Genomic DNA, 55123 nt, shown 5'->3' with positions numbered 1-55123 from the left:
CGTGGCGGCCATCAGGCTGGCGCCCGGACTGTTCGCGCTGATCATCTTCTCGACCTTCAACAACCTCATCGGCGGCGTCTACATGGCGCTGATGGACCCCTACGGTCTCACCCTCTTCGACGCGCAGACGTGGGGGTTCGCTCTCGCGTTCGCGTCGACCGGCTTCCTCATCGGCGGTGGGCTGGTGGCGAAGTTCGGCCTCGGCCCGAAGCCGATGCGCACGCTGCTGCTCGTCGTGATCGCGATGGGCATCCTCGGCTCGGTCTTCATGCTGCGCGAGTGGTGGCCGCTCTACGTGATCGGCATGTGGATCTACATGGCTCTCGTGCCTCCCGTCGAGGCGGCAGAGCAGACGATCATCCAGAAGGTGGTGCGCTACGACAGGCAGGGGCGGGTGTTCGGTGTCGCCGCCGCGATGGAAGCTGCCGCCGCTCCGATCACGGCATTCCTGATCGCGCCGATCGCGGAGTTCCTGATCATCCCCTACATGAAGACCGCCGAGGGGCAGCAGCAGTGGGACTGGCTGCTCGGCGAGGGCGAGGCTCGGGGCATCGCGCTGATCTGCCTGTTCGCGGGCATCATCATGGTGATCGCTGCGACCCTGGCGTTCTTCACGAAGTCGTATCGCAAGCTCACCGAGCTCTACGCCAACGCGCCGGAGCAGGATCCGAGCGCTGAGGAAGCGGTGGGCGGATCCGCGACAGATGCACCGGCGCCTGTGCGGGGCCTGCCCCCAGAGGTCCCGGAAGCGCGGCGCTGAATCGGCCGCAGCGGCCAGATCAGTCGAGCGTGATGATCTGGTCGTTGAGGTCTACGGCGTCGGCGTCCCACAGGGCGAGGACTCGCGCCACGAGGGATGCCGGATCGAGAGCCTTCGCACGGAAGACGACGGATGCCGCACGCAGCGGCACATCGGCATCCCGCGCGGCCTTCGCGAAGCCCTGCGCGACCGCGCGCGTCCACGCCTCGCTCGCCCCCTTCACCGCCGCATAGTTCGCCCCGCCCGCGAGAGGGCGACCGACCGCAGTCGACGAGACGATCGCGAATCGGCCGGCACTCGAGGCGCGCAGCGCGCTGTCGAACGCGCGGCTCGTCGCGCGCACCGCGTCGAGGGCGGGAAGCAGCGCGGCGAAGTCGGCATCCGATTGGCCTGCGAGTCCGCCGCCGCCGCGCCATCCGCCGACCAGCGGGATCACGGCGTCGACGGCGCCCAGCCGCGCGGCCAGATCCGTCATCGACTCGAGGGAGGTGGCATCCGCCACCTCGACCTCGGCGCCGAGTGCTCGCAGCGGTTCCAGGCGTTCGGCCGTGCGGCCCGTCGCGATGACCCGCGCACCCGCCTCGACGAGTGCGCGTGAGAGGGCGAGGCCCGAGCCACTGGTGGCTCCGGCGAGGACGATCGTTCGATCTGTGACGCTCATGTGCTCAACTCTCGTGAAGAAACAGTTCTGCGGCCACCCCGGGCAGGAATGGCCGCAGACGCTGCGTCCGGTCGCACCACACGACCGAACCCCAGAAATGCGCGATTCGAGTCAGTCGTCGGTGCCCCGAATGCCGACGGTCGACTCGATGACCGTCTTCATCTTCTTGTCGAGGGTCTCGAAGAACATCGACAGCGGGAACTCGTCGTCCATCACGGCATCCGTATACCCCTTCGGCGCCCCGGCGAGGATCTCGTCGGACAGACCGCGGGCCCACTGCGATGCCGGGTGCGGCGTGAGTGTTCCGCGCACGAGCTCATACGCGGCAAGCCAGTGAGCGACCTTGGGGCGGTCGATCGAGTGCCAGTACAGGTCGTCGATCGCATCGCCCAGAGCCACGACGGCATCCGGCACGTTGTCCCAGTCGAATGCGAGAGCGGTGTCTGTCCAGTGCAGGACCCCGCGCTGGTGCAGCCAGGCGAACAGCAGCTGTCCGCCGACGGCGTCGTAGTTGCGCGTGCGGGTGCCGGTGATCGAGAAGCGGAAGATCCGGTCGAAGATCACCGCGTACTGCACGAGGTGCGCGTAGTCGTGCATCTCCTGTTCGGTCTCGGTGAGCCGTTCACCCGCGGCGATGCGGGCCGCGAGCGCGCGCTCGATGGTCACCGACTCGCGGAACGCCGTCATGTCGCAGCGCATCTCCTCGAGCGAGTAGAGGAAGAACGGCATCCGCTGCTTGATCATGAACGGGTCGAAGGGCAGGTCGCCGCGCATGTGGGTGCGGTCGTGGATGATGTCCCACATGACGAAGGTCTTCTCCGCCATCTGCTGGTCGTCGAGCATCGCGCTCGCCCGCTCCGGCAGGTCGAGGTTGGTGATCGCGGCGGCGGCGCGGGTGACCCGGCGGTACCTGGCGGCCTCGCGATCCTGGAAGATCGCGCCCCACGTGAACGTCGGGATCTCGCGCATCGCGACCGTCTCGGGGAACAGCACGGCCGAGTTCGTGTCGTAGCCGGGCGTGAAGTCGACCAGACGCAGCGAGACGAACAGCTTGTTTCCGTAGTCGCCGGCCTCGAGGGCGGCGATGAACTCCGGCCAGATCGTCTCCACGATGAGCGCCTCCACGAGGCGGTCGCTCGACCCGTTCTGCGTGTACATCGGGAAGACGACGAGGTGGCGGATGCCGTCGATCCGGTGCTGCTGCGGCTGGAACGCCATCAGCGAATCGAGGAAGTCCGGCACGCCGAAGCCTTCGGCTACCCAGCGGTCGAAGTCGACGATCGACGCGGCGAGGTACTCGGCGTCGTGCGGGAAGGCGGGGGCGAGAGCGCGAATGCCGGCGGTGATCGCGGCGACGAGCTCACGAGCGGCGGCGTGGTGCGCGGCATCCGGGATCGATCCGTCCTTGATCTGCATCTCGCGGATCGCGATCGCGGCGTCCTTGAGCTGGGCCCACGCTGCGGAGGATTCGGCGGTCGCTGCGTCCTCGACGACCTCGGGTTCGCCGACGATGGCCTGTACAGCGGAGCTGTTGGCGGAAATGATGGACATCGGGACCTCCGATCGGAGAGTTTGACGGAAAGATTCCTGCATATACGGAATCCTGACGATAATCTTACATCCATGGATGATTCTGTCGACCGCGCGATCCTGGCTGCCATCTCTCGAGACGGACGGGCGACGCTGTCCCAGCTGTCGGATGCCGTGGGGCTGTCGGTGTCGGCCGTGCAGTCGCGACTGCGTCGCCTCGAGACGCGCGGGATCATCACCGGCTACCGCGCGATCCTCGACCCTGAACTCGTCGGCACGCCGCTCTCGGCGTTCATCGAGATCACCCCTCTCGATCCGGCCCAGCCCGATAACGCCCCCGAGCTGCTCGAGCACCTCGACGCGATCGAGGCGTGCCACTCGATCGCCGGTGACGCGAGCTACATGCTCTTCGTGCGGGTCGCCTCGCCCCGCGCTCTGGAAGAGCTCGTGCGTGACATCCGCCTGGCGGCGAACGTCAGCACCCGCACCACTGTCGTGCTGCAGACGTATTACGAGCACCGGCCGATCATCTCGGTCGCCCCCGAAGACGAATAGAGAGCGCCGCGGGGATCACAGCTCCGCGGGGATCACAGCGCCGCGCCGATCATCGCCTCGCCGAGGGGTGTGCGCAGGTGCAGCATCCTCGCGCCGTCGCGTTCGCTCGAGACCAGACCGGCGTCGCGCAGCACGGTGAGGTGATGGGATGCCGTCGACACGGCGATCCCCGCATCCTGAGCCACCTCGGAGGTCGTGCGAGCGATGCCCGCTTCGAGCAGGATCGTCGCGCGAGCCGGGCCGAGGAGCGCGCCGAGCGACGTCGCGATCTCGCTCGCGTCGCGGGACCAGCCGGCCGTCACGCCACGCGCGGGATAGAAGAGAGTCGGCTGAGCCGGTGGTTCGGTGAGCACCATGCATCCCCACGACGACATCACCGACGGCACGAGCACCAGTCCGCTGCCGTGGCAGTCGACGACCTCGCTGTGACGGCGCAGCGAGACGCGCACGGCCCCGTCGCCCCAGGTCACCTTCGGATGGAGACCCCCGGCCATCTCTCTGATCCCCGAGGTGGCGATCACCCGCGATCGGACCGCGACGTCTGATCGCAGCAGGCGTTCGAGCTGCGGCCAGACGGGAGTGAGTGCGGCATCCCATACGTCCGACCACGCGTCCGCGATCATCGCCCGCGCGCGCTCCGGATGCTGTCGCATCTCGTGCAGTGCTCGTCGGCGTGCCCCCGTCGAACGCAGCACCATCTTGCCGAAATCGACCCGCATCGGCTCCAGCGGTGTGATGCGCAGGGCCGCGAGCTCCGCCTCCGGCGTCATGTCCCACCCCGGCGCTGCCGTGAGGAAGTCGGGCATGTAGCCGTCGTCGCCGATCACCGCGGCGAGCAGGCGGAAGCTCTCGCGAGGCAGTCGATCGCGTACGGCGCGTAGCCATCCCCACTGCAGCGGATGCTGTGCGGGGCGCAACAGCACCCGCACGGCGTGGGCGAGCTCATGCCCGGGGGAGATGCCGAACCGCACCGCCTGGATGTCGCCGGGGCTCAGATGGAACTCCACGCGGTGGTCGGGATGCTCGACGCCCTCGCGTGGCGAGCCGGCACCTGCACCAACGGAGTTTCGATCCACATCGAAACTCTAGGACGCGGGTCCGGGCCTGTCGAGACTGGGCTCATGAACACCACGTCATCCGCTCTCGAAGCCGTCGCCGCCGCGGACATCCGCATCGGCACCGGGCGCAGTCGCAGGTTCGTCGGTGCAGATCACGGTGCGGGGATCTCGTACTTCTACGTCGAGAACCAGCCCGGCGACGGCCCAGGCCTGCACTGGCATCCCTACCCCGAGACCTGGGTGGTGCTCGAGGGCACGGCGCGGATCACGGTCGGCGATGCCACGATCGTCGCCTCGGCAGGCGACACCGCCACAGGCCCGGCCTTCGTGCCACACTGCTTCACGAACGTCGGCGAGGGGATGCTGCGCATCATCGGCATCCATGCGTCGGCGACGATCATCCAGACTTTCCTCTCCGACGACTGAACCACCACACACAGGAGCATCCATGTCCTTCCAGGCGTACCTCGACAAGGTCGAGACCCAGACAGGCCTCACCCCTCGCCAGTTCATCGAACTCGCCAAGGAGCAGGGGTTCGACGAGACGACCAAGTCGACGGTCGTGCTCAACTGGCTCAAGCAGGACTACAGCCTCGGGCACGGCCATGCCCAGGCGATGGTCCACGTGATCCTCAAAGGGCCGAAGATCAGCGACAAGCACGTCGGCAAGGGCGGCGCGCATGGCGATGCGTCCGACACGCTCTGGCTCGACGGCAAAGACAGCAACCCGAACGCCTGACCCGAACACCTGATCGCATCACCCGGCAGCTGTAGAAGAGAGAGCATCATGGCAGTCCGCGTCGATCTCAACGTCTCCCTCGACGGATTCGCGACCACCACCGATCAGACACCCGAGAAGCCGTTCGGTGACGACTGGCCGCGTCTGGTCGCGGCGTATGCGGCCACGCGCACATTCCGCACCCGCGTGCTGGGCGACGACTCCGGCGCGGGCACGACGGGCGTCGATGAGAAGTACGCCCACGCCTACTTCGAAGGCATCGGCGCCGAGATCATGGGGGCAGGCATGTTCGGTCTGCACCAGAATCCGGATGACCCGGAGTGGCGCGGATGGTGGGGCGACGAGCCCCCCTTCCATGTGCCGGTCTTCGTGCTCACGCACACCCGTCGCGACCCGATCGAGTTCGCGAACGGCACGGTCTTCCACTTCGTCGATGCGGCGCCGGAAGAGATCCTGCCGCGCGCGATCGACGCGGCCGGCAGCGACGACGTGCGCATCGGCGGCGGCATCGACGTCGTGAGGCAGTTCCTCCGCGCGGGGCTGGTCGACCGGGTGCACCTGGCCGTCGCTCCGCTCGTGCTGGGCAGCGGCGAGCGCATCTGGGACGGCCTTCGCGGCATCGAGAACGGCTACGACGTCGAGTCGGAGGTCGCCGAGTCGGGTGTCACGCACCTGACCTTCCGCCGCGACTGACGTCGCGCCCCGCAGGCGTCCATCGGCGCCCCCAGTAGGATTCCCTGCGTGGCAGCATCCTCGAAGCGCAAGAAGAATCAGACCCGTGTCAGCGGCAACCCCGCGAAGCGGGCGAGCGGCAATCCGGCCAGTCAGGCCGTCATCGACGCAGGCCCGGTGACGCTCGGCGACTGGATCGGCGCCGCTCGTCTGCGCACCCTCCCACTCGCCGTCGCCCCGGTCGTGATCGGCACCGGCGCCGCACGCAGCACCGGCCCGGAGTTCCACTGGGTGATCGCGCTGGCATGCCTCGCGGTCGCCGTGCTGCTGCAGATCGGCGTCAACTTCGCGAACGACTACAGCGACGGCATCCGCGGCACCGATGCCGTGCGAGTCGGACCGGCCCGCCTCACGGCATCCGGTCGTGTGAAGCCGCGCACCGTGCTCGTCGCCGCGCTGGTGTTCTTCGCGCTCGCAGCGGCGGTCGGGCTCGCGATCGTGATCCGCACCGAGCAGTGGTGGATGCTGGCGATCGGCGCGGCGTGCATCGTCGCCGCCTGGTTCTACACCGGCGGCAAGCGGCCCTATGGCTACAACGCTCTCGGCGAGGTCTTCGTCTTCATCTTCTTCGGACTCGTCGCGACGCTCGGCACCACGTGGGTGCAGGTCTTCGAGCTGCCGCAGCAGGCCTGGCTCGGTGCCATCGCCGCCGGCCTCTTCGCCTGTGCGGTGCTGCTCGCCAACAACCTGCGCGACATCGACCAGGATCGCCTGGTCGGCAAGCGCACCCTGACGGTGCTGATCGGCAAGCGCGCGACACAGGTGCTGTTCACCCTGTTCGTGATCGTGCCCTTCGGCATCCTCGCGTTCATCGCACTGCTGTACCCGATCGCGTGGATCGGACTGCTCGCGCTGCTCGCCGGGCTTCCGGCCATCCTGATCGTCTGGACCTACCGCCAGGCGAAGGAGCTGGTCACCGCTCTCGCTCTGACGTCGCTGACCGCGCTGCTCTACGCCGGTGCGTTCTTCTGGGCGCTCGCCGGCTGAACCGGCACCCGACCTGACAGCGGGGCCGGGATCCGGTCAGTCTCGCGGCGCCGGCTTCGGGGCGCCGGTCTCGCCGGCGATCGCCTCGTCCTCGGCATCCGCATCGGCCTGTTCGGCCGAGCTGCGACCCCCGCGACGCTCGACGATCCGCGCCGAAGCGTCGGTGAGAGGTCGGCGCAGGAACAGCATCGAGATGCTCATGCCGATGAGGGCGGCGAAGATCGCGGCGAGCCACCAGTACTCACGGAAGATCGGGAAGAAGAACCACATGATCGCGAGCGGCACGAGGAAAGCCAGCAGGCGCAGCACGGTGTAGACGAGGAAAGGTGCACGGTTCTTCACCCGGACAGTCTACGTTCGCGAGCTGAGGCGTCTGCTGTCAGTCGTCGAGGCCGAGCACCTGGAACGGGATGCCGCGCACGACGCGCTTCCAGGGGTGCTCGCCGAGCGACCACAGCAGCTTCGCGTCCAGGTCGAGGGCGAGATCCTCGCAGCCGACGGGAAGCGGCACCCGATCGCGCACCAGGGCATCGCGGCCGCCGGTCCACAGGGCGCCGGGGCGCATCCCGTCGGACTGCGAGACGAAGTGCCGGTCGCCCCACCGCGCCGCCCCCTGCATCTGCGTGATGCCGGGGGTGAAGCGGCTCTCTTCGCGGAATCCGTCGTCCTCGGAGTCGGGCACCGTGAACTCCGCGATCCGCCCCTTGTCGTCCTTCGTGTACTCGCCGATCAGCACTCGACGCAGGGGCGCGCCGTCGTCATCGAACACGCGGCCGAGATACGAGCAGCGCAGCTCGATCGGATGCACGCGGGTGCGCACCGCGACGAGAGCGGTGGCGCGCAGTCCCCGCCCGCGTGCACCGGCGACGCGTCGCGCCTCGGCGCCCCGCACGCGGCGGATGTCGGCGAGGTCGAACTCCCAGATGCCTCGACCCGTCGCCGCGACGAACAGCCGATCGTCGAACCACGCGAGGCCGCCGGCGTGGATGGGGGCGGGCTGCAGCTCGCCGTGCTCTTCGAACGCGAGCAGCACGTCGAGATGGCGAGAGCGTTCGAGGTCGACGAACGCGACCCGAGACGCCAGGTGATGACCGTCGAGCTGTTGACGGAACCAGCTCACGGCGAGTGTCCGGCGACCGTGCCACAGACCGAGGTCGATGCCCTGCGGATACCAGCGGCGGGTCCAGGTGCGGGCGCTCAGCCACCGCAGGTCGACCGTGGTGCGGCGCTTCTGGCGCACCGGGCGCCAGGTGGTTCCGAACGGCCAGAGCATGCACCCATCGTCGCCGATCGCAGGGCGAGGTGCGAATCGGCCACGGGCGCCGGTGCGGCGGCGGATATCGCGTCACCCCGTGTTCACCCGCTGGCCCCCGATCGGCAACGAGCGCCTGAGAGCATTCCGAGACCGTCGACCCGGGGGAGTTCTGTGCGCACACCGCTCGTCACCGTCATCCTGCCCGCCAAGGACGCAGGCGCCTACATCGGCACGACGCTCGAGACGCTGACACGGCAGTTCGACGACCCCGCCTCGCTCAAGCTCGTGGCGATCGACGACGGGTCGCGCGACGACACCGGCACGCTGATGCGGCGATACGCCGAGCGGTTCCCGCACGCCGAGGTCATCGTCAACCCGCGGCCGAAAGGGCTCGCGAGTGCCCGCAACCAGGGGCTCGAGCATGTCGAGGGCGACGCGTTCTGCTTCCTCGACGGAGACGACTGGATGCAGCCGCAACGGCTCTCGGTGCTGGCCCGGCGGCTGAGCGAGCTCCGCTGCGATCTCCTGCGCACCGACCACGTCACCGTGAAGGCAGGCGTGCGCACCCTCGTGCCTGCGCCGTACCCCTGGCGTGAAGCGGTCGGCTCACCCCGGGACGCGATCCTGCCCGACAACGAGCCCACCATGGTCGACTACCCGTTCGCGTGGGCCGGGATCCTGCACCGCCGCCTGATCGACGACGGCCTCGCGCAGTTCACACCCGGCCTCTTCACCGCCGAGGATCGTCCGTGGATCTGGCGCCTGCACCTGCAGGCCCGATCGTTCGCGGTGGTCGACGCCCCTGCGCTGCTCTACCGCCGGGGGGTGTCGACATCGCTCACGCAGGTGCGCGACCGGCGACAGCTCGATTTCGTGCGTGCGATGGACGAGGTCCTCGACATCGTGGGCGCGGATGCCGAGTCCGACAGGTTCCTGCCGAAGGCGGTGTGGAGTGTGATGGCGCTCACCTCCCGGCATCTCGTGCGGTCGAGGAGGATGACCCCGTCGCTGCGCAGGGAGATGCGCACAGGCCTGCGCGGATTGCTCGCCCGTCTGCCGGAGGGGGAGGCATCGGCCGTGCTGTCGCGTCTCGACGGACCCCGCCGCCGCGTGCTCGCTCCCCTGCTGCGCACTGTCGGGGTTGTGGCATGACGCAGCTCTTCGCGGTGCACAGCGCCTACGGGCTGGCCACCGCGGCCGGTGCGCTCGACGGCGGGCTGCTCGGCGATCACGGCGAGCGCATCCTCGTCCCGTTCGTGTCATCGCGAGTGCCCGAGACATCGGTGAGCATCGCCGCAGACCCCGCGCTGGTGAGCCTCCGCGACAGGTTCGACCGCATCGAAGATCTCGACGCGCTGCTCGGCCCCCTGCATCCGAGCTCGTGGAAACCCCAGGCCGCCGATCTGCCGCTGCTGCGCCGGCTGCTGATCCGAGCGTGGGGGATCGATCCGGGCGACCTCGAACTGCTCGTGCAGAGCCCTCAGGTCGCCCCGGCGCGCACCCTGATGCAGCTCTTCCCTCACGCGCGGCTCACGATCATCGGCGACGGGCTGATGACGTATTCGCCGATGCGGGTGCGGATGCCGCACACGGTGACCGCTCGGATCGGCCGCGTCGTGCACGCCGACGTGGTGCCGGGACTGACGCCGTTGGTGGGTTCGCCCACCGCGACGCCCGTGCCGGTCTCACCCGACCTGTTCCACGCCGTGCTCGCCGAGACCGCGGCTGCGGTGGATGACACCGCAGACCTCGAGAGCGCTCTCGACGGCGAGTCGACGGTGCTCGTGCTCGGGCAGTACCTGTCGGCGCTCGGACTGGTCAGCGAGGGCGAGGAGATCGCCCTGCAGAAGGAGATGATCGACCGCGCGGCGACCCGGCGACCGCAGCACATCGTCTTCAAGCCGCACCCCGCCGCACCGCCTCGGCTGAGCGACGCGCTGCGCGACAGGGCACAGATGCACGGCATCGACTTCCGCGAGTACCGCGGCGCGCTCGCCGCGGAGGTGCTCGCCGAACGACTCGATGCGACAGCCGTCATCGCGGGGTTCTCCACCGCCCTGCCGACCGTGCAGGCGCTCTACGGTCGTGAGATCGATGCGGTCGGGGCCGACACCGTGCTCGCGCGGCTGACTCCGTATGAGAACAGCAATCGAGTGCCGGCGACGATCGTCGATGCGCTCACGCGCGCAGACTCCCCGTATCGCGATCCCGAGCGCCTGCAGCTGCTGATCGACGCGGTCGGGTATGCCATGCAGCCCGTGGTCGCCGGGCACCTGCGCGGTCGAGCCGAGCAGCTGCTGACCGGCATCCGTCCCGCTGATCGAGACCGGTACTTCGCACCCGAGAGGCTGGCGGAGCTGCGGCTGCCAGGGGCGCCGCGCGAGACGGTCGTGCGACGTGCGCTGCGCCCGGTGGGCGGGATCGGCCGGGTGGAGCAGGCCAGGCTCACGGTGCTCGCGGCGCGACGCAGACTCGCACGCGCGTGGCGCGTGCTCAGGGGACGATGACGACGATGACGACGATGACGGGCGATGACGGCGACGACGGCGATGGGACGAGAGACATGACCGCAGAACAGCACTCGACGGATGTCGGCAGGGTCGTCGCGATCATCCCGGCACGGGGTGGATCGAAGGGCGTGCCGCGCAAGAACCTGCGCCGTGTCGGCGGTGTGCCTCTCGTCGAACGCGCGGTGCGCACCGCGCGCGAGACCGATGGCATCGACCTCGTGGTCGTCTCGACCGATGACGACGAGATCGCTGCGGTGAGCGAGGCGGCCGGTGCGAGAGTCGTGCGGCGACCGGCAGAGATCTCCGGCGACACGGCCTCGTCGGAGTCTGCGATCCTGCACGCGTTGGACGTGCTCGATGCCGAAGGAGAGCCCGCCGACGTGGTGGCGTTCCTGCAGGCGACATCGCCGTTCATCCCGCGGGGCGCCCTGTCCGGTGCTGTCCGCGAGGTGCGCGAGGGAACCGCTGACAGCATGTTCGCCGCCCACGAGACCTACGGATTCCTGTGGTCGCACGGCGGCGCAGCACGGCTTGGCCGAGCAGGACAGACGGATGCCGGCGCGGCCGTCGCACTCAACCACGATGCCGCGCATCGCCCCCGGCGTCAGGACCGCGAGCCGCACTTCCTCGAGACGGGCGCGTTCTACGTGTTCCGAGCAGACGGCTTCCGCGAGGCGGAGCACCGCTTCTTCGGTCGCATCCGCATCGCCGAAGTGCCGGAATGGACCGCGATCGAGATCGACGACGAGCAGCAGCTCCGCATCGCCCGCGCGCTCGCAGCCCTTCATGAGAGCCCGGAGCGGGTGCCGGTGCGAGCGATCGTCACCGACTTCGACGGCGTGCACACCGACGACACCGCGACGGTCGACGCCGACGGCATAGAACGGGTGCGGGTGAGCCGCGAGGACGGCATGGGGGTGTCGCTGCTGCGGCGTGCCGGGATCCCGATGCTCATCCTCTCGACCGAGGTCAACGCCGTCGTGCGGGCTCGGGCCGACAAGCTCCGCGTGCCCGTTCTGCACGGCATCGAAGACAAGGAGTCGGCTCTGCGCGGCTGGGCGGAGGAGGTCGGCATCCCGCTCGCCGACATCGCCTACCTGGGCAACGACGTCAACGATCTGCCTGCCCTGCGAATCGTCGGCTGGCCCGTCGCGGTGGCCGATGCGCATCCGCTCGTGCTCGAAGCGGCCCGCGTCGTGCTCAGCCGCAGCGGCGGTCACGGTGCCGTCCGAGAGCTGATCGAACGAGTGTTGCCCGCCTGACCGGTGCCGGTAACCCTCCTGACGTGTGGCGTTCACCATCGGCGCGTACTCAGGAGAGAAGGCCATTTCGACGACCGGAGGAACCATGACTGTCAGCATCGGCTCACGCGTGATCGGCGGCGGCCACCCCGCCTATGTCATCGCGGAGATCGGCCTAAACCACAACGGCGACGTCGACATCGCCAAGCGCCTGATCGACGTGGCGGCGAAGGCGGGGGCCGACGCCGTGAAGTTCCAGAAGCGCACCCCCGAGATCTCCACCCCCGAGCACATGCGTGATGTTCCGCGGGAGACGCCGTGGGGCACCATGAGCTACCTCGACTACCGCCGCCGTGTGGAATTCGGCCGCGACGAGTACATCGCCATCGGCGACCACGCCACGATGCTCGGACTCGACTGGTTCGCGTCGCCGTGGGACGTGCCCAGCGTCGGCTTCCTCGAAGACCTCAACGTCGTGGCGCACAAGGTCGCCTCGGCGAGCCTGACCGACACCGAGCTGCTCGTCGCCCTGCGCGAGACGGGCAAGCCGATCATCCTCTCGACGGGCATGTCGACGATCGAGCAGATCGACCGGGCCCTCGCCACACTCGGCACCGACCGCGTCGTGCTCATGCACGCCACGTCGACCTACCCGCTCGAGCCCGAAGAGGCCAACCTCCGGGCGATCGCCACGCTCCGCGACCGTTACCCCGGCATCCCCGTCGGCTACTCGGGTCACGAGCGCGGTCTGCAGATCTCTCTCGCCGCCGTCGCGATCGGCGCCGTCGCGGTCGAGCGCCACATCACGCTCGATCGCACGATGTGGGGCTCCGACCACGCGGCGTCCCTCGAGCCCACCGGCCTCGAGCACCTCGTGCGCGACATCCGGGTGATCGAGACGGCTCTGGGCGATGGCGTCAAGCGCGTCTTCGACAGCGAGCGTGCGCCCATGGCGAAGCTGCGTCGCGTCTCGGCATGACCGCATCGGGCGCACTGCGGGTCGTCGCGATCGCCGACGCGGACTCGTTCGTGAAATGGTCGGCATCGCTGCTCGGCAGTGTGCCCGGCATCCGTTCGCATCTGCTGCTGGTGCAGACGCCGCTGACCGCGAGCGTCGATCAGCAGCGCACGGCGCTGGCGGGCACCGGGATGCTGGCCGACGACGTCACCCGCATCGGGTTCGGGCAGGCCGCCGCGTGGCTCGAGGGGCAGCGACCCGATGTGGTCCTGCTCGCCGGACGCGGGCCGTTCGTGCGACTGATGGGGCGACTGATCGACGCGCTCTCGCACCGCCCGGTTGTCGTCGCCGGCCTGCCGGGGATGGCGATCCCTGCGCAGCGCGGCGCCCTGGACTACCGCCGTCACGCCGACCTGCTCGTCGTGCACTCGCATCGTGAGGAACGTGCGTTCGCCGAGCTGGGCCGGCGGATCGGCGTGCAGGTGCCGACGGCGCTGGCCACGCTGCCGTTCGCCCGCTCTCGATCGCGGATGCTCGCCGCCGACCGTGCCCGCGTGCTCGCCGCCGACGCGGGGCACCCTGCAGGCACCCTCATCGCTGACCGACCGCCGGCTCCGAGCGCCGTGCGGATGCCGGCCACCGACGTCGTGTTCGCTGCGCAGGCCCTGGTACCGGTCGGCCGGGAAGAACGGGCGGAGATCGCTGCGACCCTCGTGCGCGCCGCGGAGGCCGACCCGAGCCGCCGAGTCGTCATCAAGCTGCGTTCGCGTCCGGGGGAGTCCGAGACCCACCTCGAGCGCGACCCCTATCTCGAGCTGCTGCCGACCCGGAGACCGGACAACCTCGTCGTGTCGTACTCTTCGATGGCTGCCGCGCTGTCGACGGCCGCGGGGCTCGTCACCGTCAGCTCGACCGCGGCCGTGGAAGCAGTCGCGCTCGGTGTGCCCGTCATCGCGCTCGATTCGTTCGGAGTCAGCAAGAGCCTGCTCAACACCGTCTTCGTCGGCAGCGGCCTTCTCGGCGGGCGCAACGAGGTCGTGGCCGGTCGATTCCGGCATCCGCACCCTGCCTGGCTGCGCGACAACTACTTCCACCCGGCGGCCGAGTCGACCTGGTGGAACCACGTCGAGCAGCTCGTCGCTCTGCGCCGGGCCGGTGCTCTGCCGGCGAAGCTCGTCCCCGCCGCCCGTGGAGGGAAGCTGCACGAGGCATGGCACCGCGCGAGTGTGCTCGGCTCGAAGGACCGCACGCTCGGCGGCACCGCTGCGCTCGCCCTCGGAGTGCCCGCGACGACCCTGCTCGCTGCGGTGCGCCGCGGACGCTCATCCGGCGACGGAGCGACCTGGGCCGACGCGAGCACCGACTTCACGCTGGAGCCGAACCCGTTCCACGACTCGATCCGGCGCTGATCACGCCGGATCGAGTCGCTGCCGCATCAGCTGCTGCGACGGATCGCCCGCACTCCCACCACGAGTCCGACGGCGGCGACGGCGAGAGCCGAGACCCAGCCCCAGAGCACTGTCGGGTCGCCGAGGTCGCCGCCGAACAGCGCCCGTTCGGCCTGCACCACCCAGTTGACCGGGTTGACCGATGCGACCGCCCGCATCCAGGCGGGGCCGTCGTCGAGCGGCAGCAGCATGCCCGAGAGGATCAGCAGCGGGAAGATCAGCGACTGCTGGACTCCCCAGAACAGCCACTCGCGGTCCTTCGTGGCCAACGCCAGCGAGTAAGACAGCGATCCGAGTCCGACGCCGAAGACCGCCAGAAGCGCGAGCCCGATGAGCAGGCCAGGCACGTTGATCGCGAATCCGAACGGCCACGCGATCAGCACGATGATCAGTGCCTGCACCACGATGGGCGCGATCTCCTTGAGTGCGCGACCCACGAGCAGCGATGATCGGGCGAGCGGAGCGACCAGAGTGCGCTCGTGCGAGCCGGTCATCATCTCGTATTGCAGGTTCGAACCCGTCGCCCCGGTGCCGAACAGCACGATCATCACGAGCACGCCGGGCACGAACCAGGCGAGGGTCTCTCCGGCCGGTCGACCGGAACCGCCTATCAGGAGCGGCGCGAACAGGCCGAGGAACACGAGCGGCTGCAGCAGGCTGAAGATCAGAGTGAACGGGTCGCGCAGCACCGGCTTGAGCTCGCGGGTCAGCACGTTCCTGGTGTCGCGCACGAGGTTCGCGCGCACGAGGGTGTCGGTCGTGGTGGTCATGAGAGGACTCCTGTCTTGTCGTTCTCGGCCCCTGTCGCGGCGTCGGATTCGGATGCATCGGCGCTGCCTTCGCCTGCTTCGCGCAGCGTGCGCCCGGTCAGGGCGAGGAAGACGTCGTCGAGGGTGGGCGGGACGCCGGTCGCTCGACGCACGAGGATGCCGGCGGCATCCAGTTCGCGAACGATCACCGGCAGCAGCCGGTCGCCGTCCGGCACGGCCAGCGACAGCGAGTCGCCGTCGAGCGACACCGCCGCTGCGCTGAGACGAGCGACGACGGCGCGGGCATCAGCGGCATCGGCGTCGTTCGCGAACCCGAAGGTGAGCACGTCTCCGGCAAGCGTCGCCTTGAGCGCTGTCGCGTCGTCGTCGGCGATGATGCGGCCCTTGTCCATGACCATCACCCGCTCGGCATACCGGTCGGCCTCTTCGAGATAGTGCGTGGTCAGGAAGACGGTCGTGCCGTGCTGGGTGCGCAGGTCGAGGATGTGCTCCCACAGGTTGGCTCTGCTCTGCGGGTCGAGGCCGGTCGACGGCTCGTCCAAGAAGATCAGCGGCGGCGCGTGCATGAGGCCGAGCGCGATGTCGAGCCGGCGCTTCTGCCCTCCGCTGAGCTGCTGAACCGTGCGGGTCGCGAAAGAGGAGAGATCGAGCGACTCGATCAGCTCATCGGCGCGACGGATGCTGTCGCGTCGGCTCATGCCGTAGAACGCGCCCTGGCTGAGCAGCTCATCGCGCACCCGCTGCGAGAAGCTGCCGCTTGTGAGCTGCCCGACGTAGCCGATGCGGGCGCGCACTCCTGCAGCATCCGTCCGGATGTCGTGGCCGACGACGCGGGCGGTCCCCGAGGTCGGCGGGATGAGCGTCGTCAGCATCCGCAGGCTCGTGGACTTGCCCGCGCCGTTCGGACCGAGGAACGCGACGAGCTCGCCGCGCACCGCAGTGAAGGAGAGGTCGGTGACCGCTTCGACCGACGTCTTCTTGACGGTGAAGACCTTGGTGAGGCCTTCGGTTTCGATGATGGATTCGTTCGACATGCTCAGAGAGTACGAACCAACCAGGACACATCCTGTCCGCAATCTCTGAGATTCTGGAGACATGTCCGACACCACCACCCGAGCCCTCTCTCTGCTCAACCTGCTGCAGACGCACCGGCACTGGCCCGGCACGGAACTCGCGAGCAGGCTCGGCGTCACCGAGCGCACGGTGCGCCGCGATGTCGATCGGCTGCGGGAGCTGGGGTACCGGGTGGAGTCGACGCCCGGCGCTGCGGGCGGATACCGTCTCGAGGCCGGAAGCGCCGTGCCCCCGCTGCTGCTCACGGATGACGAGGCGGTGACCATGGCGATCGGGCTTCGCGTCGCGGCGACGCAGCAGCTCGTCGGCGGAGCGGAGGTGACCCTGACGGCGCTCGCGAAGCTCGAGCAGGTGCTGCCGTCGGCGCTGCGTCAGCGGGTCAACGCGCTCGCCGCCGCCGTGCAGCCGCCGCGCATCGGTGATGCGCCGGTCGTCTCGCCTGTCGTGCTGGGGGAGATCGCTCTCGCGACCCGCGACCATGAACGTCTGCGGATGCGTTACGTAGACGGGGCCGGCGCCGAGAGCGTCCGTCGGGTCGAGCCGCACGCGCTCGCTCCCTCCGGCCGCAAGTGGTTCCTGCTGTGCTGGGACCTCGATCGTGATGACTGGCGCACGTTTCGCGTCGACCGGATCGTCTCGGTCGAGCACACCAGGGTGCTGTTCACCCGACGCGAGATCACCACTGAAGAGGTCGACGAGCGTGTGCTCATCGCCGCGTCGTGGTCGCCGCAGAAGATCGAGGCGGATGCCGTGATGCAGCTGCCGTTCCCCGAGATGCAGGACATGTTCGGACCGTGGTCGGAGGGGGCGACGCCCGAGGGCGACGACCGCACGCGTTGGCCGTTCGGCGGCTCGGACTGGCGTGAGGCGATGTACGCGCTTCTGTGGATCCCCGAGGGAGTCGACTACACGACGAGCTTCCCCGAGCCGCATCGGGCGGAACTCAGGGAGTCGGTGGAGCGGCTGCTGCGGGCCCTCGATGCGCCTGCGCCCGAGCCGAGCGCCTAGGAGCGGGGCGCGGCGATCGACGGCGGGTCCGGGTCGTTCCACCGCTGGAACGTCTGCACCCACCAGAACGCCGCGAACAGGACCAGGGCGACAGCCTCGCCGATGAGGACGACCGGTGTCTCGCCGAAGACCTGGCGGAAGACGACTGCGGCGACCAGCAGTACGAGGTCGGCGATCAGCAGCCCCGTGATCCATCGATAGATCGACCGCTGGCGAGGAGAGGGCGGGGTCTCTCCGGGGTCGAGCGGGCCGCGCGAATAGAGGATCGGAACTGCCGCGAACACACCGAAGAAGATCAGGGTGACGACGAAGTGGATGCTGTTCACGGGCCAGAAATTGAAGGGGAAGTGCTCGTTGAGCGCCGGCGCGAACGCGAGGGCCGTGACCACTGCGGCCGTGACGAGCGCGATCGCCGACACCAGCACGGCTGCCCGGTTGGGGGTGCGCGTGCGGCGGCGGATCACCGCCGTCGTGATCACCACGGCCACCACCACCACGGCGTAGACCGCGATCCCGGCCTTGGCGCTGCCGACGTATCCCGCAGGGATACAGTCCGTGGCGACCGGGCACGGAATGTGACCGACCGCACGAGTGTCGGCCAGCCCGGTCGGAACGATCGCGATGAGCGGCGCGAAGACGGCGCACACGTCGAGCAGAGTCGTCGCGCGACTGCGCCCGGAGAGAGCGAGCAGGACGACGGAGACCGCGAGCAGCGCGCCGACGAAGACGTCGCGGGCCGGAGTGTAGATCGCGTGGCTGATCGAGTGCAGCGGATTCCACCCGAACATCAGTGGCTCCCACATCACGACGACGCTCTGCAGTGCGACGCCGACGAGCAGCGCGAACACGATCAGCACCAGCGAGAGGCGGAGGTGGCGATGGGTCTTCTGCGGGGTCGTCGCGGGGCTGTCAACGGCTGCCATGTTCGCGACGCTACACCGCGCGTCGGACGCCGGCGTGTGACGCGGCGTGACGGTTCATGTCATGCGCGGACTCACTCTGTCAATCCCCGCAACGATCCTCGCCTTCCCGGTCACGGCCGGGTAGCGTCATTCCCATCGCGGCGATCCGGGCGGTCCCGGGCCTCAGTTCATACCTGAAGGCGTTGCGGGTTCGACTCCCGCCGTCGCGTCCACTTGCTGAACGAGGACGGTCACTCCAGTGCGTTGACTGCCGCGTCGATCCGGGAAGCCATCACTCGCACCGAGAGGGTGTCGGCGCCGCGCGCGGCTGCATACTGAGGCAGCTCCGCGAGAACCGGCTGCAGGCGCCCCAGGAACGCCCGCGCCGCTGGGCGCTTGACCTGGAACAGGCTGAGCGCATCCTTCGACGTGAACGAGTCGAGCCCGAGGTCACGGCTTCCCAGAAGCGCGAGCTGATGCTCGTCACCGTCGTCGAGCGGTTCGGGATTCACGTCGAATGCGGGAGCGAGCTTCCAGTCGGTGGCACGGCGGAGGAACCCGTGGTTTCGGAGATGATCATCGAGGTTGCCGATGAGTGCGCCGAATACCGCTCGCCGCCACAACTCGGTCGTGTCCGATCCGGAGAGTTGCGCGAAGTCGACGACGTCGACCCAGTCCCCTCTCTCGCCGTCTGCGGCTTCGAGGGCCGTCATCGCGGAGATGTAGGGAATACGGGTTCCGTCGTCCCGACGATCGAATCGCTGAAGGAACAGGACGGTGCGCTCAGCGCCGTCGACGACCACGCTCTTCGTCTTGTGGCGAGGAGTGTCGATGCCGACCTTGCTCATCGCGTCGAGCGTGGCGGCCTCCCACGCGATCACATTCCAGTCATCGCCGACGGGTTTGGGGAATTTCGCCATCCACAGGTCGGCTCCGATCCGCACATTCGCCTTCGGACGGGCACCGCCCAACGATCCGGTCGCTCGGAACAGGCGCCGCACTCCGACATCGTCGATGTCCGTCTCGCCGCGCTCGATCTGATCGGCGACGTGGATGATGTCAGACAGATCGGCATCGACCGGAACCCCATCGCCAGAGGTCACGGCGACGCCGTCTGCCCAGAAGCGCGTCGCGCCCTGACGGCCTTCATCGTTGACACCGAACATGAGGGTGAGCTCGTCGAGTCGACGGCCGGACGCCCGATTCTGGACCTTCCGCCCCCAGGTGTCCGGGGCGGAATCGCTGAACGGGTTGACCGGAAGCAGCGGTTGGGCACCGGGGAACAATCCCAATGCAGGGGACAGCGCGAAGGCTTCTCGCATTCGCAGGTAGGCGGAGTCGTACTCGAACGAGCCGGAAGATCGGGTGCGGTAGATCCTGCCCGCAAGCACTTCGGTGCGTCCGATGACCGTCGTCACCTCGTACTGATCAGTCATCGGTGCGCACGCGGACGCGTTCGGGGAGCTTCTCGTCGACAAGCAGTCGGCCGCGTTCAGTGGTGAACGGATCTGTCGCGCTCACGACAGCATCCATCAGCCCCAGAACCCGCATGACGCGGAGCATGATCTCCATAGTCGTGCCGTCGCCGTTCTCGAGCTTGCTGATCGTCGGCGGCGTGGTTCCGGCCCGCTCCGCCACCATCTTCGCAGTCAGCCCGAGGAGCTTTCGCTGATTCGCGAGATTCTCGCCGATCGCGCGCAGGGAGCGCTTCACGGGAATGGGTGTCGTCGACATGGGGCAAGTTTAGATGAAGCAAGCTTTATCTAAAAGTGCTTAAGATAAACCTAGATTGATGTTAAGTGTGCACCGACGACACGGTGCGAATCGGCGCTCGTTCCGCCTGCGCGAGCCAGAAGCTGCGATAGAGCCCCTCTGTCGCCAGCAGTTCGTCGTGCGTTCCACGCTGGATCGCGCGGCCGCCCTCGAAGACGACGATCTGCTCGGCGGTCGACACCGGTTCGAGCCGATGCGCGATCAGCACGGTGGTCCGATCCCGACGCAGCACGCGGATCGCCGCTTCGACCGCGCCGCGGTGATGCAGCCCGACATCCGCCGTCGCCTCGTCGAGGATCACCACAGCAGGGTCGGCGAGCAGCGCTCGAGCGATGGCCAGCTGCTGGATCCGGCCCTCGTCGAGACGGGCACCCGCATCGGCCGATGTCAGCGACGCCACCGCCCACTCCGCGTCGACCGCCTCCAGCACGGCCGCGATCTCCTCGTCGCTCGCATCGGGCGCGACGAGACGCAGGTTGTCGGCGATCGTGCCGCGGAACTGATGCAGCTCCTGCGACACGTAGTACGGGTCCGCCCCCTCCGGAGTGAGGCGCACGCGGCCGGACGTCGGCGCATGGTGACCGGCGATGACCCGGGCGAGCGTGCTCTTGCCCGAGCCCGATGAGCCGACCAGCGCGGCTGTCGTGCCGGGCTCGACCTGAAGAGTGACTCCGTCGACCCCACGACCCGTGGTCGGATATCGGTAGCCGACATCCTGCAGCCGGATCCCGACCGGAGCGGTGCGCGGTGCGACGGGCGCAGGCAACGGCGCGGCCTTCGTCGGAGCGAGGTCGATCACTCCCACGAGCCGCGCGAGTCCGATCGCCGCACGCTGGATGTCGTCGAGACCGAAGATCAGCTGGCCGACCGGATCGAACAGGCGGTGGAACACGAGCGCGGCCGTCGTCACCATCCCGACCGTGATCGCACCGTTCGCGTGCAGCAGGAACCCGGCAGCGAGGATCGCACCCAGTCCCACGAGCTCGCCCCCGTTGATCCAGCGGAAGAGTCTGTTGCGCACCCGGACGCCCTCGATCTGCATCCTGATCGAGTCCTCCGCCCGCGCCTCGACACGGGCGAGAGCATGAGGCTGTTCGTTGAGCGCGGTGAGCGTCTCGATGCCCTCGACGGCCTCGAGCACGGCCTGGCTTCGGGCGGCCTCACGCACTCGGACCTCGCGGAACACCACGCGCGAACGCCGCAGGAACGCGCGCGTGCCCAGCAGGTAGAACGGCACGCTCGCGACCCCTGCGAGTGCGAGCCAGGGGTCGAGCGCCGTCAGCGCCACCAGCGACACCCCGATCGCGAAGCCCGCCGAGAGCAGCATCGGCACGACGTCGCCCCCGGCCTCGGCCACCGCGTCGACGTCGCCGGTCACCCGGGAGAGCAGATCGGACGTCTCGCCGTCGTCGACCGTGCTCACGGGCAGGCGCATCGCCGAGGCGAACACGTCTTCGCGCAGCTCGGCCAGCATGTCCTGAACCAGCCCCGAGAGCACCCGTGCGGCCCACAGCATCACCAGCGCCGCACCGATGGCGCCGACGCCGGCGCCGCCGATCCAGCCTGCGATCACGGCGAGACCCGCATCGGTCGATACGGCGTCGACGATGCGACCGAGGCATGCGGGGAGTGCGATCCCCAGAGCGGATGCGATGAGGAACAGCGCAGCCGTGCCCACCGCCCGTCCGCGGTGGCGCCGCAGCAGCATCCCGATGACGATGCGCACGCGAGCGCCGGTCGCGATCGGCAGGAGGGGACTCGTGGTGTCAGTCATCGCGGGCATCCGATCTGTCGGCCGAGAGGTCCACGACCCGATCGCAGACCGAGAGCAGCGCAGGGGAGGTGCTGATCACGATCGTCGTGCGGTCGAGTCGGTGGAGAGCGTGGGCGATGTGCGCCTCGGTGATGGCGTCGACGGCCGAGGTGGGTTCGTCGAGCACGAGCACCTCGGCGTCGGTGTGCAGAGCGCGAGCGAGTCCGATGCGCTGCCGCTGGCCGCCCGAGAGGCGTCTGCCCGCTTCGCCGACCTGCGCATCCCATCCGCCGACCTCGGCGACCGTGTCGTGCAGAGCGGCGGCCGCGATCAGCTCTGCTCGCGGATCAGCCGCGGTGTCATGACCGCGCACGGCTTCGCGCATGGTGCCGCTCACGATCGTGTGGCGGTGGGGCAGGGCGACGACGCGTCGGCGGTAGTCAGCAGCATCCAGACCGCTCAGGTCCTGCAGGGAGCCGTCTGCCGCGATCGCGATCCGGCCACGACCGGGCGGCGTCCGCATGCCCAGGAGGCGGGAGAGAGCTCGGGCCTCTTCACTGTCGGACGGACGGATGCCGAGCAGGTCACCACGCCGCACCTCGATGTGGGCCGTGCCCTCGGGGCCCGGACGGAACGTGAGAACGACGCCCTCGGGAGCTCGGCGGGTGCGGTCGAGCGGCGCGGTCGCGGCGGGGGCGTCGAGCAGGTCGCCGGTGTCGATCATCTCCGCCAGTCGCTTGGCCGAGGCGAGCTTGTGGATCCAGTTCGAGGGGAACGACCCGGCGTATGCGAGGGAGCCGCTGAGGAACTGTGCGAGGCCGAGCACGGTCACGAGTTCGCCGATGCTGATCTGACCCTCGGCGGCGAACCACGCCGACAGGCCGGCGAGCACCGTCGTGGCGACCGCGGCGAGCACGGAGCTCACCGCCTCATACCCGGCGAGCGATCGCCCGGCGGTCGTCGCCGCGATGCGGCTGGCGTCGCTCGCCACGATGTAGCGCCGCACCGCCTCTTCGCGCGCGCCGATGCCGACGAGCACCCGGAATCCCGACATGAAATCGGCGGCGACGGCGCCTGCCTCCGTCGCGGCGTGCTGCTCCGCGGCGCCTCGGCGGTCGAGCGGTCGCGAGACGATCCGCATCGTGACCATCATGGCGACGGTCGAGGCGAAGACGACGAGCGTCGCGATCGGCGAGATCACGAGCATGGCGACCGCTGCACCCGCGATCGCCGCGATCGTGGCGCACTGCTGGGCGACCGACCATGCGACGCCCGCGACGCGATAGGTGTCGGAGGTCACGAAGGTCAGCGCTTCGCCGGGGGTCATCGCCCGACGAGAGAGGCGAGGGCGCAGCATCCGCGACAGGGCGAGGTGCCGCAGTGCCTGCTCGCCGTAGCCGTACACGCCGACCATCAGTCGGGAGGCGCCCTGGTAGCTCGCGCTCAGCACGAGGAAGATGCCGACGAGCACACCGAGCCACAACGCGAGTGCCGCCGGGTCCGACGGCAGCACCGCGCGGTCGATCGTGGCGCCGATGATCACCGGGATCGCCGCCTCGGTGAGCGAATGCACGATGAGCAGCGTCGTCGCCGCGGTCAGGGTGAACCCCCGACCCTGCGAGGCGAGCGCGATCGCGAAGAGCCGGCGGGGCGTGGTCGTCATCGCGTCCGCCTGCCGAGCGGCAGCACCAGCGGCGTTCCCGAGACCGGGTCGGTGATCACCCTGCAGGGCAGGTCGTACACGGCCTCGACGAGCTCGGCCGTGATGATCTCGCGCGGGTCGCCCTGCGCCACGATCTCCCCGTCTCGCATCGCCACGAGGTGGGTCGCGTAGCGCGCGGCATGGTTGAGGTCGTGCAGCACCGCGACCAGGGTCGTGCCGCTGCGGTGCAGGTCGGCGAAGAGCTCCATGAGGTCGATCTGGTGGGCGATGTCGAGGAACGTCGTCGGCTCGTCGAGCAGCAGGTGCTGGGTCTGCTGGGCGAGAGCCATCGCGACCCAGACCCGCTGGCACTGACCACCGGAGAGCTCGTCGACGAGGCGCCGAGACAGGTCGGTGACACCGGTGGCGGCCATCGCCTCGGACACTGCTCGCTCGTCGGCGCTGCTCCAGGTGCGCATCGCGCTCTGATGCGGAAAGCGGCCGCGGCCCACGAGGTCGGCGACCGTGATGCCGTCGGGTGCGATCGAGGACTGGGGCAGGAGACCCAGCTTCTTCGCGGCATCCTTCGGTTTCAGGGAGCGCAGCTCGGCGCCGTCGAGCAGCACGGTGCCGGTGCTCGGGCGCAGCAGACGGGCGAAGCCGCGCAGCAGAGTCGACTTGCCGCACGCGTTGGGCCCGATGATGATCGTGAACGAGTCATCGGGAACCTCCAACGACAGCCCCGAGACGATCGGGGTGTCGCCGTAGCTCAGCGTGATGTCGCGGGCCAGCAGCGAGGTGGTCATCGGTGTTCCTTTCAGGCGCGGCGCGCGTATTGGGCGGCGAGCAGCCAGGCGAGATAGATTCCGCCGACAGAGACGGTCACGACTCCCACCGGCACGGCGACGAGCTGAGCGACGGTGTCCGACACGACGACGAGCGCTGCGCCCGTGAGCATCACGGGCACGGTGCCCATCGGCGTGTTCGATCGGGTGAGCCGCTGCGAGATCTGCGGGGCGGCGAGGGCGATGAACGAGATCGGACCGGCGGCGGCGGTGACGAGGGCGACCAGCGCCACCCCGAACACCATCGCGGCGATCCTCGTGCGTCCGGGGCTGACGCCGAGGGCGGTCGCCGCGTCATCGCCCATCTCGAGCACCGGCAGGGTGCGGTTCAGAGGCAGCGAGGCGAGGGTCACGACCGCGAAGACGATCGCGGCGGGAATCAGCTGGTCGAACCCGAGGGAGGCGAGCGAGCCCGCACCCCAGGTCGCCGCCATCATCGCCTTCTCGACGCTGACCGAGATCAGGATCCACGAGGTGAGCGAACCCAGTCCTGCCGAGACGCCGATGCCCACGATGATCAGTCGGAACGACGACAGCGTGTTCTTGTGCGCGAGCACGTAGACGAGCAGAGCGGTGAACAGGCCGCCGACGAGGGCGCCGACCGCCTTGAACATGTAGGTGTTCAGCTCGAGCACGACCATCATCAGGGTCACGCCGAACTGGGCGCCCACGCCGAAGCCGATGATGTCGGGGGAGCCGAGCGGGTTGCGGGTGAGCGACTGGAAGATGCCGCCGGCGAGAGCGAGGGCCGCACCGCACAGCACCGCGAACAGCACGCGTGGCAGTCGCCACTCGAACACCACCTGGCGGATGTCGGAGTCGGACGACGGGTCGAAGACCGCGCGGAGGACCGAGGGGAAGTCGACCTCGTAGGCGCCGATCGTCATCGAGGCGAGACCGGCGGCGATGATGACGATGACGAGCACCGCGCTGACCACGACCGAGCGCACCGGGAGGAGTGCGGCGATGCGGGCGGTCTCGATGCGGAACAGGCGTCGACCATGGTCGACGGGAATGAAGTCGGGCGCCTGCTGGTCGTGAGAGGGCCGCTGGCGCTGGTCGATGATCACAGTCCGCTCACCCGCTTGCGACGAACGAGGATGATCAGGATCGGTGCCCCGAGGAGGGCTGTGACGATGCCGACACGCAGTTCGCCGCTGGGCAGCACGATGCGGCCGAGGATGTCGGCGGCCAGCAGGAAGGCGGGGCCGATGATCATCGAGTACGTGAGGACCCAGCGCTGATCGGGCCCGGTGAACCAGCGCACGACGTGCGGGATCATGAGGCCGACGAAGGCGATGGGGCCGGCGGCGGCGACGCTCGTGCCGGCGAGGACGGTGACCGCGATGATGACGAGCACACGCGTGACGCGCACGCGTGCGCCGAGGGACTGCGCCAGGTCGTCGCCCAGGGCCAGGGCGTTCAGCGAGCGAGCGCACAGCAGTCCGATGATGAGGCCGATCGCGATGAGTGGTGCGGCCCAGGCGAGCTGGTCGAGGGTGCGCCCGCCGATGGATCCGACTCCCCAGAAGCGCATGACCTGCAGCGTGCCGAGGTCGCGCAGCACGATGGCCGTCGTGAACCCGGTGAACGCGGCGCCGAGCGCGACCCCTGCAAGGGTGAGCTTCATCGGTGTGGCGCCTGCGCGTCCGAACGAACCCAGCGCGTAGACGAGCATCGTCAGCACGAATGCGCCGAGCAGAGCGAAGGGAACGTAGGCGCCGGGGGCGGTGAGACCGAGGATGCCGACGACGAAGGTGACGGCGAACGACGCGCCCGCGTTCACCCCGAGGATGCCGGGGTCGGCCAGGGGGTTGCGGGTGAAGGCCTGGATCAGACCGCCGCAGACGGCGAGAGCGGCGCCGACGACGATGCCGAGCAGGGTGCGGGGCACGCGCAGCTCCATGACCATCAGGTGCAGCGGGTTGTCGTCGTCGTAGGCGAAGAGGGCGTGCAGAACCGTCACCGGGTCGATCGCACGGTTGCCGATCGCGAGCGAGGCGACGGTGGCGGCGGCCAGCACGAGCGTCGCCGCGACCAGACCCGCCACCAGCGCCCCGTTGCGACGCGGGGAGTCGTCTGCCCGACTCCCCGCGTCTGTGTTCGAGACGTCCGTGCCGTCTTCCGTCGCCAGGGACATCTCTCGGATCACTCGCCTGCGATCGTCGGCTCGCCCTGCAGCGCTGCTGCGAGGTCGTCGACGTACTTCGGCAGGATGTACTTCAGCGAGAGCACGGTCGGTGCGCTGATCGCGGATGCTTCGGCGTCGTCGGCGTAGATCACGTAGGAGCCCGCCTCGATCGGCTCCCAGCGGGAGACGACCTTGTTCTCGACGGTGTACTCGCCCTCGTCGACGCTGCCGCCCCACGCGGCGAACAGGTCGGCCTGCACGTCGTAGAGCTTCTCGAGGCTGACGCCGGTGTACCAGTTGTCGCCCTCGGCGCTGGCGAGGAAGCTGTCCATGGCCGAGGTCGAGGTGAAGCCGAGAGCCTCGGTGATGCGCACGCGCGGGTCGTACTCGAGGTAGACGCCGAGGTCGGTTCCGCCCTCGTTCAGGGTCAGGCCCCACACGAAGGTCTTGTCGTCGAACTCGGGGTGCTCGTCGGCGAGCGTGGTGATCATGTCCTCGGTCTCGGAGATCAGCTCCTCAGCCTTCTCGTCCTCCGACATGGCCTTGCCGATCGTGCGGGTCATGTCCTCCCACGTGCTCGGGTCCCAGGCGCGCTCGATGTAGGGCACGGTGGGGGCGATCTCGGTAAGGCGCTCGTACTCGACGTCGGTCACGCCCGAGTAGAGGCTCAGGATCAGGTCGGGCTCGAGGGCCTTGATCGCCTCGTAGTTGGGGCCGTCCTCCGTGAAGGGGATGATCTCGGGCGTCTCGCCGTACTCCTCGGTGACGAAGTCCTCGAACCAGGGCTGGTAGCCGCTCTCGTCCGCTCCCCAGACCTCTTCCATGCCGATCGGGTTGGTGCCGAGGGCGGCGACGATGTCGGGGGTCATCCAGCCGAGGGTGACGATGCGCTGTGGCTTCTCGGGGATGACGGTCTCGCCGTGGGCGTGCTCGATGACCACGCCGTCGGCCGATACGGCGGCGGTCTCGTCGGTGTCGGCTGAGGCCGTGCACCCCGCGAGGGCGAGCGTGGCGGCGATGGCGGCTGCGACGAGGGCGGCACCTCGGCGGGTCTTCGGGCGCGCAGAAGCGTGCGTCATGATTCTCCTTCAGAGAAAGGGGGAGGGGTATGCCGCGTCCGCGCGGCGAGAAGTTAGGTAAGCATGCCCTAACACTTCGATGCTAGAACGCAGATCGAGCCGCGAGTGTCGACAGGCAGACGACTTGTGTCGTAGAAACGACAGCCGGTGGTCATCCCGGGAGCGTCATCGCCAATACAGCTGGTGTGCGGGGTCTGCCTGCACGCGTGCCACGTGCTGCCGCGGAGTCAGTCCGAACCTCTCTTTGAATGCTGCAGAGAACGCGCTGGTGGTGGCGTACCCGCACCGGTGCGCGACTGCTCCGATGGGGGTGTTGTCGACGATCAGACGGGCGGCCAGCGTCATCCGCACGCCCGTGCGCCACCGGCCGAACGTCATGCCGACGTCGTTCTGGAAGATCCTCAGCACGGTGCGCTCGTGGAGTCCGTGAGTGAGGACCAGGTCGCGCGCGCTCCGCGGGTCGCCCGGGTCTGCGAGCACCGCCTGCACGAGCGGTCGCACGCGCTCGTCGGCCGGCATCGGCACCTCGCCCCAGCCGTCGGCTGCGCCGGCGGACGGCTGCTGGAGCATCTCGATGAGCACCGATTGGATGCGCACCCGCAGGTCGGTGGGCATGTCGTTGATGCCGAGGTGCAGCAGCATCTCCTGCACGGCTCGCGGCACCAGCACCTGCGTGACCTCGTCGATCGGAGCGATCAGCGAGGTGTCCGAGACGTAGGTGTAGCAGCCGGTCGAGTCGCGCTCGTGCCGCGCGGTGTGGGGAGTGTGTGCCGGGATCCAGACTCCCTGCCCCGGCGCGAGGCGCCACAGGGCATCCCGCAGTTGCACCCAGACGGTGCCTCGGTAGCACCACGCGAGCATCGCGTCCGGATGACTGTGCGGAGGCGAGAGCGGGCGGGTTCCGGTGTCTTCGCCGGTGACGACGCCGGTTCCCATCACGTACGGCGCGCGGATCGTCGATGGATGCTCCGTGCTCGCATCCCAGTCGTCGGGTCGGTAGGAGTTCACGTGGTGCTCTGCGGTGCCGTGCTGCTCGATCCACGTTCGACGACCCACGAGTGCGGCGCCGGAGCATCCGGATCCGTGATGCCGAGGATGCCGCGTGCGGCGCGACGTCCGTAGTCGACCGCCTCGATGCGCACCGTGGTGAGCGCGGGAGCGGTGTGCTGCCCCCATCCGGCGTCGTCGAAGCCGACGACCGACAGGTCATGCGGAACGCGGATGCCGAGCCGACGTGCTGCGCGCAGGACACGTGCAGCCGAGTCGTCGTCGAAGCCTGCGATACCGGTGACGCCCCGGGAGATCGCCGCATTCAGGGCGCCTGCGCCGCCATCCGGATCTTCTGGCATCGCGATCGTCGCGGGCGCGGCGATGTCGAGCGCCCGAGCGGACTCCTGCAGATGGCGTTCCCGTAGCCCGATCATCGCGGAGATGCCGCCCGTCTCAGCGGGGCGGACGAAGGCGACACACGAGTGGCCGAGGTTCACCAGATGACCCACCTGGGTGAGCGTGTGCGAGGCGAGCCCGTCGATCCATCCGCCGTCGAGGCCGTCGCTCTCGGCACCCGCGTAGATCGCGCCGAGGTCTATGACGGCTCGAGGGGAGATCGCGTCGATCGTGCGAGCGAGGGCATCGCCGGTCGCTCGGAGCACCGCGATGGAGTGGTCGCGGCGCGAGAGCTCGATGTCGAGGCCGTCGAGGAAGGAATCGAGCGCGGTGCCCCGGGGGAGTACCCCGGTGGCGACGACGACCGTGCGGGTGGTGCCTTCGCGCAGGGCGCGCGCGAGCGTGATCGGATACCCGAGCTCCTGCGCCGCGCTGCGCACGCGATCACGGGTGCCGACGGGGATCGTCTGGCCTGCGGTGTCGTTGAGGACGAAGCTCACCGTGGTCGCCGACACCCCGCTCACCCGGGCGATATCCCGAATGGTCGGTGTCTTGCGAGAACTCCCAGCCACGGGGATAGCTTAGAGTCACTAATGTTGTTTAGTGACGGCGGGAACACGTCGGACGAGTCGGATGACGCGATCGAGGGAGAGCGACATGAAGTCAGTGGTGATCACGGGCCCAGGAACCACCGAGGTGCTCGATGTCGAGCAGCCGACGGCGGGCCCCCGCGACGTGCTGGTGGAGATGAAGGCGTGCGGCATCTGCGGGTCGGATGCCATGTACACGATGTACGGCGGCATCCCGCCCCGTCAGGGGGCCACGCCGCTCGGGCACGAGCCCGCAGGTGAGGTGATCGAGGTCGGCGCCGAGGTGAGCGATGTGAAGGTCGGCGACCACGTCGTGATCAATGTCATGGCGACGATCGACGGGCTGCTCGGCAGCGGCGGCGCTCAGGGCGGCTTCAGTGATGTCATCGTGCTGAAGGACGCTCGCGCCGGGGTGCAGTTCCGTGTCATCCCCGAGGAGATCCCGTGGGAGGTGGCAGCGCTGAACGAACCCATGGCCGTCGCGAGACACGCGACCAACCGCACGGCGTCGAAGCCCGGCGACAAGGTCGTGGTGTTCGGAGCCGGCCCGATCGGACTCGGCGCGGTGCTCGGTTTCAAGGCGCGCGGCGCCGGCCACGTCGTCGTCGTCGACATCGTGCCGAACCGGCTTGAGAAGGCGCTTATGATCGGCGCGGACGCGGTGATCAACTCCGCTGAGGAGGATGTCTTCGCGCGTCTGGTCGAGCTGCACGGTGCCGCTGCGCAGGTCGTCGGCATTCGGGGCGAGCGATCGGATTCGGATGTCTACCTGGATGCCGCCGGTGCGCCCGCGGTGATCGCCACAGCGACATCGGCGGCCAAGCAGGGGGCGACCCTCGGAATCGTCGCCGTGCACAAGAAGCCGGTCGAGATCGACTTCGGGGCGCTGCTGACGACCGAGCTCACCGTCGTTCTCTCGATGGGATACCCGACCGAGATCTTCGAGGTCACCGACGACATCATCGCGAACTGGCGAAAGTACGAACTGATCATCAGCGATCGCATTCCGTTCGATCGCGTGCAGGAGGCTCTCGCGCTCGCGGCGACTCCGGGCGCGGCCGAGAAAGTCGTCGTCACGTTCCCGTGACGACAGGGGGAGAAGAACGGATGCCGAAAATCGAACTCCCGTCGACGACGGCGCTCGTCGTCGTCGACGTGCAGGCGGGAACCCTTCCGAACGCGAGAGCAGTGAGCGCCGAAGACCTCGTGTCGCACGTGGGCAGCCTGGTCGAGGCCTTTCGCGACTCCGACCGCCTGGTCGCCTTCGTGGTCTCGACCGGGACCGCGGCCGGTGCTACCGAGTACGGACCCGGCGGACGCGTCTGGCCCGAGGGCTTCGCTGAGCTCGCTCCCGGCATCGCGAATCGCGAGGACGAATCCGTGCATCCGCGCGCCGGGTGGAGCGCGTTCGCGGGCACCTCGCTGCTCGAAGAGCTGACCGCGAGGCAGATCACCGACGTCGTGGTCGCGGGTCTCGCGACGACCTTCGGAGTCGAGTCGACCGCACGTGCCGCCGCCGATCTGGGGCTCTCCGTGGTGGTCGTGTCCGATGCCGTCTCCGACCCCGACCCGTCCGGTCACGAGCGCTCGCTGACCCGGGTGTTCCAGGTGCTCGGACGGGTGCGGACGACGGCGGAGGTTCTCGCCGCGCTCTGACCTCGCGAGTCCGATTCGCCCGACGGGTCGCGAAATCCGTCAGACTGAGCAGCCCCACATAGTCACCTGGAACGACTACCGGCGTGCGGCACGAACGGGTATTGTTCAACGGATGGAGCGGATGTTAGGTGAGGGTGCGGTGGGCTCGGAGGCGAGTCCCAGCGAGCTGGAGGCATCGGTTAGCTTCGTCCCGCTCGAAGAAGCCATGAGGATCGCCGAGCGTCTACTAGTGGAGGACGCTGAGCTTCTCAGACGGCTCGCCTGATGTCATTTAGGCAGATCAGCTTCGAAACCGCAGCGGCAGTGAACGGGAAGCTGGATGACGGGGGAGTCCGTGACAAAGCTACGATCCGTGGAGCATTAGGGCGGCCAAGCGCGACTTGGGGCGGTGAGATTCTCGTTGGAACCCTGTGGGATCAGGCTGCTGTTCTTCTACACGCGCTGTGCACCACTCAAGGCTTCGCCAACGGCAACAAGCGGACGGCGTGGCTGCTAACTAAGATTTTTCTTGAATCCAACGGAGAAGTTCTAGGACGCCATGAGGATGTCGAAGCGGAGCGCGTGATTAATGCGATCGCTGCCGGAGAAGTAGGCGCAGAGGCAATCGCAGAGTGGCTTTTCCAACTGGCTTCGCCGTTGATCGCTGAACTCTCGGACCGAGGTAGATGCGTTTTCTGCGACGTGGATGGAGATCTGATTGGCGCCGAGCTCTTCAATCGCAATTATCTCCGCCGAACGATGCGACGTCCCCCGGAAGCTCTGGTCACACTCGAATCGAGTCATGCAACATCTGTAACTGATGACTTCGCCGTGACAACCTTCGACGCTGAGCGGGACCTCGTGCCTGGTGTTTGCAGAGTCTGTAGGGATGGTTGGATTGCCGAGGCGGGACGCGGGTTTACGAACGCGATTCGTATGAGCTCGCAGGAGGTTATTCCGGTAGATCCCTCTTTTGTTCGGTATACATCTGATTGGATGTTGCGGATCATGCTGCTGGCGGGAGTCTTGATGCCGGGAATGGGCCGGGGGTGGCTAAGGGACAGGGCCAGAGTTTTGCTTGACGGCAGCGGTGCTGTGGCTTCGTCGGCTTTATTCTGGATCGTCGGAACGGAGGCTGCAGTCAATCACGAGTGGAACCTCTATTGGCATAGTTCCGACGATCCGGCGGACGTGAAAGATGGCTGTTTCGTTTGTAGGCTAGGGCTAGTCGCGTTCATCGTGGTAGATGATCCCAGTGGTACACGCTTTTTGACACGACAAATTCAGCAGTTGATACCGCATTCCACGCGCCTCAAGGTGTGGCCGCGCCTAGGCGATGGCAGTTGGCCGCTCGGCGCGTCGGTTCCCGGCGAGACTGTCCGATCAATCGCGAACTTCTTCCAGTAGCCACGACTCCGAAGGCGTCGGTCTGTTCGGACAGGCGGGGTCGAAAGCCTGTCTAGCCCGCCGTCCAACCTTCTGACGCGGCGCGCGGGAGTTGAGCTTGCCGAGGCGCTCGGATTAATCCCGTGGGTGCGGCTCCGTGAGGGCAGCTTCGACCGGGGCCCATCCGTTCTCGAGAACCGAGAACCCCGCGTCGAGGATCCCGAGCTGGTCCTCGTGCTCGTTGACGAGCAGCTGCATCTGCAGGACGAAACGCGAGTACACGCGGATCTCCGCCGTCGGCTCGGGGAGCTCGAGCTCTTCGGCGATAGCATCCGCCAGGGCGTCCTCGTGCCGCAGCCACATCTTCGCGGCGTACTCGCTCAGTGCCGGCGTCTCGTTGAGGAACGTGAGGAAGATCCGCGTGACGTCGTTGCCGTGCTCATCGATGTTGGCGCCGACCTCTGCGGTGTAGAAGTCGCGGATCGCCCGATTGATCGTGACGCCCTCGGCGCGGTCGCGGACGGCGGAGACGAGTCGGTCGCGCTGCTCGTCGTCCTCGTCGAACACGAGCGCCTCCTTCTGGGGGAAGTGCGCGAACACGGTTGTGGGGGAGACGTCGGCGGCGTCCGCGACCTCGCGGATGCTGACGTTGTCGAAGCCGCGCTCGAGAAACATCATCGTCGCCACGTCGGAGATGTTCTTGCGTGTCGCCGCCTTCTTGCGTTCACGGCGGCCGAGCGGCTCAGAATTCGTCATGCCTCCACGATATCGCGAACTCGGTTCAGAACTGGCTTGACAACAAAACTGGTATTGATACAGTTTCGGAGTGACTTCACTAACGAACCCGCCCGCGCGCAGCGAAAAGCGCGCCTGGATCATGCTCATCGTGCTGACGATGCTCACCGTCATCGGCATGACCGTCGTCCTCCCCGTCCTGCCCTTCGTCGTGCTGCAGTATGTGTCGCACGAAGGCGATCTCGCGATCTGGGTCGGCGTACTCGAAGCGATCAACGGCCTGTGCGCCTTCCTGGTCGCCCCCTTCCTCGGTCGTCTCTCCGACCGCTTCGGCCGCCGGCCCGTCATCATCGGCGCTGCGTTCGGTGCGGCGTTCGCGATGACCCTGTTCGGCATCGGCGGAGCGATCTGGGTGCTCGTCCTCGCCCGTGTCATCCAAGGCCTCACCGCCGGCGACATCCCCGCACTCTTCGCCTATCTCGCCGACATCACCCCTCCTGAGAAACGCGCGCAGCGGTTCGGACTGCTCGGCGCCCTGTCGGGTATTGGCATGATGATCGGCCCGGCGATCGGCGGCCTCCTCGCCGCCGTGAGCCTGCAGCTCCCGGTCTTCCTCACCGCGGCAGTCGGGCTCGTCATCGCGATCCTCAGCATCTTCCTGCTCCCCGAGAGCCTCAAGCCCGAGAACCGCATCGAGCGCATCTCGATCCGCGAGATCCAGCCGTTCGGCGTCTTCAAGGAGGCCTTCGGGCGCAAGGAGCTGCGGGGCCTCATGATCGGATTCGGCCTCCTCGCGCTTCCGTTCGGCTTCTTCGTCAACAACTTCAGCGTGCTGGCGCTCGATTCGATCAGCTGGGGGCCGACCCAGATCGGTCTCCTCACGGCGGGTGTCGGCATCATCGACATCCTCATCCAGGGCGTGCTGCTCGGCATCCTGCTGCCTCGCATCGGCGAGCGCGGTGTGATCATCAGCGGCATCGTGGCGCAGACGATCGGACTCGCCGGTCTCGCGGTCGTGGCCTCGGTCTTCGCCCAGCCGTGGGTGTTCATCGTCGGTGCGCTGATGCTCGCCGCAGGCCAGGGAGCGTCGACGGCCGCGTTGGACGGTGCCATGTCGAACGCGGTCGGTGACGACGAGCAAGGCTGGCTCGGAGGAGCGACCCAGTCGCTCAATGCCGCGATGAACACCGCCGCACCGCTGATCGCCGGTGCGCTGTACGTCACCGTCAGCCACGCGGCGCCGTATTGGCTGGGGGTCGCGCTGATGGTCGTCGCCGCGATCGTGGTCGCCCGCGCGCACATCGCGAACACCGCGAAGACGGATGCCGTGCCGCATTCCGAGGGCACCGCGAACGGCATCCCCCTCGAGGCGGCCGACGCACTCGGCTGACGCAGTCGACTGACGCGCGCACCCCGCGCCGGGGGGATGATGGATGCATGCCCACCCCTCATCGCCCCGGTCTGCGGGTCTCGGCGGGTCTCACGATCCCCGAGGCCGAGCTGTCATGGCGCTTCTCGCGCTCGTCAGGGCCGGGCGGTCAGGGTGTGAACACCGCGGATTCCCGAGTCGAGCTGGTCTGGGATGCCGGCGCGAGCGCGTCGCTCACTCCGCATCAGCGTGAGCGTCTCCTCGACCGGCTGAGCGGTCGGCTGGTGAACGGAGTGCTGACGATCGCCGCCTCCGAGCACCGCGCCCAGCTGCGCAACCGCGACGCCGCACGCGAACGACTCGTGGCCCTGGTCTCCGACGCTCTGCGCCCGCCGGCTCCCCAGCGGCGGGCGACCAAGCCGAGCCGCGGCTCGAAAGAGCGACGGCTGACCGCGAAGAAGCAGCGCACCGACGTCAAGAGGCTGCGCAAGCCGCCCCGCGACGGCTGACGAAAGGAATCAGTCCTTGCTGCCTCGGACCAGTTCGAGACCGGCACCCGCGAATTGCCGCAGAGTCGCATCCGGCAGGAATGCCCGGGTGAGAGCCGTGCCGATCGCTGCGAGGTCGGCCTCGTCGCGGAACAGCAGGTACATCGTCTCGTAGCGCGGGTGGAACTTCTGCTTGAACCGGTGCAGGGATCCGAAGCCGTAGACGGGCTCGAGCGCCTCGGCGAGTCGATCGCTCAGCGCGGCGATCATCCCGGCGTCCGGCGGGTAGTCGTGGGCGAGGGGAGCGCCCGAGAGCGACATGATCTCCGCACCCTCCTCCGAGAACTGCCGCGCGGATGATCCGATCAGATACTCCATCACCGGGGCGAAGCCGCCCTCCCGCCGCCGCATGAGGTCGAGCGTCCAGCCGCGAACCGTGCCGCCTTCGGCATAGACCGGCAGCCACGACAGGAATCCGTCGACGTCGCCGTTCGGGGCGATCGCCAGGGCGAGTCGCACCTCCCGATCCTCCGCCTCGTCGAGCGTGCCGAGCGTGAACCGCATCTCGGGAAGATCCTTGTCGCCGACCCACGCCTCCGAGATCGCCCGCAGCTGCTGTCGCACGCCCCACGACTCGTCGGCCAGACGGGTCAGTCGGAAGGTCATGTCCTCCCTCCCCGCCCGATTGAGCGAGCTGCGCACCGAGTTCCACCGCTTGCCGGTGAACTCCAGGCCGGGCAGATCGACGATCGTGTCGTCAGCGACCACGATGCTGCGCCAAGTGGGCGGCACGGCCTGGCGGGTGGCGTCGTCAGCGCTGAAGAAGCACGGCACGAGTCCTGCGTTCTCGGCGGTGCGGATGAAATCCGCCACGGCCTCCGCACGAGACGCCGACGGTCCGATCGGGTCGGCCAGTGCGAGCGCGACTCCGCTCCGCCGCTGATACGCCACGATCCCGGCGGCGCTGCGCGCGTAGCTGTTGCCCTCCCAGGTCGTCATCCACGACAGCGTGCCCCCGCCGTGGGCGCGCAGCTCGGTCTTCACGTCGTCGACGGTCGGGGCGGGCTCGATGCCGAGGAGCGACTTGCGCTTAGCCCGGAACGCCCGACGCACGGCGACCAGGTAGACGAGCAGGATCAGCCAGAGGAAGCCGTTGGCGAGGTCGAGCTCTGTCTCGCCGTCCCAACGGAAATCGACCTGGGCCTGCGAGAACACCGTGATCAGGATGAGCACGAGCGCCGCCGTCAGGATGTTGAAGAGTCCGAGCAGGATCACGAGCACCCACGACCAGCGGCGGCCGCGCAGCAGCCCGTTCACGAGCACGACGATCACCACGAGATCGAAAGCGAGGCCGATGAATCCGCCCGATGCGGGTTCCGTCGGACCGAACGGGCCATCGGTCGCCACCAGAGTCGTGATGATCTCGACCGCGCCCAGCACGAGCAGTGCGATCACCGCGATGAGGCGCTGCTCGCGCACCGTGGTCCGCTGCACGCGCAGAGTGCGGTCGGCGAACAGGATCAGCAGCACCGCGAGCAGGTGCTCGAGATCCGCGACCGCACCCCAGAACAGCATCGCGATGAATACGAACCCGAGCAGTATGAGCCAGCCGCGCACCCGCCAAGGCGGGCGGAACAGCCCGACGGCGGCGGCGATGCAGGCCATGGTGCCGCCTGAGGCTCCGACATCGAGTGCCTGGGCCTGTGCCTCGGCCCACGCCCACGGCAGCTGCGAGGCGAAGGCCAGCACCAGAGCGGTCGCGAACATCGCGAAGAGCTGGCCCACCCAGTAGTAGGCGAGGGCGACTCGGGATCCCCGACGGAACTCGAGGTAGGCCATGCCCCAGAAACCCGAGATCGTGAAGAGGTAGACCCAGGGGGCGTTGACGAAGAAGGTACCGGTGAGGGGCGTCCACCACTTGCCGTCGAGGAAGTTCGGCAGCCCGTAGGCCACGGTCGCGAAGAGCGGGGTGTCTTCGAACGGACGCCACAGTCCTTGCCAGACCACTCCGACGACGAGTATCACCGCGATCATCGTGAGCGTCGCGGGGATTCGCCGGACGACGGCGAGAACAGGATGCGATGTGGGGGTTCGCGCCTCGGTCATGCGCTCAGCGTAGCGAGGGAGTCGCTCCTTCCGGAGCGAAACGTTCCTGTCGCAGTTCGTGCCGTCTGCTGACCTTCCGGTCGCGCTTCCTGCCGTCCGCGCGCGGTTCCGGCGGCACGGAGTGCGACCCGAGGGCGACGGTGGCGGTTCGACCGGACATCACTTTGAATGGAGTCATGCCCGCGCATCGATCCATCCGTTCTTCGAGTGCACGACGGCGCGCATCGATGGTGCTGGCCGCGGCATCCGTCGCTCTGCTCGCGGCCTGCACGTCGCAGCCGACCTCGATGCCGGTGTTGGGCGCGCACTCCGTCGTCGAGGATCTCGACGCCCCGTGGTCCATCGCCTTCCATGACGATGTGGCCCTGGTGAGCGAACGCGACAGCGCGCGCGTACTCGAGGTCGCCGATGACGGCGAGGTGCACGAGGTCGGGGTGATCGACGGCGTCTCACCCGGTGGCGAGGGTGGCCTGCTCGGTCTCGCGGTGCACGACGGGGAGCTGTTCACGTACTTCACCGCGCAGGGGGAGAACCGCGTCGAGCGGCGGACGATCGCCGGGGATGCCGGTGCGCTGTCGCTCGGCCCCGCGACCACCGTGCTCGACGGCATTCCGGCCGCAGGCAATCACAACGGCGGGCGCATCGCATTCGGCCCGGACGGGATGCTGTACGTCACGACGGGCGATGCAGGCGACCGCGACAGTGCTCAGGACCTCGAGGCGCTGTCGGGCAAGATCCTGCGCCTCACGCCCGACGGCGATGTGCCGGCCGACAATCCGTTCGACGAATCGCCCGTCTACAGCTACGGGCACCGCAACCCGCAGGGCATCGCCTGGGATGCCGCAGGCACGATGTACGCGAGCGAGTTCGGGCAGGACACGTGGGACGAGCTCAACGTGATCGAGGCTGGCGGCAATTACGGCTGGCCCGAGGCCGAAGGGATCGCCGACGATGCCGGCTACATCGACCCGGTGCAGCAGTGGCGGCCCGACCAGGCGAGCCCGAGCGGGATCGCCGTCACGGCATCCGCCATCCTGATCGCGAACCTGCGGGGCGAGCGTCTGCGATCAGTGCCACTCGACGACCTGTCGTCCAGCACCGAGCGGTTCACGGGCGAGCTCGGCCGCCTGCGCGATGTCGTGGTCGGGCCGGGTGAAGAGGTCTGGGTTCTCACGAACAACACCGACGGTCGCGGCACCCCCTCCGACGGCGACGACCGCATCCTGCGTCTCGATCGCGGTTGATCTCAGACATCGCTCAGGCGAAGGCGTCCACGCCCGTCCTGCTCACCGAGAGGGCCCACAGCCGCTCGGCTGCCTCGGGATCGATCGCCCATTCCTTCACCCCGCCGGTGGTCATGTCACTGTGATCGGGGGCCACGATCCCCTTGATCGAGCAGTCCTCGCAGTACGCGCCGCTGCGCTCGGCCAGCTCCGTGGCCGTCGCGGCCCAGAGGCCGGTGGACGCGCCCTCGGCGGGGGTCTTGAAACGCGGGTTCGGGGTGCCGTCCTCGTCGATCCAGCCGCGGGAGAGCAGCTCCTCGCGGGGAACGTGCCGCTGCAGCTCGGTCATGATCCCGCCGGGGTGCACAGAGAAGGCGAGGATGCCGCGCTCGGCGCCGCGTCGTGCCAGGCCCACCGCGAACAGCGCGTTCGCCGTCTTCGACTGCCCGTACGCGACCCACGGGTCATAGGGCGTCGTCTCGAAGTCGATGTCGTCGAATCGCACGGGGGAGCGGAAGTGACCTCCGGATGAGTACGAGACGACGCGCGCGCGGTCCGACAGGAGATCGGCCACCCCGCCGACCAGCGCGAAATGACCCAGGTGGTTGGTGCCGAACTGCGACTCGAAGCCCTGCGCCGTGTGACCGAACGGGGTGGCCATGATGCCGGCGACGTTCAGCACGAGGTCGATCGGCTGACCGTCGCGGCGCACGGACTGCGTGAAGGCCGCCACGGACTCGAGGTCGCTGAGATCGGCGCCCCGCACCTCCGCCTCCGCGATCCCGTCGAGCGCCTTCTGCGCCGCGTCCACACGCCGTGCAGGAACGATCACGCGCACACCGGCATCCGCGAGCGCGCGCACCGTCTCGAGTCCGAGTCCGGAGTACCCGCCGGTGACGATCGCGGTCCGGCCGGCGAGGTCCGTGTCGGCGATCACCTCGGCCGCGGTCGAGCGGTAGCCGAACTCCGACGAGAGCGGCTGCTGGCGGGCGATCATGTCGAGAGGAGCTGTCATGATTCGACCGTACGATCTAGAGTGCACTCGAAGTCAAGGAGGAGTCCTCGTGGTTGATGTGGTCGACACGACGCGCACGTTCAGCATCGGCGAGCTCGCGCGCCTGGCGGGCGTGAGCGTGCACACCCTGCGCTGGTACGAAGCCGAGGGACTGTTCCCACGCGACGTTCCGCGCACCTCCGGCGGACGGCGGGTGTACGCCCACGATTCGCTCGCGTGGCTCGCTCTGCTGGGGCGGCTCCGCGAGTCCGGGGCGCCGATCGCGCTCCTGCGCGAGTATGCCGCCCTCGTGCGCGCCGGCAGCGGCAATGAGGCCGAGCGACTCGCCCTGCTGCGTGCCCACGAGCGCTCGCTCGATGCGCAGATCGAATCGCTGATCGCCTGTCGACAGGTGATCAGCGATAAAGCCAGGGGCTATCAGGAGGCGCTCGTCGCACGAGGGCTCCTCTGACTCAGCCGTTCAGGGCCTTCTCGATCGCCGTCTCGAGGTCGTCCCACGTCTCCAGCACCACGGGCTCGCCGTCGATGAAGAAGCTGGGCGTGCTGCGCACTCCGAGCTGCTCGCCGTCGCTCTTGTCGGCCTGCACGCGTTCGAGCGTCTCCGGGTCGGCGACTGCGGCGTCGTAGGCGGCCATGTCGAGTCCGAGCTCGACGGCGAGCGCCCGGAACACCTCCGGGGTCTCCTCCGACTGCTCGCCCCACTGGGCCTGCGTCTCGAACAGCCGGTGGTACATGTCCTCGAACCGGTCCTGCTCCGCCGCCGCCTCTGCCGCGAGAGCAGCCTGTGTCGAATTGATGTGCCCCGGCAACGGGAAGTAGCGGACCACATAGGTGATCTCGCCGGAATACTGCTCGCGCAGGTCTTCGACGATCGGATAGAAGGCGCCACACGCCTCGCACTCGAAGTCGAGGAACTCGACGACAGTGACGGCATCGGGCCCTCCGTCGTCGAGCACGTGCGAGTCGGTGCGGACGGTCTGCCGCTTCTCGCCTTCGGGCGGCGTCGGGTCGGCGGCTCGCTGCGACATCGCATAGACGATGCCGACGATCACGAGGACGATCGCTGCGGCGATGGTGATCAGGGCCACCTTGACAGGGGTCTTCATAGGGTTCTCCAACGGTTCGGATCAGGCAGGGTGAGTGAGCCGCGACGAGCGCGGCCGGGGTCGCCGGCGAACGGCGTGCCTGATTCAGATGCGGGAGAGCGAGAGCTGAGTGAGCGTCAGTGCGGGCACGTGGCGTCGCGGGCCCGCGCGGCTGGGCGCAGAGGCGCGCACCGCGACTGCGCGGCTGACCGAGGCCACGCCCCTGGCGGACCTCGACGACAGCAGCACCAGCACGACGCAGCAGAGCGCCGCGATGACGACGACCGCGGCATCCGACGGCGCGGTCTCGACCACGCTCGTGTCATCGTGGTGTCCCGAGACCGACGAGACGCTCGCACCCGGCGCGAGGCACAGCGCGGTGTGCGCATCCGCCTTGCCGTGCGACGTCGACCACGCGCCGATCACGAGCAGCAGGGCGAGGCCGAGAGCCAGACCGACCCGGAGGATCAGCATCCGCTCGACGCCCTGGTGTCGCGGTCGCGTCGACGGGGCATGCATGGTGCGCGCAGTCTAACAATCCGGCATCGGTGCGAGCCGATCGAGCCCGTCCTCGGGCCCCGGCCGAGCCGCCGCTCCCCGACGCGCCTACACTGAAGGGGTGGCGAGACTGTTGATCGTGGGCGGCTTCCTGGCCGCCATCTTCTGGGTGTACAGCATCGTCGACTGCGCAGTGCAGCCGCCGACGCGGCACCGGGGCGTGCCCAAAGCCGCCTGGATCGCCATCGTCGTCTTCATCCCGGTCATCGGCGGGATCCTCTGGTTCACGCTCGGCCGTCGCCGCGCGAACGACAACGGCGGAGCGATCACGATCCTCGCGCCCGACGATGACCCGCAGTTCCTCCGCAGCATCAGCAAGAGCGAGCAGGATGCCCGCATCCGCCGCCTCGAAGAGGAGCTCGCCCGTCTCGAGGACGAGACCGACGACGGCACCGCAGCGGACGGCACGGCACCGGACACTCGCCCGTGACCGCATCGCCGGCGACGGATGCCGCGGCATCCCTGATCGCCGACCTCATCGGTCACGGCGTGCGCGATCTCGTGCTCTCGCCGGGTTCTCGGTCTCAGGCGCTCGCGCTCGCCGCAGTGCACGCCGCGAACCAGGGGCACCTGCGCCTGCACGTGCGCATCGACGAGCGCGTCGCGGGGTTCACGGCGCTGGGCCTCTCTCGTGAGACCGGCGTCCCTGCAGCGGTCGTCTGCACCTCGGGAACCGCCGCCGCCAACCTCCTTCCCGCGGCGATGGAGGCCTTCCATTCCGGAGTGCCGCTCCTGCTGCTGACCGCGGACCGCCCGCCCGAGCTCCGGGGAATCGGAGCCAACCAGGCGACGATCCAACCGGGCATGTTCGCCTCGTGGGTGCGCGAGCAGATCGACGCACCTGTTCCGGGCGACGGCGACTGGTCAGGGCTCGCGGTGCGAGCGATCGCCGCCGCGATGGGAGCGGATGCCGCGCACGGCCTCCCCGGGGTCTCCGGCCCCGTGCACCTCAATCTGCCGTCGCGAGAGCCGCTGTCAGGCGATGTGCCGGCCGTCGACATCGCACCGGGCGAGGCTCCGCGACCGGTCGCCGCAGACGTGCTCGTGCTCGAGCGCGGACCGCGCACCGTCGTCATCGCGGGCGCCGATGCCGGTCCGGATGCCGAAGAGGTCGCGCACGCCGGATCCTGGCCGCTGATCGCCGAGATCGTCAGCGGTGCGCGTTTCGGACGCCAGGTCGTGCACGGCTATCGCGCGCTGTTGAGCGACGACGGTCTGGGTGGCCGCATCGAGCGCGCCGTCGTGCTCGGGCATCCGACGCTCAGCCGCGAGGTCGCGCGTCTGCTGTCGCGTGCCGACGTCGAGGTGATCGCCGTCCGCCGCGGTGGCGAGGACCTCGACCTCAACGGGCGCACCAGGCCCGCGGCATCCGTCGCGGTCGCCGCCGGCCCCGCCGACCGCGAGTGGCTCGGAGCCTGGCTCACGGCATCCACCGCCCACGCCGTCGACCTCAGCGAGCGCGCTCCCGATCAGGACGGGCTCACCTCCGCCGACCCGTCCGCGCGACGCGATGCGGTGAAGGCCGAGCTGGCAGCCGTGCGCCGCCCGCTCGATCGCGCACTCCTCGCCGACGCCGTCTGGCGGGCGACCTGGCCGCACGACCGGCTCGTCTTCGGGTCGTCGCGCCTCGTTCGAGTGGCCGACGCGGTGCTCGGCGGCAAGAAGGTCCCCGTGCACGCCAACCGCGGACTCGCGGGGATCGACGGCACGATCGCGACCGCCACCGGCATCGCGCTCGCGAGTCAGGCCGCGGGAGCTCCGGGGGTCACACGTGTGCTGCTCGGCGACCTGGCCTTCCTGCACGACGTCGGAGCGCTGCTTCTGCCGCCGGACGAGCACGAACCCCGCATCCAGGTCATCGTCGGCAACGACGGCGGCGGCACGATCTTCGACGGCCTCGAGGTCGCGGGAACGGCGGCTCGCGCCGATCTCGACAGGGCGTTCTACACCCCGCACACGGTGCGTCTCGAGCAGCTGGCGCTCGCCTACGGGTGGGAGTATCAGCGGGTCACGACCCGCACCGCGCTCGATCAGGCGCTCACCGCTCCGGCGGGCGGTCGTCAGCTGATCGAAGTGCCGCTCGCGCGCTGATCTCGTTCGCCGCAGCGGGCGTCCGCAGTGGCAGGATGATCGCATGACAGCGCACGAGTGGGCCAAGACCCTCCAGGCCGGCGACGGATTCCGTCTCGCCGACGTCGATCCGCAGAGCACTCCCGGGTACAGCGGCGGGAAGGCCGACGGCAAGCGCGATCTCGCGGCCGGTCTCGACGAGCTCAATCAGCTGCAGGAGCGGCTGTTCGCGGAGAGTCGAGTCGGCGTCGCGAAGGACTCGGTGCTGCTGATCCTGCAGGCCATGGATTCTGCGGGCAAGGGAGGCATCGTGCGGCACGTCGTCGGCGGAGTCGACCCGCAGGGTGTCGCGCTCACCGCGTTCAAGGCGCCGACCGACGAGGAGCTCGAGCACGACTTCCTGTGGCGTGTCGCCAAGCGGCTGCCGGAGCCCGGATTCATCGGCGTCTTCGACCGCTCGCACTATGAGGATGTGCTCATCGGCAGGGTGCGCTCGCTGGCTCCGGCCGAGGAGATCGAACGCCGCTACGACGCGATCAACGAGTTCGAGGCCGAGGTCGCGGCGTCCGGCACCCGCATCATCAAGGTGATGCTGCACATCTCGCCCGACGAGCAGAAGTCGAGACTGATGGAGCGGCTCGAACGGGCCGACAAGCACTGGAAGTACAACCCGGGCGATGTCGACGAGCGTCTGCTCTGGGACGACTACATGGCGGCCTATCAGACGGTGTTCGACCGCACCTCGACTGCGGACGCCCCGTGGCATGTGATCCCGGCCGACCACAAGTGGTTCGCCCGCCTCGCCGTGCAGGAGCTGCTGCTCGACGCGCTGCAGCAGATCGATCCGCAGTGGCCGGCGGCCGACTTCGACGTGGAGGCCGAGAAGAAGCGCCTGGCCGCGAGCTGAGCGGCTGAGGGGTGTCGCTCAGGCGAGCGCGTCGACCAGCGGACGGAACTTGACGCGGGTCTCCAGCAGCTCCGACTCGGGGTCTGAGCCCGCGACGATCCCCGCGCCCGCGTAGGCGGTGACGGTGATGTCGGCCTCGGCGGGGGAGAACTGCGCGCACCGCAGCGCGATGGCCCATTCGCCGTTGCCGGCCGCGTCGACCCATCCGACCGGGCCGGCATAGCGTCCTCGGTCGAAAGGCTCGAGCTCGCGGATGGCCGCGATCGCGGCGGACGTCGGAGTGCCTGCGACTGCGGCCGTCGGATGCAGTGCGCCGACGAGATCGAGCGACGACCCGCCGTCGGCGAGCTCGCCCTCGACGTCGGTCGCCAGGTGGAAGAGATTCGGCAGCTTGAGCAGGAACGGCTGCTCGCTCGCCGCCAGCACGCGAGTGTGCGGGCGCAGCGAGGCGAGCACGCTCTGCACCGCGTACTCGTGCTCGTCGAGGTCTTTCGTGCTCGAGGCCAGATGGGCGGATGCCGCGGTGTCGGCATCCGCGTCGGCTCCGCGGCCGATGGTCCCGGCCAGCACGCGGGCGGTGACGGTGCGCTGCTGCACGGTGACGAGCGTCTCGGGGCTCGCGCCGATGAGCCCGTCGACCGCGAAGGCCCAGGTGTCGGGGTACCCGGTCGACAGCGCGCGCACGAGACGGCGCAGGTCGGATCCGGCGGGAACGCTGCCGGTGAGGTCGCGAGCGAGCACGACCTTGCTGAGCTCGCCGTTCACGATGCGGCCCAGCGCTTGACGAACGGAGTCCTGATATCCCTGCGGGCTCTGCGCCCCGGGGCCCACGGTGCCCGCCCAATGCGGGCCGTAGGCGATGGTCGACGCCTCGGGCTGCGGTTCGAGAGCGGAGTGCGCCGTCGATGCCGATGTCGACGATGAGCGGATGCGGGTGAGCCACGTGCGCCCGTGGTGTCGGCCGACCACGAGTGCCGGCACCACGAGGATGCTGTCGGCGGCGGAGTCCTCGTCGAAGGTCAGCGCACCGAAGGCGACGAGCCCCGAGCCGGGAAGTCCGAGGTCGTCGTCGATCTCGGCATCCTGCGCCAGGTCTCGCCAGGCGGCGGCGATGGCGGCCGAACGCATGGACGCCGCGCCTGCGGGGATGCGGATCGTCTCGACGACGTCGTCTCCCACGGCGACGATGCCGTCACCGCGACGCAGCCACGCGAGGGGACGCGCCGGGTCGGCGTAGGCCAGGAGATCCTCGACCGGATCGATCTCTCGGGTCTCCACGACCAGCCTGCTGCTCACCCCTCCAGCCTAGTTCGTCGCTCGTCGACGGGATGTGTGCGGCCCCGCTTACGCTGAGTGCATGAGCGACGCCCGCCCCGCACCCGGCACAGAGATGATCTTCCAGTGGCGCAAATGGGATGGCTCTCCGCATTGGCGGCACGAGTGCGTCTATCTCGGCGCCGACGAGTGGGGCGACTGGCTGGGCCAGCCGGTCGGCTGGCCCAGCGCTCGACCGGGTGCTGCCTACATCGCAGAGACCCCCAACGTCACCCTGGTGCCACGTCGGCCCGACTTCGCGCTGACGGTGAACCGCGATCACCCCAAGGGCATGCGGGTCTACATCGACATCGGCTGGGATGTGCGCTGGTCCGACGACCCGCTGCTGGCGGTCGGCATCGACATGGATCTCGACGTCGTACGGGTCGAAGGACCGCGTGGCATCTGGGTCGACGACCGCGACGAGTGGGCCGACCACAGTGTGAGATACGGATACCCCGCCGAGGTCATCACCCGGCTCGAGGCCCTCGCGCTCGACCTCGAGCAGCGCGTGCGCGATCAGACCGCTCCGTTCGACGATGAGACAGCAGATCTCTGGCTCGATCGCCTCGACGCGCTGCACCTCGCGCCTAGACTGGGCACGTGACCTCGAACGAAGCAAACCGCGCCGATCTCGGCAAGGACCCCGCCCGCGTCAGCGGCATGTTCGACCAGGTCGCCGCGGGCTACGACCGCACGAACACGGCGATGACGGTCGGCAACGACGCGCTCTGGCGCGCAGCCACGACCAGGGCCGTCGCTCCGAAGCCGGGGGAGAAGATCCTCGACCTCGGTGCAGGCACCGCGTCGTCGTCGGCGTCCCTCGCCCGCAGCGGGGCGCAGGTCGTCGCTGCCGACTTCTCGCCCGGAATGCTCGCAGAGGGCAAGCGTCGCCACGGCAGCATCCGCAATCTCTCGTTCGTGCAGGCGGACGCCACCGACCTCCCCTTCGAAGACGGCGAGTTCGACGCGGTCACCATGTCCTACGCCCTGCGCAACGTCAACGATCCCCAGAAGGCGCTGCGTGAGCTGCTCCGGGTGACGAAGCCGGGCGGTCGCCTGGTGATCAACGAATTCTCGACCCCGCCGGGCACTCTGTTCCGCGCCGGCTACCGCTTCTACAACTCACAGGTGCTGCCGCGGGTGGCTCGCATCGCCGGAACCAACGGCGACGCCTACGACTACCTGAACGAGTCGATCCGCGACTGGCCCGACCAGAAGAAGCTCGCCGCGTGGATCCGCGAGGCCGGGTGGACCGAGGTCGAGTACCGCAACCTCTCGTTCGGGATCGTCGCACTGCACCGGGCGTTCAAGGCCGCGTGAGTACGACGCGCGAACCCCCACGGCTGACGACGGTAGGCTGAGACCGTGACTTCGAGCCGCGTAGCCCCGGGTTCGCGACTGGCGAGCCGTCTCGGTTTCAGCGACCGTGTCTTCATCGGCACCGCAGGTCGACGCATCGCTCAGGCGATCGAAGACGGCCTCGAGCGCGTCGAGACCGGTCTGGCCGACGACGTGCGCGTCGCCGATCCGCTGGCCGATGCCGCGAGCCGCTATCTCTACGAGGCGGGGGGCAAGCGCATCCGCCCCGTGCTCACCCTGCTGGCGGCCCAGCTCGGCGACGGCAACACCGAACAGGTGATCGACGTCGCGAAGGCGTTGGAGATCACCCACCTCGGCTCGCTCTACCATGACGACGTCATGGACGGTGCCGACCGCCGCCGTGGGGTCCCTGCAGCGCACGCGGTGTGGGGCAACAACATCGCCATCCTCACCGGCGACATCCTCTTCTCGCGCGCCAGCCAGCTGATGTCCCGTCTGGGCGAGCGCGCCATCCGCCTGCAGGCCGACACGTTCGAGCGGCTCGTCCTCGGCCAGATGCACGAGACGCTCGGTGCGCAGCCCGGCGACGACCCCATCGAGTTCTACCTCCAGGTGCTCGCAGACAAGACCGGTTCCCTGATCGCCGCGGCGACGCAGGGCGGTGTGATCTTCTCCAACGCGCCCTCTCAGTACGAAGAGCCGCTGCGTGTGTACGGCGAGAAGATCGGCGTCGCCTTCCAGCTGCTCGACGACGTGATCGACCTGTCGGCCAAGCCGGAGGACACGGGCAAGGTGCCGGGCACCGACCTGCGCGCCGGTGTTCCGACGATGCCGTACCTACTGCTGAAGGCCGAGTCCGACGACGCCTCGATCGACCTCGCGGCCCGCATCGACGACGGAGTGACGCGCATCGCCGAAGGCGAGGATCCCGCGATCCTCGACGGGCCGCTCACCGAGCTCCGCGACCACGTCGGAACCCAGAAGACCCTTGCGCTCGCGCATTCCTGGACACAGGATGCGATCGACGCGCTGACCGCGCTTCCGCGCGGCACCGTGCGCGATGCGCTCACCCGTTTCGCAGAGACCCTCGTCGAACGCTCCAGCTGACCGCGTAGCGGCCCTCGGCCGCGTGCGCCGGGCGTGACGGCATACGAAAGGACCCTTATGACCAAGCTCAGACTGGCCATCGTCGGAGCGGGCCCCGCCGGCATCTACGCCGCCGATATCCTGCTGAAGGCCGAGCGCAAGTTCGACGTCTCCATCGATCTCTTCGAGCAGCTTCCGGCACCCTACGGCCTGGTCCGCTACGGCGTCGCCCCCGACCACCCCCGCATCAAGGGCATCATCAACGCACTCCGCGACGTGCTCGACCGCGGTGACATCCGTCTCTTCGGCAACGTCCGCTTCGGTGAGGACATCACCCTCGACGATCTGAAGAAGCACTACAACGCGGTGATCTTCGCCACCGGCGCGATCCGCGACACCACCCTCGACATCCCCGGCATCGACGCGGTCGGCGCCTATGGCGCGGCCGACTACGTGAGCTGGTTCGACGGGCACCCCGACGTGCCGCGGGAGTGGCCGCTCGATGCAGCGTCCGTCGGTGTGCTGGGCAACGGCAACGTCGCTCTCGACGTCGCCCGCATGCTGGCCAAGCACGCAGAGGATCTGCTGGTGACCGAGGTTCCCGAGAACGTCTACGAGGGGCTCAAGGAGAGCGCGGTCACCGACGTCCACGTCTTCGGCCGTCGCGGCCCGGCGCAGGTCAAGTTCACCCCGCTCGAGCTGCGCGAGCTCGGCGAGCTGCGCGACGTCGACATGGTCGTGTACGACGAGGACTTCGACTACGACGAGGCGTCGAAGGACGCTGTGGCCAGCAACAAGCAGGTCATGGTCATCGACCGCATCCTGCAGTCGTGGCGCAAGCGCCCGTCAGTCAATGACGCCAGAGGAGATGCGAACACCGTCGGCGGCACCGCATCGCGTCGTCTGCACCTGCATTTCTGGGCCCGCCCGGTCGAGGTCCGCAAGGACGACGCCGGCCGTGTCGCTGCTCTCGTCTACGAGCGCACGAAGCCCGACGGACAGGGTGGCGCAGTGGGCACGGGGGAGATGCGCGAGGTTCCGCTGCAGGCGCTCTACCGTGCGATCGGATACTTCGGCTCGCCGCTCCCCGGCGTGCCGTTCGACAAGAAGCACGGCGTGATCCCCAACCGCGAGGGCCAGGTGCTCGCGAAGGATTCGAACCAGCAGATGACCGGCATCTACGCGACCGGCTGGATCAAGCGCGGACCGGTCGGTCTGATCGGCCACACGAAGTCGGATGCCATGGAGACCGTGCGGCACATCATCAACGACCAGGGCTCGTGGTGGCACCCGGAAGACCCTTCCGAAGAGGCGATTCCGGCGCTGCTGCAGGAGCGCGGCGTCAAGTGGACCGACCTCGAAGGCTGGCACCGACTCGACGAGCACGAGGTCGCCCTCGGTGCGCCGCAGGAGCGTGCCCGCGTCAAGGTCGTGCCGCGCGACGAGATGGTGCGCGTCTCTCGCGGAGAGTGACCGACGCCGGATCGTTGTCGACGCTTCATGTGTCGAAGGGGCGGCATCCCTAGGCTGAACGGATGCGACTGCGCTCTCTCATCGTCCTCGGCACCGCCGCCGTGCTGCTGCTCTCCGGGTGCACGGGCGAACCGACACCCGAGGTGAAGCCGTCGGCGTCGCCGTCTGAGTCTTCGTCTCAGACGCCGACGCCCACTCCGGAGCCCATCGTCGCGCCGGAGACGGCGTTCGCCGTGTCGTGCGACGATGTCGCCGAGACGATGGCGGAGCTCGTCGGCGAGCCGTCGACGCCCGTCGAGCCGATGCTCTCCGTGGTGTCTGCGATGGGCTGGCTCCCCGGTCCGGCGCAGCACATGTTCCAGCGAGCCGGCGGAATCGCCTGCTCTGCCGGCGACGCGGAGCGCAATTGGGAGGTCACGATCGTGCCCGACGCGCAGGCTGTGATCGCAGGTGCGACCGAGCGCCAGGGCTACTGGGGCGAGACGGCGAGTTGTGAGGGCGGACGCTGCGCGTTCGAGCTGCCTGACGGAGACGTGCTGCTGTCGGCCACCGTCGTAGACCCCGATCTCGCCGCTGACGACAGCGCGCCGATCGAAGAGGCGCTGCGGGGCGTCGCCGCGGCGGCGGCGGCGAGCGCGCGCGAGGTCGAGTACGTCGACAGCGACATCGTCGGTGCTCCGTGCGAGCGCTTCGTCACGCCCGAGCAGGTGAACGCGGCATTCGGAGTGACAGACGCGTCCCTCTTCACGGATTTCGGCGGCTGGGGGATCCCTGCTGAGGTGTATGAGGTCGTCAACGGCTCCCGCATCTGCTATTTCAAGTCGGCCGGAAGCGAATACGAAGGATCGAGCTATCTGATGCTCACGACGCTTCCCGCCGGAGCATGGGCGTTCGAGACGCTCGATGGCGACCCCGTCGAGGTCGAGGGAGCCGATGACGCCAGGGCGTCCACGGGCGAGCACGGTGAGGGCATCCTCGACGTGCGGGTCGGACTCGACTGGATTCGGTTCATGACCTATGACAACGGATCCGGCGCCGCCGACCCGGCTCCCGTGGCGGAGACCGTCGTGCGCAATCTCACGGTCGGACACACCGCTCCCGAGTAGCCCGCACACCGTCGGCTAGCCTGGCGGCATGCCTGAGTGGATACCGGACGTTCTCGGCGACGAGTTCGAGCAGCTCACGCTCGAACTCGGCGAGGACGACGAGGGCCCCCTGGCCGCCACGCTCGTGAGAGCCCTGCCCCGGGAGCAGCCCTGGTGGGATCGGGTGAGCGGGCGCCGGCGTCCGCTCGACGATGTCGATGTGCTCTACGTGCACGGGTGGTCGGACTACTTCTTCCAGAAGCGGCTCGCTCGCTTCTGGACCGCACGCGGTGCGCGCTTCTTCGCCCTCGATCTGCGCAAATACGGACGCAGCCTGCGCGACGGTCAGACGCCGGGCTACATCACGGATCTCGTCGCATACGACGAGGACATCTCCGCCGCGCTGCACGCGATGGGCCGCGGTCCCGAGGGCACTGCGTCCACGCGCCGTCTGGTGCTTCTCGGGCACTCCACGGGAGGCCTCATCCTGAGTCTGTGGGCGTCGCGGCACCCCGAGACGGCGGATGCGGTGATCCTGAACAGTCCGTGGCTGGAGTTCCAGGTCGCCTCAGCCCGACCGCTGATCGCCCCCGTCGCAGAGCTGCAGGCACGGTGGGCTCCCCGGGAGGTCGCGCCGCAGGTCGATCTCGGGTTCTACACCCGCGCCCAGCATGAGGTCGCCGACCCAGACGATCCCGTCGAGGTGAACCCGATCTGGCGCCCCGCGCAGACGATGGCCGTGCACGCAGGATGGTTCCACGCGATCCTCACGGGGCACGCCCGGGTGTCTGCGGGGCTGGCGATCGACGCAGCCGTCTGCGTGCTGCTGTCTGCCGCTCTGCGACGCCCACGCGATGGTCCGAGGACCTCACCCGAGCAGACTCGGTCCTGGTCGTCGACGACATCGCGCGGGCGGCGCTGAAGCTCGGTCCGTCCGTCACCGTCGAGCGCATCGACGGCGCCCTGCACGACGTCTTCCTCTCTCGTCATGAGGCGAGAGAGGAAGCGTATCGTCGCCTCGACCGGTGGGTCAGAGGTTGGACGGCCGTGCGCTGACGTCGATCAGACGCAGAGGTCAGACGTAGTGCATCAGGCGTGCCTGGCGCTCGGCGTCGTCGGCATCGCCGCGAAGCACCGCGTCATGGAAGTCCCGATAGACCTGGAGCATGCGCTCCCGATCGTTCTCGGGAACGCTCCAGCCGCGGAGGTTGCGGAACAGCGCCATGCTCGCGTCGTTGATCAGCACCTGATGCTGTGCGTTCCGACTGCGCGTGCTGAGAAACGAGAACACCGCCCACCGCGTGTTGGAGATGTGCACGTCGTCATCGAGCGCCGTGTACATCTCTTCCACGAGTGCGGCGAGAGTCTCGCGTTCCTCCTGGCTCATCCGCGCGACGCCCATTCGTGCCGCCATCCCTGCCTGATACCCCGCGAACTCGAGCGTCTGCTCGACGGTCTCCGCGGTGACCGCGGTGACCTCGGTGTATCTGCTCGGGTACATCGTCACGAGCCCCAGACGCTCGAGGCGCTGTAACGCCTCTCGCACCGGAGTCCGCGACACATGCAGCTCTTCAGCGACATCGACATCGCGAATGCGATATCCCGGCTCCAGCACACCGTCCACGATCTGCGCGCCGATGTGCTGAAAAACCTCCTCCGCTAAGAGCTGCTTGCTTTCTCGAATACTCGTCATCGAGCTGTTGTTGTTCATGGACTGCCCCCAGTTGCTTTCCAGATCCGGGCTCCCCATGATGTGCCCGGACGGCCACTACATCACGAAGTGGATCGCGATGCCAATAATCCACAGACGAGTTTTCGGACGAGCACGTCGGCGCTCGCCCTCGGCGCGTCGTCGCAGGATTGAGTACGGGTGATTTCTGTGGCCGGCGGGTGTTGGGACACCCGCCGGCCACAGACGATGGCGTGCACGGAGCTGAACTGCGCCCAGTCCCCACAAGGCGGGAACCGCGATCCGCGAAGCGCGGAACCGTGGTTCGGCAGCGCGTCATGCATCGCCGCATCGTCTGTCGCATTCGGGACGCGACTGCATCCAGTCTCGGGCACCCAGGCCCATATATCGGAATGGGATCTGGGTACAGAAAGGGGGACGGACGCCTCGGCATCCATCCCCCTGAGATCCGAGAGCTCAGCGGTAGTTGATGAACGGCCCTGAGAGTTGCCCCAGGTAGCGTCCGTTAGCGTCCGTGCCGGAATCGTGCGGATCGTGCTATCGCCTGGTCACGCAGGTTCGCGGGGGTTTGCGTACGTTCTGCGGACTCTTTGCGGACTACGCCGAGACCATCTTCGTGACCCCACGAAAATGGTGACCAGCCGGGGATGATTTGTTGACCCCAACAAGATGTTCGAGGTCGGACCATTTTGTTGGGGTCAACAAGATGCTCGAGCCCGCTTAGGATCGACCCATGAAGCGAACCGCCGCCGTTCTCGCTGCTGGCCTCCTCCTCGTGCTGACCGGGTGCTCTGCGGCGCCGTCTCGCGAAGAGGTCGCCGAACGCTATCTGCTCGAGTACACAGACAGCGAGGCGATCCAGGATGCAATGCGTGAGTCTGCGTTGAGCATTGCGGACGATGCCCTCGCGGGATACTGCGGCGATGACGACTACGAGGCCGGTCTTCTCTCAGGCGGCGATCAGAGCTTGTTCTACGCATGGCGAGTTACGTGCTCGATGTACTTCGAAGACGACCTCAGCCCGCAGCAAGTCGAGGAGACGAAGCAGTTGGTCCTTGACCGTGGCACTGAGGGGTAGCGAAACCTCTACGCGCCGCGCCGTTGGCTAGTCAGACGCGCCCCCACGCCACTCTTGCTGATGCCGACTACCGCGGCGATCTCTTTGTGGGTGCGTCCCTGTGAACGCAGGAGGTCAATCATCGCGATCTGCTCGGGGGAGATTTTCGCTGTCCCGACGTGATGGGGACGCATGTCCAAGGCGCGGCAGAGATAGCCGCTGTCCTGCCGGAAGCAGATCGTCACGATGCCGAGATACTCGTGCATGTCCTTCCCGTGACGAGTTCGAAGGTACTCAAGCAACTGCTCGGGCGGTTCCCACGGACGGGCTTTGCGAGGCTCCACTTCCTCTTCATGGTCGAGGATCTGGTTGCGTGCGTGTGCTCGCCATCGCTTCGTGATGAGGTCGAGGATTGCGGTGTCTTTCCCCATGAGCGTCTTGATGTGGGGCCGCGACAGTTCGTCGAAGTGGCGCAGGGCGATCCACATCTTGTCGACAGGTGCGAGATTGTCCCAGAAGTCCATGATGATGCCGTACGTGGCGGGCCAATGTTCGCCGTCCGGCCGACGTCGTAGGCTTGTGCGATCGTCGTAGAGGTCGTCGCGTTCGAATGTCTGCCCTTCATATTCAACCTCCAGGGAGACCGTTTCAGGGTCGGTACCTTTGCGGCTGAGTACCTTTTGGAGTTGCTGTTTGACGTGGTGCTTGAGGAAGTGGAAGAACAGGGGGTCGGTGTCGCGGGTGGTGTCGATGTCATCACGCGCCAGGATGTCCGGCCAGTCCTTGATGAGCTTCATCAGCTCGATCGCGGCGAGCTGTGTCAGGTCTTCGACCGAGATCAAGCAGTTGCCCCGCCGCTCCATCCATGCGTAGTTGTTGATGATGTGCGGGCGCAGCGTGGGCAGGAAACGGTTCAGCAGGTATTCGGGGTCGTCTGGGGCGATTCCTTCAGGACGTCGCGTTCTCCATCGCTTACTCAATGTAGGCTCCCCTTCCTCGGACCTGTATCTCGGCGCCGCTTCGGCTTGCGGTGGTGACGACGAGCAGACCTGACCGGGTCAGAGGGTCCGTCGTGTACTGCGGTGTGATCTCGAAGCTGCCCCGGTTGCCGCCGAAGTCGATCACCCCGGAGACGTCTTGACCTCCGGACCAGGTGTCACTACTGGTGACGAACGCGCGACCGGTGGCGGCGTGAAACCGCAAGTAGCTGCCGGCTGCGAGCGAGGGATAGGAGAACCAAGACCCCGCAGCGTCCGTGACCTGGATGGCGGTGGCGGCACCCCGAACTCGAATGACTGCATCAGGGATAGGCGCGGTGATCCCGGTGAATGCGGTGAGCGCGACGGACGGTCCGCTGAGAGGGGTGGCGGAAGTCGTACTCTCCACGGTGTCGCGCCAGTACGCTCCGGGATAACGGATCTCGAAGGCGGCGTCGACCACGCTGCCTTCGTAGCCGTAGAGTTCAGGGCTCATCTCGACGAGCTCGAAGACGACCCGCCGACCGGGCGTGGTGCTGCTCTTGAGATAAGTGCCACCCGCGACGAGGGCGACGAGCGCTCCGAGACGATCACGGCCGGTCTGCACGACCAGTGTGGGGCGCGGCGCTTCCAGTCGGCCGGGAAGCGCGACGCCGCCGTCACGTCCGGCAACTGACAACTCTGCCCGGTCCCACGTCAGCTGAGGCACGGGCGCAGACAGTGACCGAAACACCCAGCCGTACGCGGGGTTGTCGAGGGGAATGTCATCGATTGAGTACGTCACAGGCCCAGTCCGATCATCTGAGAGGCTTGCCACGCCTCGGCTTTCACGTCCGGGGGTGCGGGTGCGAGAGAGCGGGCGAGCCGCGTGGCCGCGTTGTAGGCACCCTGGGCATTCAGGGCTCGAGTGCGTGCTTCGGTGATCGCGACGTCGGGGTCAGTGCTGGCCGCGGACTGCACCTGCAGGTTCATGGTGCCTAGCTGGAAGTCCCACTTCACGGACGTTATGAGGCCCGTCAGAACGTCTCCCACGAGGTGCGCTTCGAGGGTCATGCCGGGGAGCACGTCGAGGCGTGCGCGTGCGGTGACCGTGAGGTCTCGCCCGCGCCGAACAGTGCGCGAGAGGATGCTTGCAGCAAGATTCGAGGAGGGCG

At 68.3% G+C, this 55123-nt stretch carries 56 protein-coding genes, 1 tRNA gene and 1 pseudogene (2 of these 58 running past the window's edge); 30 read left to right on the top strand and 28 right to left on the bottom strand.

The window, feature by feature from the left end:
- On the top strand, positions 1-760 hold the 3' portion of the coding sequence (locus ACIP5T_RS17545) for an MFS transporter (protein ID WP_400866309.1). It extends 653 nt beyond the left edge of the window; 760 of the gene's 1413 nt are visible here — the last part of the coding sequence; the start codon falls outside the window, past its left edge; it ends in the stop codon at positions 758-760.
- Positions 761-779: 19 nt separating this feature from the next.
- On the opposite strand, the gene ACIP5T_RS17540 is transcribed toward ACIP5T_RS17545, so the two are convergent.
- Entirely contained in the window at positions 780-1421 is a 642-nt protein-coding gene (locus tag ACIP5T_RS17540; protein WP_400866303.1) for an SDR family NAD(P)-dependent oxidoreductase, read from the bottom strand.
- A gap of 111 nt (positions 1422-1532) precedes the next feature.
- Positions 1533-2972, bottom strand: coding sequence for a DUF6421 family protein (locus ACIP5T_RS17535; RefSeq protein ID WP_400866300.1), 1440 nt, complete (start codon positions 2970-2972; stop codon positions 1533-1535).
- 72 nt (positions 2973-3044) lie between these two features.
- On the opposite strand from ACIP5T_RS17535, the gene ACIP5T_RS17530 reads away from it, so the two are divergent.
- Positions 3045-3506: an Lrp/AsnC family transcriptional regulator gene (locus tag ACIP5T_RS17530; RefSeq protein WP_400866297.1), complete on the top strand. Its 462-nt coding sequence runs from the start codon at positions 3045-3047 to the stop codon at positions 3504-3506.
- A 32-nt stretch (positions 3507-3538) separates the two neighbouring features.
- On the opposite strand, the gene ACIP5T_RS17525 is transcribed toward ACIP5T_RS17530, so the two are convergent.
- Complete coding sequence (locus ACIP5T_RS17525; RefSeq protein WP_400866294.1) at positions 3539-4582, bottom strand: DUF5937 family protein; 1044 nt, start codon at positions 4580-4582, stop codon at positions 3539-3541.
- Between the two features lie 45 nt (positions 4583-4627).
- Here ACIP5T_RS17525 and ACIP5T_RS17520 point away from each other — a divergent pair, with 45 nt between their 5' ends.
- The 4 genes from ACIP5T_RS17520 to ACIP5T_RS17505 are packed head-to-tail and all read left to right on the top strand — an operon-like array spanning position 4628 to position 7022.
- On the top strand, positions 4628-4990 hold the full coding sequence (locus ACIP5T_RS17520) for a cupin domain-containing protein (protein ID WP_400866292.1): 363 nt from the start codon (positions 4628-4630) through the stop codon (positions 4988-4990).
- A 22-nt stretch (positions 4991-5012) separates the two neighbouring features.
- Positions 5013-5303 (top strand): DUF4287 domain-containing protein, encoded by a 291-nt coding sequence (locus ACIP5T_RS17515; protein WP_201471201.1) that lies wholly within the window; start codon positions 5013-5015, stop codon positions 5301-5303.
- A 45-nt stretch (positions 5304-5348) separates the two neighbouring features.
- Positions 5349-5996, top strand: coding sequence for a dihydrofolate reductase family protein (locus ACIP5T_RS17510; RefSeq protein WP_400867007.1), 648 nt, complete (start codon positions 5349-5351; stop codon positions 5994-5996).
- Between the two features lie 48 nt (positions 5997-6044).
- Entirely contained in the window at positions 6045-7022 is a 978-nt protein-coding gene (locus tag ACIP5T_RS17505; protein ID WP_400866289.1) for a 1,4-dihydroxy-2-naphthoate polyprenyltransferase, read from the top strand.
- A 36-nt stretch (positions 7023-7058) separates the two neighbouring features.
- Here ACIP5T_RS17505 and ACIP5T_RS17500 read toward each other — a convergent pair whose 3' ends face one another.
- Positions 7059-7364, bottom strand: coding sequence for a DUF4229 domain-containing protein (locus ACIP5T_RS17500; RefSeq protein WP_400866286.1), 306 nt, complete (start codon positions 7362-7364; stop codon positions 7059-7061).
- 37 nt (positions 7365-7401) lie between these two features.
- Entirely contained in the window at positions 7402-8295 is an 894-nt protein-coding gene (locus tag ACIP5T_RS17495) for a hypothetical protein (protein ID WP_400866283.1), read from the bottom strand.
- Between the two features lie 153 nt (positions 8296-8448).
- Here ACIP5T_RS17495 and ACIP5T_RS17490 point away from each other — a divergent pair, with 153 nt between their 5' ends.
- The 5 genes from ACIP5T_RS17490 (at position 8449) to ACIP5T_RS17470 (ending at position 14395) form a co-directional block, all read left to right on the top strand.
- Positions 8449-9429, top strand: a complete 981-nt coding sequence (locus ACIP5T_RS17490) for a glycosyltransferase family 2 protein (protein WP_400866280.1) — start codon at positions 8449-8451, stop codon at positions 9427-9429.
- On the top strand, positions 9426-10784 hold the full coding sequence (locus ACIP5T_RS17485; protein ID WP_400866278.1) for a polysialyltransferase family glycosyltransferase: 1359 nt from the start codon (positions 9426-9428) through the stop codon (positions 10782-10784). Before ACIP5T_RS17490 ends, ACIP5T_RS17485 begins: the two co-directional genes overlap by 4 nt.
- 56 nt (positions 10785-10840) lie before the next feature.
- Positions 10841-12049 carry a cytidylyltransferase domain-containing protein gene (locus tag ACIP5T_RS17480; RefSeq protein WP_400867004.1) on the top strand — a complete coding sequence of 403 codons (1209 nt, stop codon included), beginning with the start codon at positions 10841-10843 and terminating at the stop codon, positions 12047-12049.
- An 85-nt stretch (positions 12050-12134) separates the two neighbouring features.
- Positions 12135-13007 (top strand): N-acetylneuraminate synthase family protein, encoded by an 873-nt coding sequence (locus ACIP5T_RS17475; RefSeq protein WP_400866275.1) that lies wholly within the window; start codon positions 12135-12137, stop codon positions 13005-13007.
- Complete coding sequence (locus ACIP5T_RS17470; RefSeq protein WP_400866272.1) at positions 13004-14395, top strand: DUF6716 putative glycosyltransferase; 1392 nt, start codon at positions 13004-13006, stop codon at positions 14393-14395. The genes ACIP5T_RS17475 and ACIP5T_RS17470 overlap by 4 nt, the downstream gene beginning before the upstream one ends.
- A 26-nt stretch (positions 14396-14421) precedes the next feature.
- Here ACIP5T_RS17470 and ACIP5T_RS17465 read toward each other — a convergent pair whose 3' ends face one another.
- Positions 14422-15204 (bottom strand): ABC transporter permease, encoded by a 783-nt coding sequence (locus ACIP5T_RS17465; RefSeq protein WP_400866269.1) that lies wholly within the window; start codon positions 15202-15204, stop codon positions 14422-14424.
- On the bottom strand, positions 15201-16238 hold the full coding sequence (locus tag ACIP5T_RS17460) for an ABC transporter ATP-binding protein (RefSeq protein WP_400866266.1): 1038 nt from the start codon (positions 16236-16238) through the stop codon (positions 15201-15203). Before ACIP5T_RS17460 ends, ACIP5T_RS17465 begins: the two co-directional genes overlap by 4 nt.
- 61 nt (positions 16239-16299) lie before the next feature.
- Between ACIP5T_RS17460 and ACIP5T_RS17455 the strand changes: the two genes are divergently transcribed.
- Entirely contained in the window at positions 16300-17286 is a 987-nt protein-coding gene (locus tag ACIP5T_RS17455) for a helix-turn-helix transcriptional regulator (RefSeq protein WP_400866264.1), read from the top strand.
- On the opposite strand, the gene ACIP5T_RS17450 is transcribed toward ACIP5T_RS17455, so the two are convergent.
- Positions 17283-18209, bottom strand: a complete 927-nt coding sequence (locus ACIP5T_RS17450) for a hypothetical protein (RefSeq protein ID WP_400866261.1) — start codon at positions 18207-18209, stop codon at positions 17283-17285. The genes ACIP5T_RS17455 and ACIP5T_RS17450 overlap by 4 nt on opposite strands.
- A gap of 136 nt (positions 18210-18345) precedes the next feature.
- On the opposite strand from ACIP5T_RS17450, the gene ACIP5T_RS17445 reads away from it, so the two are divergent.
- A tRNA-Met gene (locus ACIP5T_RS17445) sits at positions 18346-18421 on the top strand.
- An 18-nt stretch (positions 18422-18439) separates the two neighbouring features.
- Here the strand turns inward: ACIP5T_RS17445 and ACIP5T_RS17440 are convergent.
- The 10 genes from ACIP5T_RS17440 to ACIP5T_RS17395 all read right to left on the bottom strand — a co-directional run bounded on the left by ACIP5T_RS17440 (position 18440) and on the right by ACIP5T_RS17395 (position 29369).
- The gene (locus ACIP5T_RS17440) at positions 18440-19624 is read right to left on the bottom strand and encodes a type II toxin-antitoxin system HipA family toxin (RefSeq protein WP_400866258.1); all 1185 of its coding nucleotides are present in this window, start codon (positions 19622-19624) and stop codon (positions 18440-18442) included.
- Complete coding sequence (locus ACIP5T_RS17435; protein WP_400866255.1) at positions 19617-19922, bottom strand: helix-turn-helix domain-containing protein; 306 nt, start codon at positions 19920-19922, stop codon at positions 19617-19619. The genes ACIP5T_RS17440 and ACIP5T_RS17435 overlap by 8 nt, the downstream gene beginning before the upstream one ends.
- 61 nt (positions 19923-19983) lie before the next feature.
- The gene (locus ACIP5T_RS17430) at positions 19984-21735 is read right to left on the bottom strand and encodes an ABC transporter ATP-binding protein (protein ID WP_400866253.1); all 1752 of its coding nucleotides are present in this window, start codon (positions 21733-21735) and stop codon (positions 19984-19986) included.
- On the bottom strand, positions 21728-23377 hold the full coding sequence (locus ACIP5T_RS17425) for an ABC transporter transmembrane domain-containing protein (RefSeq protein WP_400866250.1): 1650 nt from the start codon (positions 23375-23377) through the stop codon (positions 21728-21730). The genes ACIP5T_RS17430 and ACIP5T_RS17425 overlap by 8 nt, the downstream gene beginning before the upstream one ends.
- Positions 23374-24162 (bottom strand): ABC transporter ATP-binding protein, encoded by a 789-nt coding sequence (locus tag ACIP5T_RS17420; RefSeq protein ID WP_400866247.1) that lies wholly within the window; start codon positions 24160-24162, stop codon positions 23374-23376. The genes ACIP5T_RS17425 and ACIP5T_RS17420 overlap by 4 nt, the downstream gene beginning before the upstream one ends.
- An 11-nt stretch (positions 24163-24173) precedes the next feature.
- Positions 24174-25271 carry a FecCD family ABC transporter permease gene (locus tag ACIP5T_RS17415; protein WP_400866244.1) on the bottom strand — a complete coding sequence of 366 codons (1098 nt, stop codon included), beginning with the start codon at positions 25269-25271 and terminating at the stop codon, positions 24174-24176.
- Complete coding sequence (locus ACIP5T_RS17410) at positions 25268-26341, bottom strand: FecCD family ABC transporter permease (RefSeq protein WP_400866242.1); 1074 nt, start codon at positions 26339-26341, stop codon at positions 25268-25270. Before ACIP5T_RS17410 ends, ACIP5T_RS17415 begins: the two co-directional genes overlap by 4 nt.
- Positions 26342-26349: 8 nt before the next feature.
- The gene (locus ACIP5T_RS17405) at positions 26350-27411 is read right to left on the bottom strand and encodes an ABC transporter substrate-binding protein (RefSeq protein ID WP_400866239.1); all 1062 of its coding nucleotides are present in this window, start codon (positions 27409-27411) and stop codon (positions 26350-26352) included.
- A gap of 165 nt (positions 27412-27576) precedes the next feature.
- Positions 27577-28419 carry a helix-turn-helix domain-containing protein gene (locus ACIP5T_RS17400; protein WP_400866236.1) on the bottom strand — a complete coding sequence of 281 codons (843 nt, stop codon included), beginning with the start codon at positions 28417-28419 and terminating at the stop codon, positions 27577-27579.
- Positions 28416-29369 (bottom strand): LacI family DNA-binding transcriptional regulator, encoded by a 954-nt coding sequence (locus ACIP5T_RS17395; RefSeq protein WP_400866233.1) that lies wholly within the window; start codon positions 29367-29369, stop codon positions 28416-28418. The genes ACIP5T_RS17400 and ACIP5T_RS17395 overlap by 4 nt, the downstream gene beginning before the upstream one ends.
- A gap of 85 nt (positions 29370-29454) precedes the next feature.
- On the opposite strand from ACIP5T_RS17395, the gene ACIP5T_RS17390 reads away from it, so the two are divergent.
- From ACIP5T_RS17390 to ACIP5T_RS17380, 3 genes are all read left to right on the top strand, one after another.
- Positions 29455-30474, top strand: coding sequence for a zinc-binding dehydrogenase (locus tag ACIP5T_RS17390; RefSeq protein ID WP_400866230.1), 1020 nt, complete (start codon positions 29455-29457; stop codon positions 30472-30474).
- A 20-nt stretch (positions 30475-30494) separates the two neighbouring features.
- Positions 30495-31043, top strand: a complete 549-nt coding sequence (locus ACIP5T_RS17385) for a cysteine hydrolase (RefSeq protein WP_400866227.1) — start codon at positions 30495-30497, stop codon at positions 31041-31043.
- Between the two features lie 264 nt (positions 31044-31307).
- Positions 31308-32429: a type II toxin-antitoxin system death-on-curing family toxin gene (locus ACIP5T_RS17380; protein ID WP_400866224.1), complete on the top strand. Its 1122-nt coding sequence runs from the start codon at positions 31308-31310 to the stop codon at positions 32427-32429.
- A 114-nt stretch (positions 32430-32543) separates the two neighbouring features.
- On the opposite strand, the gene ACIP5T_RS17375 is transcribed toward ACIP5T_RS17380, so the two are convergent.
- Positions 32544-33164 (bottom strand): TetR/AcrR family transcriptional regulator, encoded by a 621-nt coding sequence (locus ACIP5T_RS17375; protein WP_400866221.1) that lies wholly within the window; start codon positions 33162-33164, stop codon positions 32544-32546.
- Positions 33165-33234: 70 nt separating this feature from the next.
- Between ACIP5T_RS17375 and ACIP5T_RS17370 the strand changes: the two genes are divergently transcribed.
- The gene (locus ACIP5T_RS17370; protein ID WP_400866219.1) at positions 33235-34533 is read left to right on the top strand and encodes an MFS transporter; all 1299 of its coding nucleotides are present in this window, start codon (positions 33235-33237) and stop codon (positions 34531-34533) included.
- A 47-nt stretch (positions 34534-34580) separates the two neighbouring features.
- Positions 34581-35021, top strand: coding sequence for an alternative ribosome rescue aminoacyl-tRNA hydrolase ArfB (gene arfB, locus ACIP5T_RS17365; RefSeq protein ID WP_400866216.1), 441 nt, complete (start codon positions 34581-34583; stop codon positions 35019-35021).
- Between the two features lie 9 nt (positions 35022-35030).
- Here arfB and ACIP5T_RS17360 read toward each other — a convergent pair whose 3' ends face one another.
- Positions 35031-37106, bottom strand: coding sequence for a bifunctional lysylphosphatidylglycerol flippase/synthetase MprF (locus ACIP5T_RS17360; RefSeq protein ID WP_400866213.1), 2076 nt, complete (start codon positions 37104-37106; stop codon positions 35031-35033).
- Between the two features lie 176 nt (positions 37107-37282).
- On the opposite strand from ACIP5T_RS17360, the gene ACIP5T_RS17355 reads away from it, so the two are divergent.
- On the top strand, positions 37283-38350 hold the full coding sequence (locus ACIP5T_RS17355) for a PQQ-dependent sugar dehydrogenase (protein WP_400866211.1): 1068 nt from the start codon (positions 37283-37285) through the stop codon (positions 38348-38350).
- A gap of 13 nt (positions 38351-38363) precedes the next feature.
- Here ACIP5T_RS17355 and ACIP5T_RS17350 read toward each other — a convergent pair whose 3' ends face one another.
- Positions 38364-39344, bottom strand: coding sequence for an oxidoreductase (locus ACIP5T_RS17350; RefSeq protein ID WP_400866208.1), 981 nt, complete (start codon positions 39342-39344; stop codon positions 38364-38366).
- Positions 39345-39393: 49 nt separating this feature from the next.
- On the opposite strand from ACIP5T_RS17350, the gene ACIP5T_RS17345 reads away from it, so the two are divergent.
- Complete coding sequence (locus tag ACIP5T_RS17345; RefSeq protein ID WP_400866205.1) at positions 39394-39795, top strand: MerR family transcriptional regulator; 402 nt, start codon at positions 39394-39396, stop codon at positions 39793-39795.
- Position 39796: 1 nt separating this feature from the next.
- On the opposite strand, the gene ACIP5T_RS17340 is transcribed toward ACIP5T_RS17345, so the two are convergent.
- Both ACIP5T_RS17340 and ACIP5T_RS17335 read right to left on the bottom strand, forming a co-directional pair.
- Positions 39797-40450, bottom strand: a complete 654-nt coding sequence (locus tag ACIP5T_RS17340) for a DsbA family protein (RefSeq protein ID WP_400866202.1) — start codon at positions 40448-40450, stop codon at positions 39797-39799.
- A gap of 84 nt (positions 40451-40534) precedes the next feature.
- Positions 40535-40948, bottom strand: coding sequence for a hypothetical protein (locus ACIP5T_RS17335; protein WP_400866200.1), 414 nt, complete (start codon positions 40946-40948; stop codon positions 40535-40537).
- 100 nt (positions 40949-41048) lie between these two features.
- Here ACIP5T_RS17335 and ACIP5T_RS17330 point away from each other — a divergent pair, with 100 nt between their 5' ends.
- From ACIP5T_RS17330 to ACIP5T_RS17320, 3 genes are read left to right on the top strand one after another with little or no spacing between them, the layout of a single operon-like run.
- On the top strand, positions 41049-41417 hold the full coding sequence (locus ACIP5T_RS17330; RefSeq protein ID WP_400866197.1) for a PLDc N-terminal domain-containing protein: 369 nt from the start codon (positions 41049-41051) through the stop codon (positions 41415-41417).
- The gene (gene menD / locus ACIP5T_RS17325) at positions 41414-43078 is read left to right on the top strand and encodes a 2-succinyl-5-enolpyruvyl-6-hydroxy-3-cyclohexene-1-carboxylic-acid synthase (RefSeq protein ID WP_400866194.1); all 1665 of its coding nucleotides are present in this window, start codon (positions 41414-41416) and stop codon (positions 43076-43078) included. The genes ACIP5T_RS17330 and menD overlap by 4 nt, the downstream gene beginning before the upstream one ends.
- Before the next feature lie 43 nt (positions 43079-43121).
- Positions 43122-43964 (top strand): polyphosphate kinase 2 family protein, encoded by an 843-nt coding sequence (locus ACIP5T_RS17320; RefSeq protein ID WP_400866191.1) that lies wholly within the window; start codon positions 43122-43124, stop codon positions 43962-43964.
- 18 nt (positions 43965-43982) lie between these two features.
- Here the strand turns inward: ACIP5T_RS17320 and ACIP5T_RS17315 are convergent, their stop codons facing one another.
- Positions 43983-45260, bottom strand: a complete 1278-nt coding sequence (locus ACIP5T_RS17315) for an isochorismate synthase MenF (RefSeq protein WP_400866188.1) — start codon at positions 45258-45260, stop codon at positions 43983-43985.
- A gap of 61 nt (positions 45261-45321) precedes the next feature.
- Here ACIP5T_RS17315 and ACIP5T_RS17310 point away from each other — a divergent pair, with 61 nt between their 5' ends.
- The 6 genes and pseudogenes from ACIP5T_RS17310 to ACIP5T_RS17285 all read left to right on the top strand — a co-directional run bounded on the left by ACIP5T_RS17310 (position 45322) and on the right by ACIP5T_RS17285 (position 51301).
- The gene (locus ACIP5T_RS17310) at positions 45322-45885 is read left to right on the top strand and encodes a hypothetical protein (RefSeq protein WP_400866185.1); all 564 of its coding nucleotides are present in this window, start codon (positions 45322-45324) and stop codon (positions 45883-45885) included.
- Complete coding sequence (locus ACIP5T_RS17305) at positions 45882-46601, top strand: class I SAM-dependent methyltransferase (protein ID WP_400866182.1); 720 nt, start codon at positions 45882-45884, stop codon at positions 46599-46601. The genes ACIP5T_RS17310 and ACIP5T_RS17305 overlap by 4 nt, the downstream gene beginning before the upstream one ends.
- 45 nt (positions 46602-46646) lie before the next feature.
- On the top strand, positions 46647-47708 hold the full coding sequence (locus tag ACIP5T_RS17300; protein ID WP_400866180.1) for a polyprenyl synthetase family protein: 1062 nt from the start codon (positions 46647-46649) through the stop codon (positions 47706-47708).
- Between the two features lie 57 nt (positions 47709-47765).
- Entirely contained in the window at positions 47766-49160 is a 1395-nt protein-coding gene (locus ACIP5T_RS17295) for an FAD-dependent oxidoreductase (RefSeq protein WP_400866177.1), read from the top strand.
- Positions 49161-49222: 62 nt separating this feature from the next.
- A complete protein-coding gene (locus ACIP5T_RS17290) occupies positions 49223-50266 on the top strand; it encodes a hypothetical protein (protein WP_400866174.1) in 1044 nt (347 codons plus the stop codon).
- Positions 50267-50294: 28 nt separating this feature from the next.
- Positions 50295-51301 (top strand): annotated as a pseudogene (locus tag ACIP5T_RS17285) (alpha/beta hydrolase).
- Positions 51302-51320: 19 nt separating this feature from the next.
- Here ACIP5T_RS17285 and ACIP5T_RS17280 read toward each other — a convergent pair.
- Entirely contained in the window at positions 51321-51956 is a 636-nt protein-coding gene (locus tag ACIP5T_RS17280; RefSeq protein WP_400866171.1) for a GntR family transcriptional regulator, read from the bottom strand.
- A gap of 712 nt (positions 51957-52668) precedes the next feature.
- Here ACIP5T_RS17280 and ACIP5T_RS17275 point away from each other — a divergent pair.
- Entirely contained in the window at positions 52669-53013 is a 345-nt protein-coding gene (locus ACIP5T_RS17275; RefSeq protein WP_400866168.1) for a hypothetical protein, read from the top strand.
- An 8-nt stretch (positions 53014-53021) separates the two neighbouring features.
- Here the strand turns inward: ACIP5T_RS17275 and ACIP5T_RS17270 are convergent, their stop codons facing one another.
- From ACIP5T_RS17270 to ACIP5T_RS17260, 3 genes are all read right to left on the bottom strand, one after another.
- A complete protein-coding gene (locus ACIP5T_RS17270) occupies positions 53022-53972 on the bottom strand; it encodes a hypothetical protein (RefSeq protein ID WP_400866165.1) in 951 nt (316 codons plus the stop codon).
- Entirely contained in the window at positions 53965-54648 is a 684-nt protein-coding gene (locus tag ACIP5T_RS17265; protein WP_400866162.1) for a hypothetical protein, read from the bottom strand. The genes ACIP5T_RS17270 and ACIP5T_RS17265 overlap by 8 nt, the downstream gene beginning before the upstream one ends.
- Before the next feature lie 101 nt (positions 54649-54749).
- A protein-coding gene (locus ACIP5T_RS17260) for a hypothetical protein (protein WP_400866159.1) crosses the window boundary here: on the bottom strand, positions 54750-55123 show its end. The gene runs 898 nt beyond the window's last position; 374 of the gene's 1272 nt are visible here — the last part of the coding sequence; its start codon lies beyond the right edge, outside the window; the stop codon is at positions 54750-54752.

Origin of the sequence: Microbacterium sp. NPDC088619 (assembly GCF_044752825.1) — a bacterium.
In the GTDB taxonomy this organism is placed as follows: Bacteria; Actinomycetota; Actinomycetes; order Actinomycetales; family Microbacteriaceae; genus Microbacterium.
The sequence above is the reverse complement of the archived record's forward strand: the minus strand, read 5'-3'. Positions and strand labels throughout refer to the sequence as shown.

Bases quoted from the DNA above. Each gene is read 5' to 3' on its own strand.
- ACIP5T_RS17540 (WP_400866303.1), bottom strand. From the start codon at position 1,421: ATGAGCGTCACAGATCGAACGATCGTCCTCGCCGGAGCCACCAGTGGC.
- ACIP5T_RS17535 (WP_400866300.1), bottom strand. From the start codon at position 2,972: ATGTCCATCATTTCCGCCAACAGCTCCGCTGTACAGGCCATCGTCGGC.
- ACIP5T_RS17530 (WP_400866297.1), top strand. From the start codon at position 3,045: ATGGATGATTCTGTCGACCGCGCGATCCTGGCTGCCATCTCTCGAGAC.
- ACIP5T_RS17520 (WP_400866292.1), top strand. From the start codon at position 4,628: ATGAACACCACGTCATCCGCTCTCGAAGCCGTCGCCGCCGCGGACATC.
- ACIP5T_RS17515 (WP_201471201.1), top strand. From the start codon at position 5,013: ATGTCCTTCCAGGCGTACCTCGACAAGGTCGAGACCCAGACAGGCCTC.
- ACIP5T_RS17495 (WP_400866283.1), bottom strand. From the start codon at position 8,295: ATGCTCTGGCCGTTCGGAACCACCTGGCGCCCGGTGCGCCAGAAGCGC.
- ACIP5T_RS17485 (WP_400866278.1), top strand. From the start codon at position 9,426: ATGACGCAGCTCTTCGCGGTGCACAGCGCCTACGGGCTGGCCACCGCG.
- ACIP5T_RS17480 (WP_400867004.1), top strand. From the start codon at position 10,841: ATGACCGCAGAACAGCACTCGACGGATGTCGGCAGGGTCGTCGCGATC.
- ACIP5T_RS17475 (WP_400866275.1), top strand. From the start codon at position 12,135: ATGACTGTCAGCATCGGCTCACGCGTGATCGGCGGCGGCCACCCCGCC.
- ACIP5T_RS17470 (WP_400866272.1), top strand. From the start codon at position 13,004: ATGACCGCATCGGGCGCACTGCGGGTCGTCGCGATCGCCGACGCGGAC.
- ACIP5T_RS17465 (WP_400866269.1), bottom strand. From the start codon at position 15,204: ATGACCACCACGACCGACACCCTCGTGCGCGCGAACCTCGTGCGCGAC.
- ACIP5T_RS17460 (WP_400866266.1), bottom strand. From the start codon at position 16,238: ATGTCGAACGAATCCATCATCGAAACCGAAGGCCTCACCAAGGTCTTC.
- ACIP5T_RS17455 (WP_400866264.1), top strand. From the start codon at position 16,300: ATGTCCGACACCACCACCCGAGCCCTCTCTCTGCTCAACCTGCTGCAG.
- ACIP5T_RS17450 (WP_400866261.1), bottom strand. From the start codon at position 18,209: ATGGCAGCCGTTGACAGCCCCGCGACGACCCCGCAGAAGACCCATCGC.
- ACIP5T_RS17440 (WP_400866258.1), bottom strand. From the start codon at position 19,624: ATGACTGATCAGTACGAGGTGACGACGGTCATCGGACGCACCGAAGTG.
- ACIP5T_RS17435 (WP_400866255.1), bottom strand. From the start codon at position 19,922: ATGTCGACGACACCCATTCCCGTGAAGCGCTCCCTGCGCGCGATCGGC.
- ACIP5T_RS17430 (WP_400866253.1), bottom strand. From the start codon at position 21,735: ATGACTGACACCACGAGTCCCCTCCTGCCGATCGCGACCGGCGCTCGC.
- ACIP5T_RS17425 (WP_400866250.1), bottom strand. From the start codon at position 23,377: ATGACGACCACGCCCCGCCGGCTCTTCGCGATCGCGCTCGCCTCGCAG.
- ACIP5T_RS17420 (WP_400866247.1), bottom strand. From the start codon at position 24,162: ATGACCACCTCGCTGCTGGCCCGCGACATCACGCTGAGCTACGGCGAC.
- ACIP5T_RS17410 (WP_400866242.1), bottom strand. From the start codon at position 26,341: ATGTCCCTGGCGACGGAAGACGGCACGGACGTCTCGAACACAGACGCG.
- ACIP5T_RS17405 (WP_400866239.1), bottom strand. From the start codon at position 27,411: ATGACGCACGCTTCTGCGCGCCCGAAGACCCGCCGAGGTGCCGCCCTC.
- ACIP5T_RS17390 (WP_400866230.1), top strand. From the start codon at position 29,455: ATGAAGTCAGTGGTGATCACGGGCCCAGGAACCACCGAGGTGCTCGAT.
- ACIP5T_RS17385 (WP_400866227.1), top strand. From the start codon at position 30,495: ATGCCGAAAATCGAACTCCCGTCGACGACGGCGCTCGTCGTCGTCGAC.
- ACIP5T_RS17380 (WP_400866224.1), top strand. From the start codon at position 31,308: ATGTCATTTAGGCAGATCAGCTTCGAAACCGCAGCGGCAGTGAACGGG.
- ACIP5T_RS17375 (WP_400866221.1), bottom strand. From the start codon at position 33,164: ATGACGAATTCTGAGCCGCTCGGCCGCCGTGAACGCAAGAAGGCGGCG.
- arfB (WP_400866216.1), top strand. From the start codon at position 34,581: ATGCCCACCCCTCATCGCCCCGGTCTGCGGGTCTCGGCGGGTCTCACG.
- ACIP5T_RS17360 (WP_400866213.1), bottom strand. From the start codon at position 37,106: ATGACCGAGGCGCGAACCCCCACATCGCATCCTGTTCTCGCCGTCGTC.
- ACIP5T_RS17355 (WP_400866211.1), top strand. From the start codon at position 37,283: ATGCCCGCGCATCGATCCATCCGTTCTTCGAGTGCACGACGGCGCGCA.
- ACIP5T_RS17350 (WP_400866208.1), bottom strand. From the start codon at position 39,344: ATGACAGCTCCTCTCGACATGATCGCCCGCCAGCAGCCGCTCTCGTCG.
- ACIP5T_RS17340 (WP_400866202.1), bottom strand. From the start codon at position 40,450: ATGAAGACCCCTGTCAAGGTGGCCCTGATCACCATCGCCGCAGCGATC.
- ACIP5T_RS17335 (WP_400866200.1), bottom strand. From the start codon at position 40,948: ATGCATGCCCCGTCGACGCGACCGCGACACCAGGGCGTCGAGCGGATG.
- ACIP5T_RS17320 (WP_400866191.1), top strand. From the start codon at position 43,122: ATGACAGCGCACGAGTGGGCCAAGACCCTCCAGGCCGGCGACGGATTC.
- ACIP5T_RS17310 (WP_400866185.1), top strand. From the start codon at position 45,322: ATGAGCGACGCCCGCCCCGCACCCGGCACAGAGATGATCTTCCAGTGG.
- ACIP5T_RS17295 (WP_400866177.1), top strand. From the start codon at position 47,766: ATGACCAAGCTCAGACTGGCCATCGTCGGAGCGGGCCCCGCCGGCATC.
- ACIP5T_RS17290 (WP_400866174.1), top strand. From the start codon at position 49,223: ATGCGACTGCGCTCTCTCATCGTCCTCGGCACCGCCGCCGTGCTGCTG.
- ACIP5T_RS17280 (WP_400866171.1), bottom strand. From the start codon at position 51,956: ATGAACAACAACAGCTCGATGACGAGTATTCGAGAAAGCAAGCAGCTC.
- ACIP5T_RS17275 (WP_400866168.1), top strand. From the start codon at position 52,669: ATGAAGCGAACCGCCGCCGTTCTCGCTGCTGGCCTCCTCCTCGTGCTG.